Below are 57,671 nucleotides of genomic sequence, written 5' to 3' on the forward strand. Positions count from 1 at the left end.
CCGCCGCGGTAACCAATGCCTGTTCACCAAAAGGCAGTTCCAGGCTTTTACGGTCATGGGCTTCGCTTTCATATTCACGATTGGAACCGATACATAAAATGGCGACATCGCTGGCTTTCGCAAGCGCTACCGCCTCGTCAATCAGTTTCTGATCGGGCTGGTCATAGCCGCGATTTTGTTCATCACTATTACTTGCCAGGTAGTTTGCTTTATAGCCTCGGGCAAAGCTGATGCTGGCCGTTTTACCGAACCTTGATTTTATACCGTCTAATGCTGTTATCTCGTGTTGCGCTTTTACACCGGCCCCATACCCGCCCAAAGCAAATGTGCGGATGGCATTATCGCCAATGACGGCGATGCTTTTAATGTTACCTGCTTTTAAAGGCAATAAATGGTTGTCGTTTTTTAGCAGAACAATGGATTCTGAGGCAATATCATAGGCGGCTTTAGTATGCGCCGGTGTAGCGATAGACCCTTTAGGATGGTTAGTACTCATCGAGGTATGGTACATCACCCACAAAATCCTGCGAACCTTATCATCAATTGTTTTTACCGGGACCCGGCCTTCTTTGACAGCATTAAGCAATGGTTTAGCAAAATACCACTGATCATACGGGCCGCTTGAGCCCATTTCAATGTCCAGCCCGTTGTTGGCCGCTGCAACGGTATGGTGCACACCGCCCCAGTCTGAAATGACAACTCCTTTAAAGCCCCATTCGTTTTTTAGCACTTTATTCAATAAATAGTCATTCTCGGAACACCAATAGCCGTTCAGCTTATTATAGGCCGACATAATGGTATAGGCATTCCCTTGCTGTACGGCTGCTTTAAATGCCGGGAAATAAATTTCGCGCAATGCCCTTTCATCAACTATCGTGTTTACGCTATCGCGGTTAAGCTCCTGGTTATTGGCGGCAAAATGTTTTATACAGGCTGCTACGTGCCGACTTTGAATCCCTTTTACCGATTGAACAGCCAATTGGCTGTTTAAATATGGATCTTCGGAATAATATTCATAGGTACGGCCGCAAAGGGGCATCCTGCAAATATTAAATGCCGGTGCAAGCATTATATTCTTTTTACGCGCATTAGCTTCCTCTCCTATAACTACTCCGTATTTATTTGCCATTGCGGGGTTCCAGGTGGCTGCAATTGCCGAGCCATTTGGTAAAAACGTGGCAGAATCGGTTGTCCAGTTAGCCGAAGCCCAGTCAAAACGCTTTATTTCCTCGCGTACGCCTAATGGGCCATCATCGCAGGTAAGCTCCGGGATACCTAAACGGCTTACGCCAGCGGAAGAAAACAGCGCGTTGCCGTGAAGCATGTCTATTTTTTCTTCCAGCGTCATTTTGCTGACGATGCCGTTGATCTTCGCTTTAAGCGCAACCTCGCTTTTGTTTTGTGCCGAAACGCCGCCGGCCACGAAAAATGCCATAAAACAGGCAAGGGTATATTTCATAAATTATTATTTCTTTTCTTTTTGTGGATGGTATTTATCTGCGGCTGTAAGTTTCAACAGCAGATGGTTTAAGGCCAACTCAGGATTCCACATAACCTGTCGTTGAAACCTTACTTTGGAAGGTAACACATCCCATAATGTTCTAAACATTTTTGAGTAAACTTCTTAATAAGAACCAGGCCCTCGTTACACATTTTTTTGGATTCATCTAATTCCGGCGCTTTTGAATTAATTTGATTTTCCATATTCTCTTTTTTTAACCAGGTAATCATTCGCCCGGATATCAAATTCGCGGGAGCATCCCATAATATTCTAAATCCCATAATGTTTTAAACATTTTTGAGTGAACTTCTTAATAAGAACCAATCCCTCGTTACACATTTTTTTCGATTCCGGCGTTAAGATCGGGATACTGACGAAAGTAAGGTGCTCCTTAAGCAACATCCCAATCGTATCAAAATCCTCTATCAAAGCTCTAATTTCACTTTCATCTAATTCTGGCGCTTTTGAAATAATTTGATTTTCCATGTTCTCTTTTTTTAACCAGGTATCATTTGCCGCGGCAATCGTCATGCGTTCAAATAGATCACTGTTGATTTCCGTCATGTTGAAAACAGAATTGTTATTGTTAAAAAAATGCCGGGGCCTCTCGGTAAAGGCCCCAGGCATCCACTTATATTCAACTAAAACTCTCTCCTATTTAATTTTCAAACTTCTGATCTGTCGCAAAACCTAGCGTATTTTTAAAGTTTAACTCGCCAGAAAACGGTACTGTCTAATCTGTTCACAGTACCGCTGTTCCAGTAAAAGTTTTAATCCAACATTGCTGTTTATATCCTGCTTTAATGGCATCCATCATGCGTTGATCAAGCAACTTAACTGGCTCCCTAAAGAAAGGCTTAACGGTTTCACCGAATCAGCGGTAAAAGCCCGTTTTGATCGAACATCTACTTATAAATTGTATCAATAAACCGGCAACCGGAATTAATAAATGAATTTCCATTCATCAAACAAAAACCCCTCTCCATTAAATACAAAATAGATATTCCCTACTCCTTTAGGTATGTTCAGTTGTATTTGTTTTGAGAGCGTAGTCCAGTCCTTCGCATCGCATATAAGGGAAACAAGAGCCGGGCCTTTAAGATTATTTACATAAACATCAATTTTACCTTTTCCTTTCACCCGGGCTTCGAATTTGGCAGGAACCTGTTTGCTAAAATCGGCTCCCCGCACCATGAGACATTGTTTATCTATGGTTCCTTTGGCAACCATATTACCCTCACTACCACCATCTTCGAACTGAATTTTCCCCGAAGTGCCCGCAGTGGTTTCTGCTTGCTGAACAACGAATGGATTTAATAGGCTAAGTTGTGACGGACCTTTAAAAGTTGCGTTGATCATGGGGATATTCACGCCATTGCCTTCATCCACCGGTGCTTCTTCGATACCCACATTACGAAAGCCACCCTTAGTGTTAAAATAATCCTGTAGATACATGGCATGGTAAGCAAAATAATATTTCGCTTTAAACTTGAACAAGTGACTGTGATTGTTTGACAAAGGCCCCACGTTATCACCCACATTGTCGCCAGTATTCCTAAAGTAATTATCGCGATACTGCCAACTATTCGGATCTAAGGGTGTTTTACTCGTCATATAAGATATGCAGGCGGCACTTGGTTTAGCAATATTGCTATAAGGCCATACATCGCGTGGATTCCAATTTGTACAATAGCTATAAACCCAGGTGCCATTGATAAAGTTAAGGTCGCTGGCCTCATTAAAATAAGGAGCGGGTATCTTAGAAATACTGCCGGCCAAACTGATCATATCTGCTCCTAATTTGACGATCCTGGAATTATCCGGCAGATAGGGTGTTTTAGGCGTTCCGGCCCCAAAAACCAGCCAGCCTGTACCTTGGCTGTCAATCACAACTCCGGGATCGAATGGAGCATCGACATCCACACCGGGAACCGAGCGGTCGACTATGTTCTTTCCTAATGGGTCTTTCCAGGGGCCAACGGGAGAGGTGGAAGTAAGCACGGCTGAGCCAAAAGCGTTATTGGAATAATACATATAGAAATGCGTTTTACCATCTGCTTCCATTCTGGATTCAATGGAAGGCGCCCAGGACGAAGCAGTCCATGGCGCCAGTACTGCTGTATTTATGAGGCCATGATAAGTCCAGTTAACCATATCAGCGGAAGACATCATGACCAGTGAACGGATAGACTCGGCACTATTTTGTCCTGTAGGTCCTACCTTCTCATACTGTTGATGATCATTCGTGGCATACACATAAACTCTTCCATTGTATTCTATAGCTGTTGGGTCGGCCGTAAACATAAAATCTAATAAAGGATTCCCATTATTGGTGAGAAGTTTCGGCGAAACTCTTGCCCATTTTGCTTCCAGGTCTTCATTAACCTCTAATTCTGGCTGTGTAACTTGAATTTGCTTGTCAGCACTATTCGGAGCTTTGATAGTCACTATCGCCCCGCGGGTAGCCCCTGAGTTGTTAGCGTTCGCGGTTAATTTAAGCGTAACATTTCCCGGGCCTCCCGATGACTGACTTATCGTTAACCATGGAACTGAGGTGTTGGCTGTCGCTGTCCAATTAACATTGCCAGTGATAGAAACATTTGAACTACTTCCTTCCGGCTCAAAAGTAACTTGCAGGGAAGAAACAGTGAGTTGAGGTGGAGGTTGAGGCACAACCTGTTTCTTCCCACAGGAAAAAGAAAGCGATGTGCCCAGGAATAGTAAGCCTAAAAATATCCCATGACCCTTTCTCTTATTTATTATATTGTTCATTTTTGTTAGTTTAATTTATTTTTTATAATTTTTTTGAAAGGCACTTAGTCCAGCGAAATCACCTTCCTTTTTTTGAGATCAAATGCAATCAACTCCAATTGGTTGTTTAATAACCAAGCAGGCTCAGCATTTTTGCGGCATATCTTTTACCAAGCATCCGGTAGCCTTCTGCAGAAAAATGCAAACTATCAGCTACGTCGGGGCACCCGGCAGAAGAAATCACATACGAATTGGGGATGACTTCAGGTAGCTTTGCAATAATTTTATTCATATTGGCAGCAAGACCTCCCTGATCCCCATTAACTACCTCACCTGCCAGCAGAGGCACAGATGCTGATTTAAGATTAAGGTCATTCAGTATATTGTTATAAATTCCTTTTACTTTATTCGGCCATTCAGCATCACCGTTATTTGCCTCGCCTTGATGTAACAAGATTCCTTTAATCACCCCGTCTTTTTGAGCTATTTTTGCCAGCTCAACCAAGCGTCCATATGGATTTCCATCATATTCTTGGACCACACCCTTTAGCCAGTCCGGAGCATTACTCACATAATTTTGGTAGCCATTCTTATCAAATAACTCGATTTGAGATCCTCCAACTGAAACATTGATAATACCAATGCGGATATTCGCCGGGAGAGCGCTCACCAGGCTTCTGCCAAAATAATCTCCCGGAGTTAATCCGGTATAGCAACGACATAAAGGAGGAACTGCGGTGTACCAATATCCCTCGCTACGATGAAGATTTTCACAAATTAAGCCTTCCAATACCTGAAAACGTTTATCTACCACCATGTCCTGAGGCTCGAACTGGGCATGGCCTTCCATATTGGATTGACCAAACGACAAGAAAATATAAAAATTGGGATCAGGTACTTTAACTTGAACTGGTGGTTTAACTTGTGCCTTTGCTCCTTCTTCTTTTTTGCAGGATATTCCAACAACGAAGAATAAAATAGCAATGGCTAATACTTTTTTCATGTGTTTAGTTATATAATATGATTTCGAAATATGAACTACCTTATCAGATTATCTGTGATCCATAAGGATCACAGATTTTAGAGTGTAGCTCACCGGAAAACGGTACTGTGTAATCTGTTCACAGTACCGCTATTCCAGAAAAAACTTTAATCCAACATTACTGTTTATATCCAGCCACAAGGGCATTATACATACGCTGGTCTTTTATCACATTATTAGCCCTGTCTAACATTTGCCCTACCTCCCAAAAAAATGGCAGCATACCATTCGTTTTAGCCGTTTTGGTTACAAATTTTGTCCAGTAATCCACAGACCTGTTGTGCATCAACGTATCCTTAGGCATAGGCTTGTTGGGGTCAGTTCTCCTCGCGGTTGAATATTCACCCAGCACCACAGGGATACCTTTGTCAACAAAATTCTGTTTTATCCCTTGGAACTCAGTGGTGATCTGACTCTCGTCTGTTCCAGGGGGGGCATTGCGCGATGGCTCTATAGTAGAAAGATTCCCAGTCCCCCAGTAGTAAACCATCTTGCCCCAGCTTGCATCTGCATCCATTAGAGTAAATGTAAAAGGCGTATAGTCATGCACCTCGAGTATCAACTTGTTAGGCACTGGGTCGGTAGGCATAGAAGTCATCAAACTAGCAGTTTTTGTAGGATCAGTGTGAGGCCCCTGCACAACCAGCACCCGGTAACTGTTCCTGCCTCCTGTAGAGCGAACTGCTTTGATGAATGTTTCGTGATAACCATTGAGTATGGCCATCTGCTCGGCATTATCAGCCTTAGGTTCATTCGTGCCGGCAAATATAAGGTGCTCATCAAAATCACGCAAGGTTGTAGCAATCTGCTCCCAAATCGCCTTTTGCATTGCATTAACGGAATCTTTCTTTATGGCATTGACATTATCTTCCAGCCAGCCAAGATCCGCGTGAGCATTTACTATCACATACACACCATTATTCACACAATATCCAACCACTTCTTTCACCCTCGCAAGCCATGCAGGGTCAATAGTTGCCTTTTTCCGATCGCTTAAATGGGTCCAAACCCAGTTCATGGGAATCCGCACAGCACTGAAACCTATTTGTTTTACAAATTTCACCTGCGCGTCGGTAATTTTTCCAGTCACCCAAGCATTTTCGATGTCGGAGTCCATGGTATTGCCAAAATTCATTCCCATTCCCGTACTCATTTTTGCAGCCAGTTGCACAGCAGTACTGGTCACTCCAGTCATGTCTGGCGCTATAGGCGATTTATTATAACTTGGGTATAAGGTGGGGGCCTGGGTAACCGTCAACCTTCTTGCCTGCCCGTTTGGTGAACTTATGTTTAAAATGGCAGACTGGCTTGCCCCGGTGCCATTTGGCGATGTCACTGTTACATGAACAACCATACTACCGCTTTTACCAGATGTAGCACTTAGTTGCAGCCATGAAAAAGCAGGGTTGCTTATGTTCCAGTCAGCATTGCTGGTAATGGTAATGTCCTGACTTCCTCCATCAGGCGCAAACATCATGGTCGACATGCTAACCGTGAGTTCTGGTGCCGGACTTTTCGCGTTTTTGCATGCGAGAAGTGCAATAATTGCAGTAAGAAATACTACTGATTTAAAAAAATACATTTTTTTCATTTTGTTCTATAACTAAACTTTTTATAAATAGTCTCCGCACTAAAAACATCTGATAACATTTTTTAATTAATTATCCAGGATAATTTTAGGATTGTTGAATCAGCGTTTATTTGCCTCTGGCAAACATTAATTTTTACTTATATCCTTCAATAATGGCATTTACCATCCGCTGGTCATTAACCACATTATTTTTTCTGTCAAAACCATTACCTACCTCCCACCAGAATAGTAAAATACCATTCGCTCTCCTAGTTTTGGTCGAAAAAGTTAGCCAGTAATCCACAGGCCTGTTGTGCATCGGCATATCCTTAGGATTACGCGTGTTGGTTTCGGGAGTCCGTCTCCAGGTTCCATATTCACCCAGCACCACAGGGATACCTTTATCAACAAACTTCTGTTTAATCTTTTTGGAATTCAGAATCGATCACATCCTCTTCTCCAAAGGTGGCGTTGCGCTCCGGCTCAATCGTAATGCATCTGCCCTGCATATAAAAAATTCAATGATTTATTTTTAACCAACTCAAATGATCGAAGGAGTAATTTGATTTTACTCCTTCAATCTGAACTATATACAATCCTGATTTCATTGAAGACCCTATTGACAATTAGCTTAAAATTTTATTGTCTCTACTTTTCTTCCAGGTATGTCAAAAATGGAAACACAAAATGGTTGATCAGAATTTACAGCTTCACCTTTAAATTCGTTAACAAATAGAATTTGGATAAACCTTAATTGAATTGTCACATGATTGGTTCGATTCAGTCGCCAGGCTTACTGCTTCTTTCCAGTAATTATAAAATTATCAAACATTATAGCATTAGAAGTCACAGTATTAGGATTCATTCTGAGGTTTATTGTTTTATAATTTCCTGAAGGCAAAGCAACCGATTTTGCTTCTCTATTCCACCCTGCACCACTAGCAACTGTAGGTAGAGTTACCCAAGAAGCACCGCCATCAATACTTGCTTCAATTTTTGGTACTACAGCATCTCCCCCATCTTCAACAACAAATTCATAAGACAGGTTTAAATTTGTAAAACCAGCCACATTGATATTAGGTATGGTAACAGCAGCACCTTTGGATTCTATTTTCAATAGAAATCCGTTACCCCAACCTTGACGCAAATTTATATTGGCATTGCCAGCGGTTTTTAAATCTACTCCACCATTCCATGTTCCTGCCTTTGTAGGTGGTGCAAATGAATACATATAGGCATCACTAACGTAGGCTACATTTGATTCAAAATTTTCGGCATACACAGTTTGCTGTGCTTTTGCTAACATCCCTGTTGTTAGAGCCAAAAATAATAGTGCGATTTTTTTCATGTTACTTGAGTTTTAAATATTGTTAATTGTTGTTTAAAAATTGTTCATTATTTGTTTGAAAAAACCTGAAAACCTCATACTGCATAGCATTAAGGCTTCTGCCAGATCTTTGTGCTTTTAAGGCTAGGCTTAGTGCTAAAAACAGTAAGCTTGTTATCACCTGTCTATTCATGTTCCTTTTAGTGCTTATTGATGCATTATTTTCATACTTCTCCTTTCGGTTCACAGTACCGTTATCCCGGGAAAGCCTTAGTTCAATATTATTTTTACTTATATCCTGCAATAATTGCATTTACCATCCGCTGGTCATTAACCACATTATTTTTTCTGTCAAAACCGTTACTTACCTCCCACCAGAATGGTAAAAGACCATTCGCTCTCATAGTTTTGGTCGTATAAGTAAGCCAGTAATCCACAGACCTGTTGTGCATCAGCGTATCCTTAGGAATACCATTGCCGGATGTGGGAGTCCGTCTAAAGGTTCCATATTCACCCACTATCACAGGGATACCTTGATCAACAAACTTTTTCATCTTTCCGAGTTCATCGTTGACCGCATCCTCTTCTCCAAAGGTGGCGTTGCGCTCCGGCTCAATAGTAGAATGATTCCCGGCCCCCCAGTAGTAAGCCGCTTTAACCCCGGGTAAATCCCCATCGTGTGCTAAATTAAATGTATAAGGCGAGTAGAAATGCACCTCGAGCATCAACTTGTTAGGTACCGGGTCGTGAGGCATAGTAGTCATCAGTTGGGAAGTTATAATACTTTGAGCACTTGGCCCCTGCACAACCAGCACCCGGTTACTGTTTCTGCCTCCGGTAGAGCGAACTGCTTTGATGAATGTTTCGTGATAACCATTAAGTATAGCCATAGTCTTGGCATCCCAACACCAAGGTTCATTCGCGCTGGCAAATAGAACGTGCTCATCAAAATCACGCAGGGTTGTAGCTATCTGTTCCCAAAGTGCTTTTTGTTTAGCATTAACAGAATCTTTCTTAGCGTCGGTAATATTATTTTCCAGCCAGCCATTGTCCCAGTGAATATTCACCATCACATACATATCATTAGCCACACACCATCCAACTACTTCTTTCACCCGGGCAAGCCATGCCGGGTCAATTTTCGCTTTTCCCCGATCGCTTAAATGACCCCAGTTCCAGGCACAAGGAAGTCGTATCGCTTTGAAACCTTTTGCTTTCAAAAATTTTATATATGATTCGGTAATTTTACTATTCACCCACTCCGCTTCGGTTGGGGGTTCCATGGTATTGCCAATATTTATTCCCATTCCCGTACCCATTTTTGCCGCCAGTTGCACGGCATTACTGCTCATTCCGGTCATGTCGGGCGCTATGGGCGACGTATTATAACCCGGGTATATGGTGGGAGCCTGGGTAACCGTCACCCTTCTTGCCTGCCCGTTTGACGAACTTATTTCTAACCTTGCCGACTGGGTGGCACCTGTGCCATTTGGCGATGTCGCTATCACATGAATAACGGTACTGCCGCCCTTACCGGAAGTTGCGCTTAATTGCAGCCATGAAAAAGCAGGGTTGCTTACGCTCCAATCAGCATTGCTGGTAATGGTTATGTCCTGGGTACCCCCATCAGCCTCAAAAGTTATGGTGGATGCACTAACTGTTAGTTGCGGGTCCGGATTCTTCGTTTTTTTACAGGAGAATAAAGATACAACTGCAAAAAGAGATATCAATATTGTAAAAGAGTACTTAATTTTCACTTTGCCTCAATTTTATTTAGTTAAAAAGCCCCACGGCGATATGCTGCCGCGGGGCTATAAATTATTTAATCTTCACACACCTAATATTGTCAATAGCGACATAAAAACCAGTTGCAATTGACGAATTACTGAAATTTTGAAGGTACATATCATAAGGACCCGCACCAGTAGGCCCTAATAAATCGCTTATGCGAGTAATTGATACACCATCCCCTAATTGGTCAACTGTTGATTTGAACGCAGATAAAGGAATAATTACGGTTTGCCAACCTCTCGTTTCAAAACCAGCTTTACTACCTTTCCATGGCTCGTAACGCGCAACATAAGTGTCACCTGCAAATCTAGTTTTAATAAGAAGAGTACCTCCTTTCCATGGTTTAGCCACACTTATGTCAAATTGAAAAGCCCAGTTTGAAGGAGGATCTGTAATATTTGCCACAGGTACCCAGTGATTACCCGTATTAGAATTACCCAATGGGATGTCCTGCTTAGCACCGGCAGCTAAAACAGGATTATCTTTAGGACAATCAATAACCATCATCTGACTATGATCTTTTCCCATCGGACCATTAAATTGGGGATATTCCCACTCCCCAGTTAAACGTTCAAATTGGGCCCAGCCAAAACCAAAATTATCACCCCACTCCATATCTCCTAAAAGACCTACTTTATCGTTATTTTGAGTATTTACTTTATTAACAGTAGAAGCCGTTCCATAACTGGTAACAATGGTCACTGGTCCACTTGAGTAGCTGTTCTCAGCTGGAGCCGAAAACTTAACATAAGCGCCACGTGGACCTTCTGTAAAATTTGTAATAGTAGCACCGCCAAAAGAAATTGACGAGATAGTCTTAAGGTAAGCACCATAAACATAAACCGAATCACCAAGTTTGGGATTAACGTAGGAAATGCCGGTAATTATTGGCTTTGCATTTATGGTATCCACGGCCGTACCAGATTTAGCCGTTACTACTACCAGCTTGCTGCTTTGTACTCCACTCGGCATCACAAAGCCAAGAGAGTCTCCATACAAGGTCGTATTAAAGTGTGGAACGGGGAGCCCTCCATACGTTAAGCTCTTTACAAATAGTAAATTCCCACCAAAAAGATAAACCGAATCGCCCGGAGCCGCAAATACATCTGAAATGCCCCAAACAAAAGGTGCCGGCGGACCCAGTTTAAAAGTAAACGAGGTGGCCCCCCCTGTTGTTGTAACCTTTACGGTATAAAGCTTGGCTGTGTCAATAGTTGAAAACCTTATCTGGGGAATTTGCACAACAGCGCTATTTTCCGCAAATAATACAGGATTGAAAGTTGCGGGCACGCCGTCAAATTCTATCTGGGTTGTACTTTTTAAATTCTGCCCGGTTATCACCACCCATTGGCCCTTTGGAACGGCACTGGTCAAAACAGTGTCATTTGGTGAAGCAACATAGCTCCTAACGCCTGTAATTACCGGTGGGTTAGAAGAGCCCTCAATATTTTTTTTACAAGCTGGCAATAAAGCCACCACCATCAGTAATAGCGGCAATAAATACAAGCGGATGTATAAATTCTTTTTCATGTTAATATATTTTTAAATGCTAAAAATTAATAATAAGGTACCGGTGGATCCAGCAATTTGGGGTCGGAGACCATCTCAGATGCCGGAATTGGCAGCCTAAAGGAACTAATGGTTGCCGGAAGCGTAATTGGTGGCGCAATTGAATCTCTTGTAGCTTTTTTCGTTGCAGGGTCATAAGTAAACGAAATACGGGCATGATTAACATCCGCACTATTAACGAACTGCACGGCATTAGCCGGATCATAATAAGAATACCTAACCAGGTCTATCCAGTATTGCCCTTCATAAGCAAGTTCAATTCTTCTTTCTTTAAGCAGTGTTGCGGCGTTCAGCAAAAGAACAGGATCTACGCCTGCCCTTGTGCGCACCAGGTTGAAATATTTAAGAGCATCCCCATCGGATGTAGAACCATTATTCCCGAGAATAGCCTCGGCATATACCAGGTACACATCGGCCAACCTAAGAATTGTATTGTGTTCAATATCTGACCAGGCATCCATTGATGGCGAATTGTTATCTTTTTCGGTGCCAATAACATGTTTCTTCAAGCCCGGCTGGGTTGCCTTATAACCACCATCGATTTGATCTAATTCTGGATAATGATCCCCGGTGAGCATAAAAGTAGCTTTGCGGCGTACGGAATCTTTATGGGAATAATCCAGGTATAAATCGTAGGTTGGCTGCAGGGGCTCCCATGCGCCTCCCCTTTGAGGGGTAAGGATTGAATTTGGCGAAAAAAAGAGTTGTATGGCGTTGCCATTTCCATAACCTGTGCCCCCAACCCATTGTAAAGAAAATAATGATTCGGGGTTATCGTTGTTTGTCGGCCTGAAATAGTCATAATAACCTTGATGGTTCGGATCATTCTGCCCAAAAAGCTGTAAATTGCTATTTTTACACACGTTGCCCGCATACTTTATGGCACTGTCAAGCAATTTCTGGTCGCGCTGCCCGCCACTTTGGCCTAAACCTGCCATTGTTAAATACACCTTGCCCAGCATCCCTTGTGCCGACCAGGTAGTTACCCGGCCTTTGTCATCCGTTTTTGGAAGATTATTTGCTGCATAAGTCAGGTCGTTGGCGGCGAATTTATAGACATCCGAAACAATATTGCGGTTAAGCAGCGGATCTTTTATCAGTTTGCTGTTATCTTCGATAATTGGCACGTCTCCAAAATAAACCGCCAGGTGATAATAAGCTACGGCACGCATAAACCTTGCCTCGGCTATAGCCGCATTTTTGTCTTTTGCCGAAATTGACGGATCAGCCTGGGTCTGTATGGCCTTGATAACGACATTACATTGCCCTATAGTATTGTACAAGCCAACCCAGCCATTGGTCATAAGATTATTTGAGCTGGTAACGGTACGTGTAAAAAGCTGTACCAGATCGCCATTATACGGAAAACTGGCGTTACCGGCCAATACGTCGCCAAGTTGTATCCAGGCCTCATTGCTAAATTGCCACCAGGTTTGACCGCCGTACAGGCTTGCTGTAGCCAGCCGTAAATCGGAAGTGCTTTTATAAAAATTAACAGAACTGATCTGCGAGTTGGACGGACGGTCCAAAAAAGCCTTTTTACATCCGGCTATTGCGGCTGCAAATAACAGGACGACGATAATTTTGTGAATTGATCTCATAATCATATATTTTTAAATCGTTGATCGTTTTTTTATTTTAAGGTTATGTTTGCACCCATGGTAACTACCCTTGGCTGCGGGTAATAACCGCCGTCCCAACCTGCCTGAAGCGGGTTCCACGAGCCTATCTCAGGATCCATGCCCTTATATTTTGTAATTACAAATGCATTAGCCACAGTAGCGAACACCCTAACTGAATGCACGCCTATTTTGGATAAAAGGCTTTCTGGCAACCGGTAACCTAAGGTGATATTTTTGCAACGCAGGTATGAAGCATCCTCAAACATCAAACTATTAGGACGGAAATTACCGTTGGTATTATCATTTCTCAAACCTATAATCGTTGTATTCGGGTTGGTAACATATACATTGTTAACATCGGATGCAGAGCCGTTGGGATCTACCAAAGCCAATTTCGCATAGTTTAATACCGATGTAAAAAAAGTGCCATTATTTTGCGGACTATTTTCCGGTACAGCCATTTGATTGAATACCTTGTTGCCATAGCTGCCGCTGAAGAAAATATTCAGATCGAAATTTTTGTAGGTAAATGTATTGTTGATACCGTACTGGAATTTTGGGAGTGGCGAGCCCAAAAAGGTTTCGTCCCTTGAGTCGATAATACCATCGCCGTTCAAATCTTTAAACATGGCGTCGCCGTACCAGATACCACCTCCTGCCGCAGAAACAGGATAAGGATTGCCGCCCGCGTTAGCAGGCCGGGCATGAGTTAGAAAATCAGATGGCTTTGAAAAAATCCCATCAAATACATAGCCATAAAATTCGCCAATGGGCTGGCCCACCACCGTTTTTTCAACTACATCGTTAACCATTGGAAGATAAGTTTTCTGGCTTAAGTTAGCCTGCTCTCCACCGGCACCTAAACTGGTCACTTTATTAATGTTCCGCGATATGGTAAAACCGGTTTTCCAGCTAAAATTTTTAGAAGTAATATTGGTAGAATTGATCTGTAAGTCGACCCCTTTGTTGCTCAGCGAGCCTACATTGGCATAAGGCGCTTGCATGGCCCCCGGCCCCCAACCCGCTACAGTACCTGAGTATTCCGGAAGCGGCACCTGTAATAAGAGGCCGTGTACTTCGCGGTCATAAACATCAAGTGTAAAACTTAACCGCCCATTAAAAAATGTTCCGTCAATTCCTGCATTATAATAATCGGTTTTTTCCCACCTCACGTCAGGATTTGCCAAATTGTTTTGAGACTGTGCTATACCTGATAAACTACTTGCAACCGTGTTAAGTTGGGTTACAAAGGTATTGCCCGGTATGCCCTGGTTGTTAGTTACCCCATAACCAAGCCTTAGTTTCAATTCATTTATAGATTTTGAGCCTTTCAAAAATGCCTCGTTATTAATTTTCCAGGCGAATCCACCCGAATAGGTAGTAACCCAACGATGGTTGCTTGGAAAATTTGAAGAACCATCATTCCTTATGTTGCCTGTTAGCAGGTATCTGTCATGCAAGGAAACATTGAAACGACCGAACCAGGACTCCTGTGCAGAGCCGCCGGTAGGGGTCGATTGTGAATTATCGCCGAAGTTTGTGGCCGTGGTATAATCACCGGCATTAATCGCCTGCACATTGTCTGAAGCAAAATTCCTTCGTGCGGCACCAACATTTTGGAAAGTGCCCTGCTGCCCTTCGTGCCCTGCTAAAGCATCAATATGAACTGTTTTGAAATTATGATAGTAATTTAAAAAGTTGCGTATTACCGTATAAAAATTTTGGTAGGAATTAGTGGAACCATAGTTTAGGCTGACGTTATTTCTACCAAATTTAAAAGTTGGTGAAAACCTATCTTCTGTACTAAAATCGAAGTTGCCGGATAGCTCACTCCGCAGCGACAGTTCTTTAGCCAACTGTATTTCGGCATATAAATTGCCGAATATTTGATTCCTCCTTCTTTGGTCTTTGATAAGTTTTGCTAATGCCACCGGGTTGGGAAAAGCTGCCACCCAACCGTTGGGGTCGGTTTGACCACCATAGGAGCCGTCTTGGTTGACTACCGCAATATCAGGGGTAACGCTTAGCGCGGTATTGATTACACTATTACCGGTCGCAGCTACATTTTCATCAACATGCACCAACTGAAGGCTCGTCCCTATTTTTAGCCATTTAGTTGTTTTGTTATCTAAATTCAGCCTTGCCGAGGATCTTTTAAAATCAGAGCCAAGGGCTATCCCTTGCTGGTCAAAATACGAGGTTGACAGTAAATATTGGGTTCTGTCGTCTCCACCGCTTACGGTAATTGTGTGGCTCATCTCGGGCGCTTTCCGGAATAGTGCTCCTTGCCAGTCGGTACCAGGGCCTAAATATTGAGGATTGGCAAATTGGGGCCTGAAATCAAAGCCCCAGGCAACAGACCGGTCGTTAATGATAGACGCAAACTGAGGCAAGTTCACCGCAGGCATCCGCTTCGCTATTTCCTGGTAACCGCCATAGAGATCATACGATATCTGCGGTGCCCCGGCTTTACCCCTTTTTGTAGTGATAACAACTACGCCATTGGTTGCCTGCGAACCGTATATGGCTGTTGCCGAAGCATCTTTCAATACATCTATTGATTCAATTTCGGTAGGATTGATAGTATTTAATGGATTTGAACCGCTTCCGGGATCACCGACCGGTGGAATAATAATACCATCTATTACGTACAATGGCGAATTTGAGCCGGTTATTGACGACACACCACGTATTTGAATAGATACCCCRCCACCAGGCTGRCCCGAYACTTGTTGAACCACAACCCCTGCAACTTTACCCTGCAGGGCCTGGTCAAAAGTAGTTGGYTGCGTTTGGCGCAAAYYGGYYCCCGATAKTGAACTTATAGACCCKGTAACGTCTTTTCTTCGTGCCTTRGCATAACCAATAACAACAACCTCGTTCAAATTGCTGGAATTTGAACCGAGCCTGACRTTAATTGCRCCGGCYTGCTTAACAGTTATTTCCGGTGGCGCATAGCCTAAAAAGTTAAAAATGAGTACTTTGCCTGGCTCAGCGGCTATATTATAGCTACCATCAATGCTGGAGATAGTGCCCAAGCCTGTCCCTTTAATTTTGATGCTTACGCCTGGCATTGGCTGGCCATCGTCGGCGCTTGTTATTTTACCCGTAATACTTACGGTTTGTGCATGGGCAGATATATAAAGAAATATGCCCGCGATAATTAATGAAATTTGGTATTTCACTCTCTTTTGTAAATTTTTATCCATCTTTTAAAAGGATTTTAAGGTTTGATAATTGGTACATTGTTTTTGGTTAGTGCTTAATTGGTTTTTCTCTCATTCATAATTTGTTTTGTTATCACATCTTTTAGATAGCCCAAAAGCAACCTTTGACAACTACTTTACTGTTAGTTTGCTCACATGAAACAGCTGCCCGAACAATCAGTTAAAAAACTTCAGGTGCAGTCAGACGCATGTTTACTAATTCAAAAAAGTTAACTGTTGGTCCTATTGGTTATTGGTGGAATATTTGTTCGAAACCAACGTCTTTTAAATACGTTACTTTGAACTTATATTCTGGGGGATGAAACTATGATTGTTAAAAAGAAAGGAATAGCCGGTTTGATAACGAATATAGACGAGATGTTAACCACATCTTTAACTTATTGAAAACAAATAAGTTATGTAATATTTTTTGCTTCTATTTCGAGTTTTTATTTGTTATTTTCGAAATATTGACCTATGTAACAACAAAGAGGATCCTAATTGGCTGTTATAACGCAGCCAGAAAAGGGGGTGCTAAAAAATAAATCCGGAGAGAATTTAATTAACTATTCTTTTTCTTTCAGCTTTTGTTGGCGAATTGAACTGAGATAGGTAGAGGGAAGTATGTTATACTCATCCTTGAATAGTTTCGTAAAATATTTAGGCGTGTTAAAGCCAACTTCATAACAAATCTGGCTGATTGTCATTTGACTGTTCTCCAGCAAATACATCGCTTTTTTCAGTCTTATTGATCGAACAAATTCAATAGGCGGCTTAGCTGTAAGCATTAAAACTTTTTTATAAAGCGATACACGGCTCATGTTCATATGCCGGCTTATTTCTTCTATCGAAAGATTATAATTTAAAATATTCTGCTCAACATATTCAACTATATTTCTTAAAAATTTCTCATCATCAGATTGAATGGCAACTTCTTGCAATTGCAAATCAATTTGTTTTTTATAAGTACGTTTAAAGTTATCCCGCAGGACTAGCAAATTTTTAATTTTTGAAAGCAATATTTCAAAATTAAATGGTTTTGTCATGTAATCATTAGCGCCAATTTCAAGGCCCTTTATCTGTTCTTCGTCACCGGTTAACGCGGTTAACAGAACAACGGGAATGTGCGAGGTGCGTTTGTCGTTCTTTAGCTTTTTGCACAACTCAATTCCTGTCATCTCGGGCATGCTGATATCACTAACAATAATATCCGGATGTTGTGATAGCGCCTTTTGCCAGCCTTCCCTCCCGTTTGAAGCTTCGATTAAAAAAAACACATCCTTCAAATTATCTTTCAGGTAAAAGCGAAAATCATCGTTATCCTCAACCAAAAGAACCACCGGTTTTTTATTTGATCGCGGCGGTTTGACGACAGTTTTATCTTCTTTATGGGTAATCTCGTTTGCACTATCGCTATCAATGTAATCGCTTGATGACAAATTTATTCCAGGGCCGGTATAAACAACAAATGGCAGTTTAATATTAAAACAACTGCCGTGGCCGGGTTCACTTTCAACAGTTATTTCGCCTCCGTGCATCTTCACAAACTCATGCGTAATTGCAAGGCCGATACCGCTGCCCTGGTTAATCATCGATTCCGGGATATCGTGCTGAAAAAAACGTTCGAAAATTTTACCTTGTTTTTCAAGCGGGATACCAATACCTGTATCAATCACCTTAATTTCAAGCGGGGCATCGCCGGTTTCGCTATCTACATTAATCAAAAGGCTTACCTGCCCGCCAGGCAGTGTAAATTTAAAGGCATTTGATAACAGGTTAAACAATATCCTTTCTATCTTATCATGGTCAAAACTGGTAAACAGCGAATTAATGGTGGTATCAAAAATAAAATCGATCCCTTTTTGCTCAGCGATATCAGTAAATGAAAGGTATATTTCGTTGATGAACTTCACAATATCCCCTGGCTTACTATGTAGTTTCAACTCCTGAACTTCCATCTTCCTAAAATCAAGCAATTGGTTTACCATGTTCAATAATCGCCTGGCGTTTTTTCCTATCATGCCCAGCTGCTGTTTCTGTTCCTGATCAGCGCGGATAAGCATTTTTTCGACCGGTGCCATAATCAGCGAAATCGGTGTTCGGAATTCGTGGCTTACATTGGTTAAAAATTTAGTTTTCAGTTGATCAAGATCTTGCATACGCTTAATCTCCTGCCGCTCCTGTTCAATTATCAATTTTGCTTCTTGCTTTTCTTTCTCTGCTATAAATTTTTCTTTCTCTGCTATGAATTGTCTTCTTATTTTTTGTATTCCACGCTGGCGTATAAAAAAGAGCGTCCCGGTTATCAGCAACAGGTAAATGATATAAGCTAAGGTAGATTTCCAGAACGGGGGCAATACCTTAATCTTTAAAGAAATACTATGCGGACTCCAGACACCTTCAGAATTGGACACACGTACCTTAAATACATAATCTCCCCCATCCAGATTGGTATAACCGGCTTTTCGCGTTTTATTATCTACATTTACCCATGCCTTATTAAAGCCCTCCAGCATATACTGATATTTTACTTTGCCCGGATTGATATAATCGAGGGCGGCAAATTCTATCGAAAAGATATTTTCGTCGTGATTAAGGACTATTGTATGTACTACTGATATGCTTTTTGGAAGGATAATATGACCGTTAACCGCCTCATTTGCTGCTATGCTCTTATTGAACAACTGAAAGTCGGTAAAGATTAATTGAGGCTTGGCTGTATCGGGTTCAATGCTTGCGGGGTCGAACAGATTAAAACCATCTGGCCCCCCAAATATCAATTCACCGGCGCGTGTTTTTAAAGCTGAATTTCTGTTAAACTCCCGGCCCTGCAAACCATCTGTATCATCAAAGCTGTCGAAGTGAAAATTAAAAGCATCAGTTGTTGGTGTTAACCTGACGCGGGCTAACCCATTCGAAGTGCTTAACCACATTACCCCTTTGTTATCCTCCAACGTATTGGTTACTGAATTGGCCGGGAGCCCGCTTTTTTTTGTCAGCGAGATAATAGTGTTTGTTTTGCGATTCAACACACTCAATCCGCCCGCGGTCGCTATCCATATCAAACCCCGGCTATCCTCATTGATATTGCTTATTTCATTGTCAATTAAACCATCTTTTGCGGTATAGTGGCTTACCCGCCTGCCGTCCTTCCATATAACATCTACGACCCATCCTCCCCCTATCCAGATATTGCCATGTTTATCCTCGAAGATTGAGAATATGATAGTAGAGCTGATATCAGCTTGCGTTAATGGATGGTAAAATATTTTTTTTTCACGGTCGAAAATCTCGAGGCCCCCAAAAAGCGTTCCTATCCACAAACGGTGAGACGAGTCTTCCAAAATGCTAAATACCCGGTTATCAGCAATACTGGTGGCCACTTTATCGTTGTGTTTATAATGGCTAAACGTTTTCCCGTCAAAGCAATCCAAACCGCCAAAATAGGTACCTATCCATAATTTTTGGTCATGATCTATACAAAGGCTAATAATTACATCGCTCGATAAGCTGTTGCTGTCGTTAGGATTGTTTTTGTATTGGGTGTATACGCCCGTTTTGCGATTATAATAAATGAGGCCGCCGCCATTGGTGCCGATCCATAAATTCCCCAGTTTATCTTCTACAAATTTATTGATATCGTTAAACCTTAAACTAGCCGGGTCAGAATCTAAATGCCTGAAAAGCGGGAACTTGATAATATTTTTATGATAATAACTTATTCCCTTTTTATTAGTACCGGCCCATATAATACCTAAGTTATCCTTATAGAGTGTTGCGGTGTTTTGCCTTAATGAGGTAGGGTCATCTCCCTTATTTAGCAGATAGGTGATTGTCGCATTCTTTTTATCCAGCACATTTACCCCCCCATGGTCAGTTGCGATCCATATTAAGCCATCATTAGCCTGAACAATGTTGATAATAAGGTTTGTTTTTAACTTTACCCCGGGTGATTCTTTATCAATATGCCTGAAAGTCCCTGTTGAAGGCCGGTAATAAAATAGGCCCAAATCATTGTACGGCAAGTAAAACCATAAATCACCATCGCGGTCGACGAGCAGTGCATAACGATCTTTCTTATTATTAGTTACCTTGTTAAATATGCTGGTGCGATAGCTGATCCTGTTAAGTTTAACATCAAGCATCTCCACCATTCCGTCAGTATAAACTATCCAAATATTGCCTTTAACGTCAGACGTTATATCTGCAATGGAACCTGGGTATAACGAGGAAACCCCTTTAACACTGTGAAAATAACGCGTCGTCTTTTTGCTTGTGGCGTTATATCTGTAAATGCCCGAATCAGCATATAAAAACCAAAAGTCTGTAGCGCTGCTGCGTTCAATTTTTTGAGGATCATTAACGGGTAGCTTCAAAGGACGTGACAATAATGACATATCATTATTAAACCGTTCGGTTTCCGGATCATAGAAACAGAAGCCGGGAGGAGTTGATATCCATAATTTTTTATCAGGGCCTTCAAAAATGCTTCTTATATAATCGAAATTAATAGAATTTTTGTTACTTGCGTCGTGCCTGAATACTTTAAAGTTATAACCGTCATACCTGTTGAGACCGGAAGAAGTACCAAACCACATAAACCCCTCAGAATCCTTAAAAATGCTGGTGATCTGACTGTGCGACAACCCGTTACTTATATCAAGGTGCGAAAATCGGTATTGATTGCTTTGCGCAAAATTGTTCGTGTAAGCAAAAAACAACACTGAAACAACAATATAAAATTTTACACGCATCAAAATTTAGTTGAGATCTTCGAGATCATGAACCTGGCCCTTAGCAAGCCGGTACACTAAGATAGCATAAAAGTAAGATAAATTCGTAATTAACGAGGTAAAGTGGCAATTCCTTATCTGATCTGGAGGTTCCGAAGGCCTTGACCAGGTAATTCCGAGCCACTCGGAGCACCAGTTTGTGTAATGTCGAATCTAAAAGCATCTTTAACTTCAATCGTTTAATATGATCAAAGTGTAGAGAAATTGCTTTCCCTGTATTTCTGGAACGCGTGATCAAGGTCACCGGAACGTCTAGTATCGGAGCGGAAAGCGCCTATATGGCAATATTGAAACTGCGTTTTTGATGCTCTTAGAGCGGCTTTTTAATTCTCATTTTGCAGTTTTTTAGGTATTTTCGTACATTTGTAGTGTGACGATTTAAGGCTAATATTGTGTTGTATAAATCGTTGAATGATCTTTTATAAATTTATAACTTATTATAATTCAGGGGCTTACAGACGCGGTTCGATTCCCGCTCTGAGTACTGAAGTTAATGTCAAACGCTTCATTAAGCCCTTAAATCAATGATTTAAGGGCTTTTTTTGTTATAAATCCCTCCAAAAGATAGACAGCCCAAACGGGGATCAGTCCGAAAAGGGATCAAGTGGAATTCTTGGGGGGGATAGATTTCTAAGCATAGATTTTAGCTAATCGGAATAAAAAGAAAGTAGTATCTCTTACTCCTCTTGAAGTAGCTCTGAACGCTTTTACCTTGGCGTTGAAGGATTCGGCAGCAGCATTGGTGCTTCGGTTGTTGAAGAAGTTCAGAATAGAGAGGTAATGATTTTCGATGGACCTTGAAACGGTCTTAAATGATTCAATACCAGCAGCCTCCACATCGTTATACCAGATCGCAAGTCGTTTAAAAGCCTGCTGCTTACTCTTGCAGATGGTAAAGATGTTTCCCAGTCGCATGGCCGGCTCATAGGCTTTATATAATTCCGGATACCTGGGGAACAGGATATCTGCTCTTTCCTTTTGTGAACCCGTCCATTTGGATCTGTGTTTATTTGATAGAATATAAACGACTTCCATTAAAGGTAACCAACTATTCCCTTTTTTTCGCAGTTTTTCTCCAGAAAGGAAATTAGATGAAGTGTAAAGTTCCTGCGTTAATCTTTACTGTTGAAAATGACAGCTTAGCCGTTTGGAAGTTGTGAGGATTCCGAAGAATCGTTTGCGTTATTCACGATGTTATCTTATTTGATCACTGTTCTGTTGGCGATTTATTTTAGCGAAGAGCAATTTGCGGGGGGCTAAATAACTAAAGGGCAATTTAAAACCAGCTTTACTAATGTAGTCAATGCCTTAATAAAGACGACTTGCAAGCTTAAAGAAATTATATAAAAGGAATGAGCCCGGTAAAATACCGAGCTCATCTTATGAATAATTAAATTAAGTTCGTGGTAACTTTTGGGGTGCACTTCATTTTTACACAGCCCTCTTTCTTTTACAGATATAGCTCGATGATTACATTATACAAAGACGGATCAATCGCCGAAGCCCATAATTATTGCTGCGCTAATCCGTAGCCATTAGTTACCTTACCTTTGGATTTGCTGACCGTTTCAGATGGAATGGGCCAATAAACTCGTGGCGGGTCACCGGCTGATGTTATGCCCGAAAGAATGTTTCTTTGGTACACGGTAACAGCATTGGCCAAATCAACTCCCCAGTTAGTTTTAGTATAACCATCGGTTTGTAAAGCAGCAGCTTCTGTACCGGCAGGGTCAATATAGCGGAACAAGCCTTGTATGGCTACGTTGTGGGTTGTACCAACTACCTTACTGGCAACAGTTGCATTTGCACTATAATTGTACTGCCCCCTCCATGCCGGATAGGCAGCCGGGTTAGTCAGGGTATCTGTTGCCGCGCAATCATAAGTTAGCGGATTAGTTAATGCAACCTTCTTGATCCATATATAGGCCGGAAAATCATTGCCATTGGCAAAGTGATGGTATCCAAGGGTTTTTATATCGTTAATGGTTGCAGCCATTTCCTGTTGAACTGCTATGGCCCTTTCAGCGTAAGTGCCCGAACGAATCAGGTCCCAGCGGCGCGTCCCTTCGCCAAGCAGCTCAAGTTTACGCTCCTCCAATATGGCATCTTTTAATGTCTGACCTGCAACGTTAATGTTGTGCTGTGTATTGCCAAAAGCCCGCTGCCTTATCTGGTTAACCAGGGTAACAGCATCATTTTCCCCCAATTCAGCTTTAACTTCCGCCAGCATTAAAATAACGTCGGCCATTCTTAAAATAGGCCAGTTTATGCCCGATGCCCGCTGCGAGGCTACGTTTGGAGTAGCCATACGGTTATCGTCCCATTTATTGGTGGCTATACCGCCCAGGCTTTTACTGCCCGGCTTAAAGGCTATCATCTTTTCATTTCCGTCGCCATTGCTTGCTGTAACTGTGGCGCTGGCATCCCTGCGGTGATCTGCATTCTCATACTCGCCATAATAAACAGTAGGAATAATACGCAGTGCACCGAAAGTTTTTGTGGGTGCACTTACAGATGAGCCACCATCAGACGGACGGCCAAAAGCATATGGGTATTCGCTGGTAGTTGTAAGCGTACCGCCTTGTATGTTACCTATTTCAAATATTGATTCGGGGCTCACCGTTAAATCATTAAAATATTGGAAGTGGCGCTGGAACGGGTTGTTGATGTTCGCGCCCCTGCTGTCGGTAGTGATCAAACCAGCAGTGCCTTTGTTATCAATAGCTTTCTGTAGGTAAGTTTTTGCTGTTTGATAGTAGGTTAGGTAATCGGTACGGCGGGCGTATACGCATTTGTTGGCCTCGGTGCCTTTTTTGGTAAAGGTAACGTTGCCGTACAGCCCGCTTACATCAGTCCGTATGGTTTGATATCCACCGGCAAAAAGTGCTATCTGACCAATCAAAGCATCGCAAAATGTGCGCGACATGCGCTCCTGGTTGATATTGCCCTGGCCTATACTGTACATCAGTGGCTCTGCCTTTTTAAGGCCATCAATCAAACTGTCGTAAATATCAAAGCGTGAGGCTAACGAATAATCACTGGCGCTTGTATTTTCATAGCCATACGGCACATCGCCAAAATGCAGTGTTAATTGAAAATAACAGAACGCCCTCATGGTTATGGCTTCACCATACAGTTGTGTCCAATCGGTGGTTTTACCGGCAGCTACATCAGCTTTATAAGCGTCTTTGGCGGCTATGACGTTAGCTAACCTGCTGGCCAGTGCAAGCGTTTGATAAAGAGAGTTAAACCCGGTTGCAACTACGTCAACCCCTAACTGATCGGAACGGCCAATGGCATTCAGGTTATTTGTTGACCCATCTTCAGGGTAATATTCCGCGTCCGATCCAACGGGATCATTCCAGCGGTAAACGCCCATAATGCAATTTTGACGGTAGTTGGAATAGCACCAGGAAAGTGATTTGAAGGTTTCGGAAGTTGTTGTGGTAACAAAATTATCATCCACACTGGATGGCGATGTTACATCCAGATAACTTTTTTTACACTGGGTAAAAGATAGACACAAGGCAACTGCGGCTATATATTTTATATATGTTTTCATGTTTTGTGTTTAAGCTGTTAGAAATTAAGGTTTACTCCTACAACAAATGACCGTGCACGGGGATAGGAACCAAAATCGTAGCCAGTGGTTGGATAAGGCGAACTATTGGCATTGTCATTAACGCCTACTTCCGGATCGAGCCCGCTGTACCCGGTAATGGTAAGCAGGTTATAAACGCTGCCATATACACGCAGGCTGCCGGTGCCAACTTTTTTCAGGACAGATTTAGGGACAGTATATCCCAAAGTAAGCGTGTTAAGGCGAAGGAATGAACCTTTTTCGATACCCAGGGTTGATGTAACTCCCGTTTCGCTGTAAGCCAGAGGCAAATTGGCATTTGCGTTTGCTGCGTTAAACTCATCAGGTGTTTGTAACCGAACAAGCTGGCCATTAACAACATTGTAAATTTTGTAGGCGTTGGCCATGATAGCCAGTTTGTTTTCATAAACGCCTGCTTCCTTAGGGCCATACAACGATGCCAGTTTATTGGCATTGTAAATATCGTTACCTACACTGTAATTGAAGTTTAGCCCCAGGTCGATATTTTTATATGCAACACTAATATTAAAGCCACCTGTAAACTTCGGAGTGGTTTTGCCAATAACAGAAAGATCTTTATCGTCTATTTTACCGTCGTTATTCAAGTCTTTATACTTAGGCAGGCCCGGATAAGCGATCTGGCCGGTCGGACGATCGGTTCCTGTGGCAAGCCCATGCACTACGCCGCCAGAAACGCTTGTAAGGTCGGGCACACCGGTTTTTAGCGTATATAAGCCATTGCTGTAGGTAAAGTCATTAGGGGTGTAAAAGCTATCATAAGTTAAGCCGCGTACCAGGCCAACAGGCTGGCCTACTACAAGCTGGTAATCTGATGCCGGGTAAGTTGCGCTGCCTGCCCAGCTTGTACCATATAGCCCGGTCACGTTACCAGCAAGCTTGTCTACCTTGTTTTTATTAAAAGTAATGTTACCACCTGCAGTAACCCTCCAATTTTGGTTTTTGAATACCGTACCTAAAAGCGACAGTTCTACGCCCCGGTTACTTATTTGCCCGATATTGGCATAAGTGTAGGTGAAGCCGGTAACACCAGGTATGGTAGTTTGGGTAAGTACGTCTTTAGTGGTATTCCAATACACATCAACAGTACCCGATAACCTATCACCAAACAAACTGAAATCCGTTCCAATATCGCGGGTAACGGTAGTTTCCCATTTCAAATTTGCATTAGATAAAACGGTAGGGTTGCTTAACGAATATGCTGCAAGGGTAGTGTGGTTGATGTCGTACTGGTTTCTTGGATCAGTTACAGATCCCCATGATTGTGTGTTAAGCCCCGTAGGGATATTATTATTACCAACGGCGCCGTAAGATGCGCGAAGTTTCAAATTGTCGACCCAATTAACATTTTTCATGAAAGGTTCCTGCGATATCCTCCATGCAAATGCACCGCCCGGAAAATATCCCCAGCGGTTGTTACCGGCAAACCTGGAAGATCCATCGGCACGGAATGTGAGTGTCAATAAATACTTGTCCTTGAAGTTATACATGGCACGGGCAAAGTATGAATTAAGACGGTCGGGGGTATTTACGCTGGATGAAAACGCGAATGAGTTTTTTGTCCTGTCGTATTGGTTGATCTGGGCAAAGGCTGTTTGCCTGGTAAAGTTTGATGGAAAGTAATTTGCCTGTATAGAAATGCCGGTACCTCCCGAATTGAAGAACTCCGTACCTGCCAATAAATTAATTTTATTGTCCTTATTAATATTAAACTCGTAGCCCAATGTGTTGGCCCAGCGCAGGCCCCAACTGTCGTTTTTGCGATAGTCGGCATTACCGGCATACAATTTATTACCGGTTGCATCGTCGTTATAGCCATTATAAGTAGCGCCCGACCAATATTTACGCTGTGTCCAGGTGCCGTTTCCGCTGAAATCGGTATGGTAGGTTAAGCCTTTAATGATCCACCAATTCAATGAAGCTATCCCCACAAAATTTGAGGAAAGGCTAAGCGGGTCGTAATCACTGATACGTGCTACAGGACTATAGCTATCCCATAAAGCGTTTTTACCGTATTGCGATATATTGTTGCTTGCAGTTAATGCAGACAGATTGCCTAAAATATGGTTGGTGGCAATAGGGCGAAAGCGATATGCAGAAGATAATATTGATCCGCTGCCGCTGGTAACACTTTCATCGCCAAGTGTTGGTGTATTGGCGTAGCGGGTGTTAATGTCAAACGTAACATTGTCAAATATTTTTTGGGTAAGTTTAAATGCTGCTGTTGCCCGGCGCTGATATGATTGCAGTTTCATCCCCTCATCATCGCTGTAAGTGGCGGAGAACAGTATTTTTGTTTTGTCGGTGCCTCCAGTTATTGTAAGGGAGTGGTTCCATGATACCGACTGTTTATAGGCTTGCTTTTGGATATCATCTGTTGCAAGGTTCTGGTAACTCTCTATTCCACCAGTATTACTGCCTGCATTTGCGCCCAGGCTGTATAATTGCTCAACGGGTGTTTGATAAGCAGTTCCGTTTGCAGCCGCGTTAGCCCACACATATTGCAGATAATCATAGGGGCTTAGTGCTTGTAAATATTTGCTTGGCGTATTAATTTTAACATAGCCATTATAGCTTACGCTGGTTTTGCCTGCTTTTGCCGATTTTGTGGTAACAAGCACCACCCCGTTTGCACCGCGTGAACCATAGATTGCTGCGGATGAGGCGTCTTTTAACACGTCAATACTTTCTACCTGGTCGCCGGGAATATCATTTAAATTGCCCGGTACCCCATCAATAAGTACCAATGCCTGGTTGCTTTGTGATATCGAAGTTCCGCCGCGTACACGAATGTTAACACCTGCACCCGGGCGGCCATCCTGCGAGGTAATGTTTACCCCCGGCAACTTACCCTGCATGGCCTGTGCCACGTTAGGAACCGGCGTAGCGGCAATGTCCTTCCCACTAACAGAGGCTACAGCACCGGTTAAATCGCGTCTTTTAACCGTACCGTAGCCTATAACCACAACCTCATTCAGGTCTTTTAGGCGTCCCTCCAGTGATATGTTAATGGTTGTACGGTTGTTGATGGTTTCTTCAATGGAAGCGTAGCCAATAAAAGAAAACACCAGTATATCCTGGCCGGGTTTAACTTTTAAGCTGTAATGGCCATCCGCATCGGTAATTGTGCCGGTTGACGTACCTTTAATGGTTATGCTTACGCCCGGTAATGACCGGGCACGTTCGTCTGTGACGGTTCCACTCACTGTTTTGTCTGCCTGGGCAAACAGCCGGCAGGTCATCGCCAGCAAAAAAAAGATGCTGAGTACAAAGCTTCGGTTAAGAAGCCGGATCTTTTGACGCCCGGGCCCGGCATTGAATAATAATTGTTCAGGTAAATTCATTATTAAATTGGTTTGATAATTGGATTATAAATTAGATGGGACTGAATTGGACAATGCAGGCAAAACGAACATCGATCTGCCGGTTTTTTATCAGTAAAAAAGTGTCGGTCATGCCTTTGCAATAAGTTTAAGCTGTAACGGCTCTATTTGTCCGGTCTGCATTTTTAGCCGAATCGAAGGTTAGGTGGGTGTTGTGATTGCACATGAATAAAACGTCGCGCAATAATTGAAAAAAAAAGTAAAATTTTTCTCATAGCAAAAAAGTTAAGTCGCCGACTATTGGTTGTTGCCGGCAAGGTTAATATTGTTTATAATTAGTGATCAGCATCGATGCCCGGATAGGCCAGGTGATCGGTGTGTTAAAAACAAACCTATATAAATATGCCCCACAACAGGGTTGAAATTTGGCCAAAATGGTTTAAAATTAGTTCAATAAGGGTGTTTTTTGTACTTAAAGGACAATTGGGTGCGTTTTAGCGCTTAGTTTAGCGCAGGCCCCCTTGTTAAAATAATTTGAATTAAAATATCAGGGAAACATGGAACTTTGGTTTATGTACACTTTCCACGTGTATCCTGAATTGGTGGGTTGCTATGAGGCTATTGAATGATCTCTGGAGATGACTTTGGCGTTTTTTGATAATCGGAAGGAGAAATATTGAACTTTGCTTTAAAACAGGTAGCAAAGTATTTGGGGCTGTTAAACCCTACGGCATAAGCAATTTGGGAGATATTATCGCTGCCGGCGTCCAGTAATTGCTGCGCCCGTAAAAGCCTGTGATCGCGAACAAATTCAACTGGGCTGAGCTGGGTAAGGCTTTTCAGTTTACGATAAAAAGTTTGCCTCGACATGTTGATCACTTCGGCAACCGACTCGATATTAAAATCAGGTTTGTCCATACCTGCATCAATCAGTTCTAATACCTTTTTCAAAAATATTTCATCTTTTGATGTTACTATGATATCCCCCGGATTTAAACTCACTACTGCCTTACCGCTCATCATTTCATTAACCAGCCTGCTCCGGCGTTCTATAATGTTTTTAAGGGTAGTTAACAAAAAGCTGGTGTCAAAGGGCTTTGTAATGTAGTAATCGGCTCCGTAATTTAAACCCGCTATCTGGCTTTCAACAGCTGTTTTAGCGGTAAGTAATACTACCGGTATATGGCTGGTGGCGGCATCATTCCTTATCTTACCCAATAGCTCCAGTCCATCCATCCGCGGCATCATTACATCACTTAAAATTACGTCAGGCTGTAGTTTCAATATTTTTTCCCAGCCTTCAACGCCATCAGCAGCAGTTTCTATACGGTACTTACCGCTTAACTGCATCCTGATCAATTCGCGCATATCCTGATTATCTTCTACCAAAATCAGTAAGGGTTCGTTATTTAGCCCCGCAAAAATGATTTGTTCATTCTTAAGATCGGTATGGGATGGCTGTAATGATACGGAGCTTTGTTTGCCTTTAGGCACAGAATCACCAACCGGAGCCATGGTTTTAACAGCGTTTACCGGCAAGGTTACCCGAACCCAAAAGCCCCTGGGCTCTCTGTTCTGGGCGCTGATAGTTCCGTGGTGAAGTTCAACCAACTCTTTCGACAAGGCCAGCCCAATGCCCGTACCCTTTAAATGGCCGGTATCAGGGTGTGAGCCTTCGGTATAAAGGTCAAATAAGCTATCAATTTCCGAAGGGAGCACTCCGCACCCCTCATCAGTAATATCAATTATCATATCGCCGGTGTCCTTCATCTGCAAGTGCACTGTGATTTTTTTTCCTTCGGGGGTAAACTTGTAGGCGTTGCCGATCAGGTTATATAATACGGTTTCAATTTTTTCAGGATCCAGCCAAACCATGGCTGTATCTACATCTGTTTTAAAGGCAAATTCAATATTTTTCAGTTGTCGCATCTCTTCAAAATAACCGGCCACATCTGTAATAAGCTCTACCATATTGACAGCCGAAAGATTTAATTTTGCCTTGCCGCTTTGCACCTTCCTGAAATCCAGCAATTGGTTTACAAAACGGACCATACGGTTTGCGTTGCGCTGAACAATTGTCAGGTATTGACGATCATCCCTGCTGAGGTATGCTCGTTGTACAAGCTCATTAATAGGATTGACAATAAGCGTAAGCGGAGTACGCAGCTCGTGCGAAATATTGGTAAAAAAACTCAGCTTTAATTCGGTCATTTTCTGCTCAACGGCTACCTTCTGCTTTAACTTCAGTACGTTTAAAGCGTTTTGCCTGATAGCGGTCAGGATTGCGCAAATGATAATAGCATAAATAAAATATGCCCACCAGGTTGCCCAGGGCGCAGCAAGCACCGTAATTGTCAGGCTTTTATAAGGGACGTTTATAAACCTGTCGGGATCATTACATTTTACTTCGAAAGTATAGTTGCCGGCGGGGAGGTTGGTATAAGTGACCCGCTGTTGGTCGCTATCCTCATGCCATTCGTTATCAAACCCCTTTAAACGATAAGCGATGGTTAAGTGATTACCCGAGCGGTAATCCAAAATAGCATAGTCAAGGCTAAAAATATTTTGATCATGTTTTAACCTGACACCATCAGCATAGTTAATATCGTGATTAAGGATCCGGGTGCTATCTTTGATCCCTACATCTTTATTGTTCACCTGCAGGTTGGTTAGCACTAAATTTGCTTTAATCGCATCGTTTTTAACCTGGCCCGGATCGAAAATCATATAGCCCCTTACTGCACCAAACACCAGTTTGCCATCTTTTGTTGCCTGGCATGAACTTTCAGAAAACCCTTTTTTGGGAATACCATCATAAGAATTGAAATTTTTGAACTTTCGGGTATTCAAATCAAACATAGATAAACCGGCCTTAGTAGCCAGCCACAAATGATGATATCCATCGCCGATACAACTCATTACGTAATCATTAGCTAAACCTTGTTTTGAAGTGTATGCTTTAAACTTTTGCTGGCCGGTTTGCGGGTCGCCAACAGCCTGGTTTAACCCGCCGCCAGATGTTACAAGCCACATTTGGTTTTTGCTATCGCGATAAATATGCTGAATATCGTTATTGCCCAGGCTTTGAGGATTGCCGGGGACTTTCTTGTAAGTTTCGTATAAAAGTTTACCGTTTTTATAATTCAGAATTACCAGGCCACCTGTGGTTGCTATCCATAAACGCCCTTTCACATCGGTTGCTAAATGCCTTATTTTAAGACAGGTTTGCGGGTACCCGGTTCCGTTTTCAGAAAGCCTTGTGAATGAAATGTTACCATTGTTCCTATTGAGCAAACATAGCCCGTTATCAAACGTACCTATCCAGATACGCCCGTCCTTGTCTTCTTTTATCGAATAAATTTCATCGCTGTTAATGGATGCCGGATCGGAGGGGGCATAGCGGTAGTTTATCAGCCGGTAATGAAGCTCTGAAGAATCGGTAGGCGTAGCCTGATATAAGCCTTTAGTTTTAGTTCCCATCCAAATAACCCCGTTATGGTCCTGCGTAATACAATAAACCCCACCAATATTCTGCCCTACAAAATTTGTGAAAGTTACCGGTAGCCGTTTCCCGTTTTTGTAAACTAAAACCTGCCCGTTTTTTAATCCAAACCATAGTCTGTTTTGCCGGTCGGCACAAATTCCTCTCACCTCATTATCTGATTGGAAGTCGGCATGCTCATTTAGTAAACTGGTTTGAAAAACGTTTGGCGGAAAAATTATTTTTTCAAGGCCATGTTCATCTGTATGCAACCAGAAGATACCGGCAGGGTCATAATATACGGTAGTTACGAGGTTTGAAAAACGCCGGCTATTTGAACCGGGCTCATTATAAAAGTAGTTAAACTGTTTTGAAACATTATTATAATAGCCAAATCCGCCATCTCTGAGCACACACCAAACAACACCATTTTTATCTTCTATCACCTTAAAATGATTAGCAAAATTGGTTTTTTGGGCATCGTTTTTTTGAACAAATGTTGTGAATGTTTGAGTTAGCAGATCAAAGCGGATAGCCCCTTTTGTGCCCGGTTCAATCCAAAGCCCGCCTGAATGGTCTTCGAAAATTGCATGTAATGATTCGCCAGCATGATAAATCGTGCGCGATAACAGACCAATCCCTAAAGTAAATGATAGCAGTTCGCCGTTTCCCGTTGTTAAATAAGCTTTTGTATGGCTGCGGTTAACCAGTATTGCATTTATATCAGCAGTACTTATTCTTTGTTTGGAAAACTGTTTTTCCTGCTTATCATACAAATACAAGGTGCCGCTTTTTGTGCCAAAAAATAGCTGCGATTTGCTTTCGGCAACACAGGTAAATGCTTCTTCAGGATGTTGATCTAAATCAGCTATTTCATAGCTGCCGTTTTTTTGCCGTTTTTCAAGGCATACAAGGCCGTGCTCTGTCCCTATCCATTTCTTCCCCTCACTATCCCCGTAAAAAAATTTAAACTTTTTTGAAGGCAGCTTTGAAGTTGACGTAGCGTTTTGCACATAACTCCTGTAGCTTATTCCCGCGCTATTGATCCTGCTAACGCAAATAATTCCGTTGTTTAATGTACTAACCCATAGAGCGTCCTGATCCAGGGATAAGATCTTATCAAAAATGATCTTCTCTTTTAGGTTGAGGATAAGAGCGAGTGAAAGAAAGCGACCTGTCTTTTTATCGAACCGATAGATCTGGGAATCATAAGCTTTGATCCAAAGATGATCGTAGTTGTCTTCGGTAATCTGATCGATACGATTATTATTGATTTGCGACGAATCGCCGGCTAAAGACTTGAAGACCGTGAATTTGCGCCCATCAAAGCGGTTAAGGCCATCCCAGGTGCCAAACCACATATATCCCTGCCGGTCTTTAAATATTGATGCAATAACATCATGAGATAAGCCGTCTTCGGTTGAGTAATGTTCGGTTATGCAATGTATTTGGCAAAACGCAGCTCCGGTTAATAACCAAAACAAAAACATGCATAAAAAACACCTGAACTTCATATAATTTCTACCTCACTAAAAACATTGACTTACAATTAGGCTATATTGGCAGATTGCCACACGGTTAAATCTATAAATTTTATTTTGCTTATCATACCCCTGAATTTTCACTGCACCATCATATAATTTATTACCCCATAGTTATTTGTCAATAGGCGTAACCCTAAACCAGTCAAAATCAGCATAGCCCGAATCATTGATTTGTGTATCGCGTGTACAGAATATGCCAACCTTAGCGCCTATCCATCGCCCCACTTCTGCCTGGAACGTTTCGCCTGCATTAATGAACGTTTGCCCATCTGTACTATAGCTAAAATCGCACTTTGCCCCGGCACTTACCTTTACGCGCAGCCACACAGCAGGCTTATCCAGTTTAGTAATGGTTTTCTCTTCTTCGGCGTTGCCTTTATCTGCATCTTTGCAATGATCAAACACCAGGTATACGCCATCTTTTTTATTTTTTACCGCTATGCTGGCGTAGCTGAAACCCATGATAGTTAAACCAGCTTTCTCTTCCAGTTTAATATTGGGGCTGAAGGTCATTTTGGTTGTAGCTTCAAACTCGCCGGCCATAAATTTCTGCAGCAGCACATTACCGGCTCCCCAAAGGTTTTTAGCACCGTCAGGCATCTTATCCGAATAAAGCCTTAGCGCGCCTTTGCCCGGGTTCAGATAATACCAGATGGCTCGTGTGTTAGCCATCCACTGCCACTGCAGGCCGAGGGTGTTGCCGTTAAACTCATCGCTTTCAAACGGCGTTTCAACAGGGTAAGTTTTACCAACATTTGGCTTTTTGTAAACCAGTACAGGTTCGCCTTTACCATCGCCATCTTTATCTGTACCTATCACCGGCCAGTTATTTTTCCAAACCATAGGCTGCAGGTGTACCACGCGGCCGTATTGCTCTTTATCCTGAAAGTGCAGGAACCAGTCTTCACCGGTTTGTGTGGTTACCCAGGCACCCTGATGCGGGCCATTAACGGTTGTTTTACCTTGGTCCATCACTACTTTACGCTCGTAGGGGCCATAAATGTTATTTGACCTTAATACCAGCTGCCATCCGGTAGGTACCCCACCCGCCGGTGCAAAAATGTAGTAATAACCATTCCGCTTGTAAAATTTAGGCCCTTCAATGGTTGGGTCGGTTTCGTGGCCATCATAAACTATTACGCCGACATCAGTTACTTTGGTGCCATCCGCATTCAGTTTATTTACAGCGATAACACTTTTAATACCGGCACGGCTGCCGGCAAAGCCATGCACCAGGTACATCTGCCCGTCATCATCCATCAGCGGGCAGGGGTCAATCAAACCTTTGCCTGCGTAAACCATTACGGGGTTACTCCAGGGCCCGGCCGCGTTTTTGGATTTTATAAGGTAAATGCCATAATCAGGATCAGGATAATACAGGTAAAACTCACCTTTGTAATAACGTAGTGCAGGAGCCCAAACGCCATCACCGTGACGGGGAATATCGAAATGATCAAAAGGTGGCTGGCGTACCAGGGCGTGGCCAATGATGCTCCAGTTCACCAGATCTTTTGAATGTAATATGGGCAACCCCGGTATATCCTCAAAACTGGATGAAACAAGATAAAAGTCATCGCCTACACGTATCGCGTCCGGATCAGAATAATCGGCATTCAGCACCGGGTTTTTATAGGTGCCGTTGCCCTGGTCGGCAACCCATACTTTAGATATATAGTTACTTTTTGCTACAGGTTTTACCTGCGCGTTAGCAAAAGGTACAGTGGCAGCAAAAGCCAGCATGCAGATGGTGTGTTTCATAATTATTTAGCTTCCGGGTCCCAGTTATCACTGCCGTCAAGGATGTTCTTAATTGTATACTGTTTTGCTTCCTGATCTGTTAGCTGGTGCGACCACTGTACGCGGGCTTTAGGGTTAGCGCCCGGTCCGGTGTTTTTATATTCGGCATAATAGGCTGTCTTTTCCTTATCCGGGAACATGCTGTCACCTTTCCACGGGTCCCAGCCCTGGGGAATGATGTGTGCGCCCATTTCAGTGTTCAGAAATACCGTTTTGGCATATGATCTCCAGGGCCTGCCCAGGTATTCCTTGTTTACCGATTCATCGGCGATCAGCTTACAGTTCATCAGCACATAACCATATTTTTGCAAGGAAGTAGTGGCCGCTGCGGTGATATAGGAGTTAACCAGGCTTTTAATAATGCAGCGCTGGAAAACAACGGTAGCCTCGCCAAACAGGAAATCTGTAGTGCCTTCAATATAACAATCCTGAAATAACTCACGCGATGTAGCGGTGGCGGTATACAGCGTATCCTGGTTGCCCAGCAGCTTGCAGCTACGCACAATGCAGCGGTCGCCTTCTACATGCAGTGCCACGGCTTGTCCCACCCGGCCGGCCGAATTGATAATGGTGAGGTTTTCTGCCGTAAAATTATTGCCGGCAACCAGTACAGTGTAAGAGGTGTAAGTTGAAAATTTATCCCTGCCAAAGGCGTCTTTACCACCAGGTACGGGTTTACCCGAATAGTCATCATTGGTGATAATGGTATTTTCTTTATCCTCACCAATAAGTGAGATATGTGTTTTCCACGATGGTATTACCAGCTTTTCGTGATAGATACCTTTTTTGATGTGGATAGGCACCTGTATGGCGCCCAAATCACGAACGGCGTTTATCGCTTCCTGTATGGATTTAAAATCACCGCTACCATCCTGCGCCACGGTTATTTCTTTGTAAACCTTAGTAACAGGCTGTGCCCGGCAAACTGCAACTGCCGCCAGCAGTAACAAGCTAAGTATGATATTTTTCATATTATGTTATTTTTTTCCTTCCAACCATTCAATTTCTGTAGCTGCAAGTATAAAAGCGCCAATACCTTTGGCATCATTGGTAATTACCTTTTCACTCAGGTAATAAGCGTAGCTGCCATCACGGTAAGGCTTACCGCCCAGTCCGCCTACCTGAACAGTGCCATCCAACACCATAAGGCCCTTGTTGTCGATACGGATAAATTTTTTAATAATACCTGCATACCCTTTCCGTGCCACAGGCATATAGCTTGCGGGCAGATATTTTTGACGTACAGCCTTAGCCAGCGTATACACAAACATACATGATGCAGACGCTTCCTGGTAATTACCTTTTTCAGCTCCTTTGTCCAGTACTTCGTACCAAAGTCCGGTAGGTTTATCCTGCCATCGCTCCACTGCCACGGCATAACGCTGCAGGATGGCCAGCAGTTCCTTACGCCTGGGATGATCAGCCGGAAATTGATCCAATGCATCAACCAGCGCCATGCCGTACCAGCCCATAGCCCGTCCCCAAAAGTTTGGTGAATGCCCGGTTTGCGGATCCGCCCAGCGCTCTTTCTTTGATGCGTCCCAGGCATGGTACAGCAATCCTGTTTTTTCATCCAGCGAATGTTTTTCCATTAATATGAACTGGTGGGCAATATCATTGAAAGCTGTATCCTCGCGAAAAGTGGCCGCATATTCGGCGTAAAATGGCTCGGCCATGTATAGGCCATCTAGCCACATTTGGTTCGGATAACGTTTTTTATGCCAAAAACCACCATCGAATGTACGGGGCTGCGTACGCAATTGTTCGCGCAATGTTTGCACAGCTTTCAGGTACTTATCCTGGTGTGTTTGCTGGTACAGCATCAGCACATTGCGGCCGCAAAGGATAAAATCGAGGTTATGATCGGACAGATTATACGTACGGATACTGCCGTCTGGCTGCACGAATTTATCCATACAGTGTTTTATAAAATCGAAATATTGCTTGTCGCCGGTTTGATGCCAGATGTTTTCGAATCCCTTCAATATAACACCCTGGTCATAAGTCCATTTGTTGCCTGTTGGCAGGCTGTCTTTCCAGATAGTCATCACGGTATGGGCCATTTGCTGTGAATAGGGCCTGGCTGATTGTGCACTGAGCGCTTGAACTGTTAACAATATAAAACCAAGTATTTGCAGGCGTAAAAAGCTTTTCATCATGGTGTTTATTTAAATATTTTAGTTAGAAACTGATCAATGTTGTTTACCATAGGGTTAAACCAGGGCTGATATAGACAAAAGGTGTGCGGCGTATCTTTAAAATTATCAATCCGTACATATACGCCTTTCTTATCCATCATCTCTTTAAATACATCACGACCGGCATGCATTCTGTCAACCGCGCTATTCAGGAACAGAAAAGGGAGCTTATTACGTTCGGCATAAGTAAGGGGGCTGGCCGCTGTCCAGATATCAAGGTTTTCGGTCCGTTTATAGCCTATCCACATGGTTGAGGCCGCAACCGTTTGCTGATTTTGAGTTTCCCAGGCGTCGGGCGACACAAATGTGAGCGTGCCATCAATATCGATCACGGCCTGTACCGAACTTGAATAACCTTTGTTAGAATCCAGCGCATCGAATTTATCTGAACCTGAAGTCATTCCTACTAATGCGGCCAGCTGCCCGCCAGCCGAAAAGCCCAAAACAGCGATCTTATTTGTATTGATATTAAATCTTTTCGCGTTAGCGTGCAGCCATTGTATTGCCGATTTGATATCATTCACCGCCGCGGGATAAAGCGCTTCGGTAGACAGGCGATATTCTACCGTAAAGCTGGCATAACCTAAAGCTGCCAAATGTTGTGCCAGCGGAATATGCTGTGCACGATTACCCGAACGCCAACCGCCGCCATGTATGATAATGATTGCGGGCGTAGGCTTTTTTTTAGCTGCCGATGGCGTAAAGGCATCAATATGCAGCTCGTGGCTGCCCACTTTGCCATAAACCAGATTACGCACCTCGGTTACTGCTTTGGAAGGGCTATCTGGAACGATCTTAATGAAAGGGTATTTCTTTACATTGTTTCTAAAATCGCGGGTAATGTTAAAAGAGGTATCCGGGGTAGTGGTTAGCCATTCCCCGGATTGCGCCGAAACATTTGTAAATGCAAGCTGGCCTAAAGCTAAGCCCAATAAGAGGATTTTGCTTTTCATGATGCTACCTGTTTAATCCCCTATCAGATCCTACTATATGGCTATTGATTTCAGGTGACAACCTGCGCAAGTCCGCCAGTACAATTTCGGCCATTTTGCGGGCACCCAGTTCATTGAAATGGGTATCGTCTTTTTTCCCGTCGGGGTAATTTGGATTTTCGCCGGGCTGCAGGTGATTGTATAGCCATTTAGCCCCTTCAGGGCCAAAGCGCTGTACCAGCGCCATGCTTTCCTGGTCAAGATCTATCAATTGCACACGCTTCTCTGTAGCTACATCGCGTACAATCCGGGCGTAACGGGCATGGGTATCCACTACTGTGCCTGTGCTGTCAAAACTGCGTCGTGTTACCGGGGTGATCAGTACAGGTATTGCTTTCTTGCTCCGGGTTTGATCAATATAGAGGATCAAATTATTTTTGAATTCCGTTTCTGTAGTAGCTGATTTTTTGGTGGGCACCTCATCGTTATGACCAAATTGTATCAGCACATAATCCTCTGCATTCAAATTATCGGTGATCTGCTTCCAAAGGCCGTCAGTCATGAAAGTGCGGGTGCTGCGGCCATTTTGGGCCTTGTTGACTACCACAACGGTTGAGTCGAAAAAAAATTTGAAACTCATGCCCCATCCGGTTTCGGGATATGCATTTACCTTTTTATCAGCCATTGTTGAATCGCCTGCTAAAAAAATGGTTAACTTTTTTTTAGGCGGAATAAAGCTTAATGCTATGCCGCCCAGCATCATAATTGCCAGGCTAAACCGATAGATTTTACTTTGACGCGGTTTCTTCATGATGATGTTATAGTTATTTGGTTAGCAGTTTTTCGGGGATGATGTTCATTTCAATCAGCCACATTTCGCATAATTTAGTCCATAACTCAGTCGACCCAGAATTATTGCGCAGCGCTATGGCATGTGCGCCTTGCGGAAATGCGTGAAAACTTACCGGCACGTTGTTTTGCAATAGTGACTGATAAAACATCAGGCTGTTCATTGGGTTTACTGCTTTATCATTAACGGCATCGGCAATAAAGCATGGGGGCGTGGTGCTGCTTACGTTAAGCTGGGCCGAAAAATGCTTCTTCAGATCTTCAGTAGCGTTGGGGCCCAGTAAATTTTTAACACTACCCGCATGTGCATAAGACGTACTGAGGTCGATCACCGGCGAAACCAGAATAGCAAAATTCGGACTGAATGAAACATGGTCGAGGCTATCCTTAATTGCACTAACGTCGGTGGTTTGGGTAACTGTGGTAGCAGCAAGATGCCCACCTGACGATGTACCCATGATGCCGATCTTTTCTGGATTGATGCCCCATTTTGCTGCATTGGCCCTGATATGGCGAATGGCTCGCTGTGCATCCATCAACGGGCCGATTTCACGTTGCTTCAAGTCAGGAGAGTTAGGGAGGCGGTAGTTAAGTACAAATGCCGAAACGCCCATGGTGTTGAACCATTTAGCCAGCTGCAGTCCACTGATCACGTAGGCAAGCCGCTCGTAACCACCACCCGGGCAAATAACCACTGCGGCACCCTTGTTTTCCTGTTTCCCGGGAAAGAACGCGTACACTCCCGGCAGCAGTACCCTGTAGATACGTTCATTAGCTACGCTGTCAGTAAGCCGCAGGTTTTTAGAGTTTGGGACATGGCCATGCGGCCATATCTCCATAAAGTTTTGTGCCTGTGTACGGGTTGAAAAGATCACTAATGCCAGTACGGTCAATTTGAAAAGCAAATGTTTCATCATTTATTCTGCCGGTTTATTTTGTCGTTGTTAATGCAGATTTATCCGCTCCATATTTAAATTCTGCCACCTGGCCGGCCGAACTGATATCTGTGTGCAATAAATCAACCTGACCCATATACTTGCCATTAATGCTTAACAGCAGATCAGGTTTTGCCGCCGATGCAAGGTTATCGATCCTGATTTTGTTACTGTTTTCTATATGAACCAACGGTCGGGCGGTTTTGCATTGCAGCATTACTTTGGTCAGGCTAACGTCGCTGGCATCAATTATTTCGGCTCCGTGATCGGCCTTGATCGAAATGTTTTCCAGATGGATGCCCTTGATGCTCATTTCAGGCAGGCCACGGATGAGCATGGCCCGGTTGGCACCATCGCAAACTACATTATTAATATAAAAATTGCGAAATTGGGGGGTTCCGGCGTCAACAGGTGGTTTTTCTTCGTCACCGCCGGTTTGGTCCAATGAAGGTGCCTTAGTAAAATAATACATATCAAACAGGATCGCATCGTGCACAATATTGCGCATGGAAATATTACGGATATAAATGTTTTCAACCACGCCGCCACGTCCTCTAACTGTTTTAAAACGCAGGCCGTTGTCGGTGCCAAAAAAACTGCAGTCTGAAACGAAAATATCATGTGCGCCTCCTGACATTTCGCTGCCGATCACGAAGCCACCGTGGGCACTGTATACCACATTGTTTTGGATCAAAATATTTTGACAAGGTTTGCCAACTTTCCTGCCTTCTTCATCTTTTCCCGATTTAATACAGATCCCGTCATCTCCGGCATCAATAGTGCAATTAACCACCCGCACATTTGAACAGGATTCAATATCCATACCATCTCCGTTCTGCGCATTTGACGCATTGCGGACATGCACCCCATCAAATGTCAGATCTTCACATTGTAGCGTATGAAGGCACCATGCTGCAGAGTTTTGAAAAGTTGTACCCTGCAGCAGCACCTTTTTACAATTACTGAATACGATGAGGTTAGGGCGGAAAAAATCTTTTATCTCCTGGTAATCGTCCGGTTTTTTACCGGTTTGTATATTGCCTGCATTACGGGTGCGGGCACCTTTAGCATAGCTGGCCGAAGGGTACCAGGTACGGCCGTCATCGCTAAGCTCACCGCCCGAAGCAATGAGTGCTTTCCAATCGCGGTCGGTAATATTGTCTTTACCCATTGCGCGCCAAACCTCTCCGTGCCCGTCAACAATACCCTCGCCGGTAATGGCGATGTTCTGCAGATCCTTACCTGAGATCGGAGACTGATTTCGGATGGACTTATGTCCTTCAAAGTTCCCTTCAATAAGGGCGAAACTGCTTTTATCAGATGTAAATTGTAGTACCGCAGCCTGGCTGAGATGAAGATTAACATTATTTTCCATCACAACAGGGCCGGTTAACCAAAATCCGGGAGGGATGAGCACAACACCGCCACCATGCTCGCTACACGCGTTGATAGCCGCGGCGATACTTTGCGTATTAAGCGTGAACCCGCCCGCTTTGGCACCAAATTTTTCAATGTTAAAGGTGTCGGTTTTAAAGGATGGTAATTCGGCGGTTGGCAGATGTTGCCAGGAATAAAAGGCGGTGTTTTTTTGCCCGCTCGCTTCTAAGCATAAGCAAAATAATAAAATTGCTAATAAGTTCAGTTTTTTAAGATGCATGTTATTTTAGGTATACGTTCATCCGCAAATAGCCGGTCCATAAAATATTGGATAGGGAAAAAATCCTTTTCAGAGAAACAGATCTATAGTTGGTTGAAACAAACATATTAACATAACCCTATCCGGAGGTTTAAAAATTGGTCTAAAATGTTCAATAATTGAAGCTTCTTTGCAATAAATCCAGTTTGTTTTGTCTTTGTCTGATCTATTCTAGATGGGGAACATTAAATGGCAGGTGGGTTTGACAGTTGATGAACTCGAATTTTGCAGAGGAGGATATGATAATTATCAATACTGAATTGAGAAAACTTATAAACTAAATCTGCTGGTAAGTAATATAAGGTGGATATTCCGGGAGGCTTGACCATGCGATTCCGTGCCTAAAGTTTATTTAGTTGTGTAAGTTTAATCATTAAACAGTTAATTTTATGTAAGATTATTAGCACGATCAATGTTTTTCGGAACGATTGGTTTGATATTTCGGAATAGGGGGGCAATGGCCTCAGAATGTCCAATCAGAACCTCCAATATAAGCGACAATGTATTATCTAAAATAGCTAGTAGAGAGAATTATAAACTCGATAGTAGAGAACTATCAAAGTTTTCTACTAACAACCCAATGGTCTATCCCTTACGGAATAGGCTGGTCAAGGCTTCCGGAATATCCAATATGCCTCATAGCATCACTTTACATGCGGAACATCTCACCGCTACAAAAAACAAGAGACCTCACCTGTTTTCAATGGCAAGGCTCTGTTTCTTTGTCGGGACAGCGTTATTGACCTATCTGTTTGGTTTGTGCAACAGGCTGCATTTGGGTTTTATTAAACAATTGAATTTGATAGCTAAACGTCGTTGGTTTGGCATACACCCGGTATTGCTCCAGCCGCTTGGGGCCACAGCCATAAGACCCCACAAGCTGCATATTCTGAAAACTCAACAAAGGGTCATTTTTCCGTTTTATTATAAAAGATGATTTCTTTTATTCGTATCGGTCCCGAAAATGCTATTACATGAAGCCTGAGTTTCCGGGTATTAACAGTTGGGAAAGTTTGAATTCTTTTATGACCTATTGACGATCCCTCACAAATTATTTTCCACTTGCTATTAAGCCATGCTTCGACATTATACTTGCGGACATTTTCGCCTTTTGCTATATTTTCCATCAAAACAATTTGGTTTACTTGCCGGGGTTTGCGACCTAAATTGAGAGTGATTTCATTGCCCTCCCCTATAGTTTCGGCAATGACACTACTAAATCTTCGTTTAATTTCAAGTCCAAATTCCTTAAAAACAGCTGTTTCTTTTGCAGGAAATGCACCTGATGTATCTATTGCCATTCCAATAAGCATATTAGCATTTCTACCAACGGAGCAATAGTACTTGTCAACCAAGTCACTCACCGGCAACACATCCTGCTCCCTATTTGCCCGCCAGAACCAGCCCCCTTCCCATGACGAATTTCTCCGGCTGGGAAAGTCTGCTTCGCCGGGGCACCAAATGCTGCCATCCGGGTCACCATTTAGTCCTTTAACTTCAACCCTTCCATCCGATGATGTAACGACATTTGTACGGCTCCACATTGGATATGGTGCATTACCGTATTCATTGCCTACCCACCTTATGAGATTTTTACATGCCATCGGACCTTGAAAAAGAATAGCCTGCGGCTGTTCCTTATTAATCAATTGAGCTATTTCGTTTGATACACCACCTTTATCTGATGGCAATATTCCTCCGTCATACCATATCTCAAAAAACCTACCATATTGCGTATATAACTCGGTAAGTTGCGATAGTACCATCTTATTATAAGCTCGGCGAACTGAGTCGGTCATGGGCGCATCCGCCGCCGCACCTAAGTAAGTGTTGTTGTTAACACTGCAATATATTCCAGGTCTGATTCCATATTTTTTGCAAGAAGCTAAAAAATCAGCCAAAACATCGCCTTTCCCATTTTTCCAGGGTGTGTTGCTTATATTATAGTCATGCACTTTGGTTGGCCAAAGGGAAAACCCAGTGTTATGTTTTACAACTAAAACAGCATATTTTGCTCCGGCAGACTTTGCGGCAGAAATCCACTGATCTGTATTTAGTTTGGATGGATGAAATGAGCTTAAAGGTGGTAAAGTTTGCTTTTGACCATCGTGATAAGAATCGGGCGCAAAAATGTTCATGCCAAGGTGGATGATTACCCCTATTTCAGCATTGGCCCATTCCTGTTGTTCCGTGGTAGGTAAAACTTGTCGATCCTGTTGCGTAAAACCATAAAAAGGTACTAAGACAAATAACAGCAAAAAAAATAGTTTTTCTCATGATTTGTTATAATGATTTAATAGTTTCAGTTGTTAGTGGCAGGGAGTTTGGCTCCCGCATTATTCAATGCGATCATTACAGCTAGATAAAACGCCCGATCTTCATCAGGATACCCATTAAAAGTAATAATAAAAATTAGCTAAATTCGCCAAATAAGATAAACGGATAGTTGAGCAATTAGTGAAGTTTTGAGCTGTTATATGAAAGCTGAAAAACAAACATCCTAAAAACCTATGAATATTGATTAATGGATAAAGTTAATTTACTGGCTACAGTGGCTGTAGTGACAATCTCCATTTCATTATTTTTTTCCTTGTTTTTGCTAACCGTTAAAACAGCACATAAATTAAGTAATCGCCTTTTTACTTTTTTTCTCATTTTAAATGCAATTGACAACAGTGTAAACCTAGGTTACCTGTTTGAAATTCCGTTGACTGGAAGAATTTTTATCAGCTCATTTTTTTTCCTGCAGCTTCCGGTTTTTTACTTATATGTCCTATCTGTGTGCTATTCTGATTTTAAGTTGAAACCAGCTCATTTAATTCATATCATTCCTTTTCTGCTGGCAAACTTAATCTTATTGCCTCGCTTTTATACTGTCGATCTGGCTTCTAAAATTAGCTTCCTTGCAAAAGGCAGCAGTATGCTGGAGGTACAGTTCAACCATATCTTAATGCATGTTCAATGTGTTTTTTATATCGTAGCAGCTTTTATGATCTTAAGAAAAGCAAAAAAGATTTACCTTGAAAATTACACCGGGGCAAGTCTGGAATCTCTTAACTGGTTATTCCAGTTTACTGTAGCACTATCGATCTTCTTTGCTATTGCGCTTTTAAAGAACATCTTTAAGTTTACTGACTTTCTTAATATTTCCGATTGGTTAAAAGTTGGACTGATCCTCTCTGAGCTGATTATCATTTTTTGGTATCTGTACAAAGCATTAAATAATCCAAGCCTGTTCAGAAATATCGATTCAAAATTAAAGCTTGTTTCAGATATTATTTTAGAAGACAAGAATAGCAGCCCAATGGCAAAAAACCAGAAAGAGCATAATTCTGCATTATTGAAGCTAAGGGAATATATGGTAGAAGAAAAGCCATTTCTTAATCCTTCTTTAACAATACAGGAAGTTTCCAAAGATATCCAGATTCCCATGCGTGAATTATCTGTTTTAATTAATCATCATTTGGAGCAGCATTTTTACGACTTCGTTAATAACTACCGAATAGAGTATGCTATGGATATTTTGAACGACGCTTCAAAAAACAAGGTAACTGTTTTAGAAATTCTGTATGCAGCAGGTTTTAATTCAAAATCTTCTTTTAATACTGCCTTTAAAAAATATACAGGTCATACACCGACTGAATATCGCAAAGGTCTATAGGACAGATATTTGTGATTATTCGTACTTCTTGTTTTAATTATTCGTACTTATTTTTCAGAACAAATGCGTTCGAATGCTTTTATTCGGTCGCAAAGAGCTGATTTCTTCCACAAATTTGTATCGAAATAATTTTTAATCTAAAATACGGTACAATGAAAACCTCAGTTACATTTTTAGCAACGCTTTTGATAAGCAGCTTTTCTTTTGGACAGAACATCACCAAAAGGATTGACTCGATAATAACGAATAACTTTAAAAAAAATCCAGAAGTAGGAATCAGCGTTGGCTTTATCGAAAATAATAAAGAGTTCTTTACATCCCATGGAAAATTGAATGCAGAAAGTCAAACACACATTGATAAAAATTCCATATTCGAAATTGCATCTATCACTAAGATTCTAACTTCAAACTTAATTGCGCAGGCGGTTATTGAGCATAAAATAAAGTTAGATGATTATATCGACAACTTACTTCCCAAAGTATATGTGTTGCATGAAAACCTGAAGAACAAAATAAAGATTTCAGATCTGGCGTCTCACCAATCAGGTCTGCCCGATATAGATTTTGGGAAGTTGATAGCGCTGGATCCACAACAGCCAATAAATAGCGTTACCGAAAAAACGTTGAGTGTTATAATAAACAATTGTAGTGAACTTAAAGATTTTGGCAAATATCGTTACTCTACTATGGGATATACTTTGCTTGGGCAGATATTGGAAAATGCGTATGGCAAGAGTTATGACAAGATCATTCGTGAAAAGATGCTGGAGCCTTTAAAAATGACAAATACACTTACTAAAGATTTTGATGTAAAGAACAGAACAACCGCTCACAACCCTGAAGGGGGAATTCAGGAATATCTCAAATGGAATGTTACCGCACCTGCTGCTCTCGTAAAATCTAATGCTTCCGATATGGTCAAGTTTTTAAAAGCGATATTGAACAAGAAAACTGAGGTGGGGAAAGCTGGAATAATTACCGAAAAAATATTCTATAAAGACGAAAACAGGGAAATGGGACTGGGCACAAACATCTCAACGGATGATAAAAATACGATTTACCTAAAATCGGGAGATTCTATGGGACAATCTTCAATTATCTGTTATAACAGGGCTAAAAATTGGGGTATTGTAATATTGCTTGACCAACGGAATTCGAAAATGAGACAAAATCTTTTGAACGTCATTTATGATACGGTTTTAAAATAAATAAGACACCATCATTTGTCATATTGGTTCGAATGTAACTGTGATTAATCGGTCAGTTTTATTAGTTTAACTCGATTTCGTATATCTGCTTGCTAAAATACATTCTAATCCAAACATTCAAGATGCCTTAATTGATAACACACCGGAAGGGGATATCGAACCTCAAAGTATCATTTGAATTAGTTTACGATTTGCATAATCATGTTTCACAGATAAATAATATCGGCGATTATTAATGTGGTCTATTGTGTAAAGTCTACAGGGAATAAAATTAGGCATCGTCCATCATCCAAATAGGTCACCGATTACTTTGAATTACATTGAACTAACTTGTATTGAAATTTTTGAGAAAAGCGGAGGGATGGATTTGAAGAAAGTTGGTTTTAAAGCTAAAAACCGCGTTCAAACAAAAAAGAGCCTCTTTTTCAAGAGGCTCCTACAAAAAAACCGGCTGCGAACTCTGGTATTCTGTTCGCTTCTGTGATCCCGCTGGGATTCGAACCCAGGACCCCAACATTAAAAGTGTTATGCTCTACCAGCTGAGCTACGGAATCAAAATTTAACTTTTGCGGCAATCAGGCCGTTTGTGTCAAAGAGATTCAATTATGGTTTTAAATAAGAAAAGCCTTCTTTCAAAGGCTTTTCGTGATCCCGCTGGGATTCGAACCCAGGACCCCAACATTAAAAGTGTTATGCTCTACCAGCTGAGCTACGGAATCAAACTTTTAACTTTTTCGGCAATCATACCGTTTCCGTTTAAAGTGGTGCAAATATAGGGCGATTAATAATATGATGCAAGTGCTTTTTGCAATTAATTGTAAAGTATATGTTAAGCTATTAATTGCCAATAAACTACATTTTAAATACTGCAATTTTGCCCTTGTCTCCGGCCAATAAAACCAGTTTTCCACGTTTTGCTTTGCGGCAAACATTAAAGCTGGTGGTATCAACTTGCTTCCACGATTGGCCCTGGGTTGTTGATATATTACTGCCCGATGTTCCGGTTGATAAATAAACCCCGTCCTTAATCCTTTCAACACATGATTGAAAGCCCGGTGGGCCACTTTTTATCAGCCCATACCCATCATCCAACTTGCTGTATTTACAGCTTACCGAGTCAGCAATCTTATCTTTTGCATAATTACCCCCCACGGCTACTAAAAGATCATCAGATATAGAAAATGCGCCTTTGCTGCCTGCCCCATGGGCCAGGGGCAAACTTTTTGCCTGCCATTGCGGTTTGCCGCAATTACATAAACGCAAAAAACGGGCAACCGTACCCCCGCTTGCTATCACAACGCCCAGGTTTTTACTTACCCGCAAACAAGTGCCACTTGCCGCAAATGCTGCTTCACCAGGCATAGCATCGGGCGTATTTTTCATTTCGCTCCAGGTTTCGCCGCCGTCTTTAGTTTCCATCAGCAAAAATTTGTTGTTTATCGGGTCGCCTAAAATATAGCCATGTTTGGCATCGGCAAAATCCATGGCATCAAAAAAGTAAACACTATCGGTTTTGCGGCATTTTTCCTGCCAGCTTTTACCTCCGTCGGTGGTTTTTAAAACCAGCGCCGGTGTGCCCGAGCTCATGATCACCGCTTCCTGGCCGTTAAACGCTTCAATATCCCTGAAATCGGCCCTTTCGTAACCTTTAACCTGCTGCCAGTTCCAGGTTGTTCCGCCATCGTTAGTGATGGCAATATGCCCCTTGCTGCCGCTGATCCAGGCAGTTTTATCATCTACTACCGATAGCCCTCGGATACTTGTAGGTTTATCCTGCTGCAAAATAGTTATGGTTTGTGCCGACGAGATCAATGGCAAAACAAATAAAACACTGAGTATAAGCTGGTAAAATCGTTTCATTAATTTGTGTATAAATATCAATATGGTTCCTAAATTAATTGTTAGCAAGCCAAGTAACAACAACCTGCCGATTTTTATATTTATTAAGTTGCTTTTTGACAGAAACGATTATATTTGCACGCTTGTTAATAAAACAACAGGCCCGGATGGCGAAATTGGTAAACGTTGCGGTCTCAGAAGCCGTTGAGAATTGTCTCTTGAGAGTTCGAGTCTCTCTTCGGGCACGCCTTTTTTAAGATATGAGATTTGAGATATGAGATTTGAGAAAATTTCATGTCTCATATCTCAAATCTAACATCTCAGATCTTTTTTCTGACAAATGCCCAGGTGGCGAAATTGGTAGACGCACCATCTTGAGGGGGTGGCATTCGTAAGGATGTACGAGTTCGAATCTCGTTCTGGGCACTCGCAAAAATCTTCAAATATCCCCCCTTACCCCTACCGGCTATAATAAACAACGGCCCGGGCAAACATCTTTAAATGTTAGCTGTAACGTATATACACCAAACACTCCTGATGCAAAAACAATTATTTTCCCTGTTAATTGCACTGTGTACAGCATTTACGGTAAATGCTCAAACCCGGGCAGTCCGTCAATATAAAGATCATGTTTTCCCCAATGTTGATATTAAACAAGAGCTGAGTTATAACCCATTTGCTTTACCTGCTGATAAAGAATCATACTTATTTGATCTCTATCAGCCTAAAGGCGACCACTCCACAGCAAGGCCATTAATTATATGGATGCATGGCGGAGGTTTTAAATATGGTTCAAAAACAGCCAAAGGAATCCGGATGTGGAGTAAGGATTTTGCCCAACGCGGTTATGTTTGCGCGGCAATTAATTATCGCTTAAGTAAAAAGAATCCGGCATTACATTTTAACGAGCTACAAAACAACTGTTATTATGCCGTACAGGATGTAAAAACCGCCATCAAATATTTTAAACAGCATCATACAGAATACAATATAAACCCGGATAAAATTATCCTGGCAGGCAATTCGGCGGGAGCCATCATAGCACTGCAGGCGGCTTACAGCAGCAATGCCGAGCTTTCCAGCCGTACAGGTGTAACAGATTCAACCACGACATCAAAACTCAACGATAGGGCCCGGATTGCCGGTATCATCAACTTTTGGGGAGGTTTGTTTGATATCCGCTGGTTAAAAAACGCGCGAATACCTATTGTGAGTGTTTATGGCTCAAATGACCATATTGTAAAACCAGCCCAGGCTGATACTGGCTTATATGGCAGCATCGCTATTCATGAAAAGGCTGATTCCTTACAAATTCCTAATGGCTTAAAAACATTTAAAGGCTTTGGGCACGAGCTGCAAAGGCATTTTAATCCCTTATTCGGGGCTGGCAAACCCGCGCAAAAAAGATGGCTGGAAGCTGCTCAGTTTGCCGCGGATTTTTATTACGAGATATTATTTAACAAACCGGCGTAAACAATTGTTTAATTTTGACGTTGCTGTATTGAAAATGCTTAAAACTAACTAATTACATATTTATGAAATTAACAAGGATAGTCACAATTGCTACGTTAGCTATTTTTAGCTTACAGGCTTTGGAGGTATCTGCCGATGAGCTGCCTGCTGTTGCAGAAGCATCTGTTTTACAGATTAAACTACCGCCACCCCCACCACGACCACCAGCACCACCAAATCCATTCAAGAGACGACATCACAGGCGTCATCGCCGCCATAGGAGCGGAGGCCTGCATATAAAACTTCCGCCAAGGCCACCGGCACCGCCAAACCCGCTTCATTTACCAACACCACCACGGCCATAAATATATAAGCCCCCGAGTATATCAGGGGCTTTTTATTTAGGTTTATTTATTTTTTATTGAGGTTTATTTATTTTTATCGAGGTTTATTTATCTTTTATTGGGGTAGGTTATAAAAGAAGTTTTCGGTAACAATTTTACCATCCTTAACTTCGTAAACACAAACTTCGCTCATCATGCTGCGACCTTGCCCTTTGTAGGTAACATCCATATCCATGGTACATGAAAAGAAATTACCGCTTACAATAGGATCAGATATCTCGCCGCTATGAATCTCTTCAACCATATCATACCATTGCTGATTTTTGGCCAATGCGGCTTCCTTACCTTCTGAAAGTTCCATCTGCGAACCCTTTGGCTCATGGCTCACAACATTATCGGCATAAAGCTCATGTATTGCATCTAAATTTTTGCCTTCGCGGCAAAACTCAACTAATTTTTCAGCTACTTCCTGTGTGTTCATTTTTATAGGTTTTAATTGGTTTTTGTTAGTTTAAAGTTATCTATAATAACAAAAACAACACTGTTTGTTACTTTAAGTTTAGGTTAAGTTTTAATAACAGGCAAAGGATGCAGAACGGTTGGACGAAGGACAGGTCCACCCAATCCGAGCCATCAAATTCATTGTCTTAATTCTTGCTTCCCGGTTCTATTTCCCTTGTCGCTATTTATTTAATAGTGGTATATTACGGGGGCAATTATTAACCTCTTCTTTATCTGTAAAACAAACATCATGACCGCAGTTAGCATCGATCAGATCATCACCGACCTGGAAGCCATCATAGCCGATTCCATTGCAACCGGTAACAGGGCCGGATATTTCGCGGCCTTGTACCATAAGGTTACATGCCGGGTAAAAGAAGGGATTGCGGCCGGTGAGTTTGAAGATGCCGCAAGAATGGAACAACTGGATGTAACATTTGCAAGCCGCTACATTACCGCCTACAAACAATGGCAGCAAAAACAACAGCCTACCGCCTCGTGGACGCTAACCTTCGGCATCTTTAGCAAGTCGTCAAAAGTGGTACTACAACACTTACTGGCCGGCATGAACGCCCATATTAACCTGGACCTGGGTATTGCGGTTGTTGAGACAGCAAACGCCCTTAACCAGCCGCTTAGCCTGGTACATAAGGATTTTAATGCCATCAATACCATACTATCAGCCCTTACCTACGAGGTGATCAACGAGCTTAACCAGGTATCTCCACTGTTATCGCTGGCGGGCCTGCATGCGCAAAATAATTCCATACTTATCCAGTTTGCGCTTGGCAATGCACGGGATGGGGCCTGGTGCTTCGCCGAAGACCTTTTTGGGCGTAAAGACCAGGATTACCTTAACCTGATAACCAAACGCGATAGTGATATCCACAAACTGGGCACAGGCATCATCGGCCCTGTGGGCCTGTTGCGCTTCACCATGTGGCTAATTCACCTGTTTGAATGGCGCAACCCGACAAAAATCACCAGGGTATTGAGCACGTATAAAAAAGCTTATCTGAAGGTAAATTAATCAGGTCGATGTTTGATGGGTTTCATGCACCGGCAGGAAACACCATTATTCTCTATTATTTATTGGATACGCCTATCTTTTCTTTAACCCGCTTAAATAGCCTGGCATTATTTACATGATCATTTTCTTCGTTTTCGTTAAAATAACCGGTCAGGATACTTACAAAAAGCTCATTTGCAGGGTCGGATTCAATAAGGTTTTTCAATATCAAAAGTTCACCGGCGGATGCTTCGCCGATGAGTTTTTTGATGGTTAGGTTGATGATATTTTTTTGATGCATAAAAGCCTTTTAATTATTGCAGGAGGCAAAAAACAAGGGTCTTATTGCTTTATTTTATCCCACAAATCCCGGTTAAATGCCAATACCTTAATAACCGTTCCGTTTTGGTCTTTGGTGAATTTTAATGGGAACCCCCGTTCTTTGTTTAAGAACACAAGATCAGACAGGGCTATAAAATTTATTTCCTGCTGGTCCCAAAGTTGTTTTAGCATCAAGCCATTGGCCGTAGCTGTAATTTGAAGAAAGGCTTCTTTTTTCTCTTCAAACTGGTATTTGCCTTCAAAAGCTTTTAGCTGTTCGGCGCTAAGCTTTACTTCAACAACAGGTGTAATGTGTTTAACTTTTATCCATAGCTGTTTACCAGCTAACAGGGCCTGACTAATTTCGCCGGCATCGTTTTTTGAAAAAGTAAGCGTTAATGCTTCATCCCCGTCGTCGTCCGGAGCTTCAAAGCTAAATTCTGATTTACGGGTTAGCACCATTTGCTGATTACCACCAACCATTTTTGCAACTAATTTATCGTTTACAAGGGCGATTTGGTAATTGATAAATTCATTTTCTTTAAGCTGGTAAATTCCTTCAAAGGCCTTAAGCGTGGTATCGGCAGCAATTACCGTAGGGTGCTTAACCGGGTTTGCAATTGCCTTATTTATGGTAAAGCTGCCTAATAAAAAAAGCAGCATTATAAATGCTAACCTGCATTTATAATCGTTTAGGTTTTCTTTTAAGTTTTTCATTATCATTTGATTTTAAAGGGAGATTGGATTATTTTGATTAAATATCTTTCACATTATCATTGGGCATTCTGTCTATCAGCTTACTATAAGGATCTATACCTGCATTTACCGGCTTGCCTTTAACAATAACAGTTATGGTATGCTGGCCTTCTGTTAGTTTATATTTTTTAAGATACAGCGGGTTTGTCACGGATCGGCCTTCCTTATTATTAGTGTTGGCTGCAAACACGCCGATGTCAATATAATCGTCCATGTTTTTGGCTTGTACATCATTGCCCTTGTTATCTATCCAAACTTTATCAACATTTACTTGCAGGGTTACCTTATATTCATTTTTGTTACCTGTGGGTATAGCTTTAACTGCGGTCACCTTATTATCGTACAGTGTAATTTTTTGCCAGGTATCGGTTAAATAATATTGCAGCGAATCGGGCACATGTTTTTGCAGGTACCTGTACAGGTCATTGCTGCCTGCAAAGGGTGGCTTACTTTTAAATTGATATGCGTTTTTAAACTCACGCAGGGCAGCATTTAAACTGTCTTCACCCATCAGGTCTTTCAAAGTGTAAAGTACCAAACCGGCTTTGCCGCCCCATTCAAACCATTTATCGGCTTTTATCAGGGGATGTTCTTTTTCTTCCATGCGCCGCCGGATAAACGAGTAAAAGTCAATTTGATCTAACAAGATCCATTTCAGGTTGTCTTTTCCATATTTCTTTTCGGCCATCACAAGGGCACTGTAGGTGGCTAATCCTTCCGGGATTACCAATGATCCTACGGTACTATTAGGGGCTACTTGGTAACGCCACCATTGCTGGGCCAGTTCGCGTGTGGTATTAAAATAGCAAAAGTCAAACTGGTTGGGGTCTTTAAAATCGGCATTCCAGGCATAGTATTCTGCATAGGTATCCATGCTGCCCAATGAGGCATCATGAGGGCCATATACCGAGGTTTCTGCCAGGCGGATGTCTTTGAACGGATATGGTCCAAAAGCTGTTGAATAGTAACGGAGACCATCTTTATAAGCTGCCATAAACCGCCCTATATTGGCATTATGAGCCGGGTGATAATAGATATCGACATTAACTTTATGATCAAGCTGTACACTATCATGCAAGGCCAAAAACTTTGCCGATACAATAGCAAACGGGGCATACATACCCGGTTGCTTTTGTACATAATGATAATAATTCCTGCCGTTTTGCCGCCACTGTTTTTGCAGCTGGCCCGGCGCTATGGCGGTTTGCCCGGCCGATGTACTCACGGTAACATCCAGGCTGAAAAGGTTAGATGCTTTTCCTGATTTTAAGGTGCTGATGCCTGCAGGATCATTCTGTGCTATCTCCTCTTCGTGCTTTTCGGGCAGATGGTTTTTTTTACGAACATAATTGCTGTTTATCTCATCGTCATCATCATAACCTAATCCGGGTAGTCCGCCGTTAAAAAAAGCACCATTACGAAGCAGGTTTTTAGCAAACAAGCCATTTTCAAAACCTTTATGAATAACGCATGAATTGATTTCCAACACGGCCGAGTCGCCCGGTAACAATGGTTTTTGAAACTGGTATAAACGAAAGTCAGCGGTATCCTGCTTCGGTCTGAACCAATTGAACATACCCCGCTTGTATAGCAAAGGATAAGTGAATGGCACCGGCTTACCATTAGTTTTGATGGAATATTCAGTAAGCTCATCGCCATCCATCAGCAGTTTTACAATAGGCTTATCAGTTCTGTTAAAAATAGTAATAAAAGCCTTTACAAATTCCTGCTGCTTATCTGGAAAGATATCGGCGTTTATTACCATGCGGGTTACTTTGGGCAGCGGTAAAGCGGCATACTTTTTTAAGGATTTTTCATAAATGATCGCCCGTTGCTCATTTTCATCCTTGGTTAAAAAGTTATTTAAATAGCTTATGTTATAGTAATTATAAGCGCCAACGGCTAAAAATGCAGCTGCCAATATCCCGGTAAATATCTTTGTTTTGGCGTCAAACCGTTCGCTCAGCAACTGAAGCCTTTCTTTAAAAGAGCTGGTTACACCCCGATAATAAAATAAGGCCGAAACGATAATGAGTAAACCGGCAAAAAGCAACCAGTACAGGTTAAACCAGTATATCGGTTTCAGCATATGGCCCACCCCGTCCATATCCGAGATACCGTACCATGGCGTGTACGAATAGATAAGCAGGTTATAATTAAAGATGCCGGTTACATTTAAAAAAAATACCAGCACCCAAACGCTTACCCCTACTCCATGCGCTACAAATTTATTGTTAATAAGCACATGTACCAGGTACGAAAATATCACCATTTCCAGCAAGCGCGGCATCAGAATGGTGAACACAAAAATTAAATAAAAAGACAGGTTGTACTGGTGAAACCCTTTTACCGTTTGCACAAACAACCCGGTTATTAGGGGGACTAACGACAATCCGAATCCTAAAACAAGTAGCGCAAGCAGCCTGGAACCATTTAACACCCAGTTTGGCGGCGGTAGCGAGTCATTGATAAAAGCATACCTGGTGATCCTGTCGCGGTGAAGTGTTTCGCCGGTATAAAATATAATGATGAAGAAGATGAAGAACGGAAATACTTCATTAAATATACCCATCAGCATAATAGTACGAGGAAAATAGGATACTCCATATTCGTTATTACCCATCCAGAAAACAAAGCCAAGGAAACCCATGCCGCTCAATAAAATGATCCAGAAATAATTATCCCGGATGATATTGATCAGTTCTACTTTTGTGAGATTAAACAGGGTATTGCGGTTATAAGCACCTGCAAAGCTTACTTTCGGGTTTTGGACAAGGGCGCGTTTTACCTTTGACACCTCGTCATCAATAGCCGATTTGTCTCTTTTTCCGCTAAAAAACTTCTCAAAATTAAAGCGGATATAGGTAAACAATAAAATAGCCAATCCTATACCTGTCCACATGATCCGGTTAAACAAAAAGGCGCCTTCAACAGGAAACAGGGTGGTGTTTTTTTGGGTAGATGTAGTTGTGGCCGAAAGCAGGCGAACAGCATTGAGCCCAAAAGGATCGGCATTAATAATTACGGTAGCGTTATTGGTATGATTAAGGAAAAAGATGGAAAGAAAATAGCCCAAAAATAACAGGATGCCCCCGCTGTAGATCACCTTTACATTGCGGGTGAGGGCTACTAATCCAAAAAATAACGACGAAGTAAAAAACAGGTTGGGGAGCGCCATGATAAAAAACGGGTGCAGGTAATACACCAGGTTATTGGGGCCATATTCCCTGGGGTCTTTCCAGCCCATGGCCGGGCCAAGTTTGGTGCCTATGTATGCCCCTATAATAATGGAGCTTGCTATAAACAGCATAAATAAAAACGAACCAAAATATCTTCCCCAGAAATACCCGGCTTTTGTAATGGGGTAAGTGAGGTAATAGTCTTTGGTATTGTATTCAATATCGCGGTATAAAGCTACCCCCATAATAGACGAGCTTACCAGCATCATGAGCATGGTAATACCGGCGCACCAAAGCGTTATTACATAAGGCGCATTGATGTGTTCTTTTTCGCCCAATGGTAACGATCCGGTGGCAAAGGTCATTACGGTAAAAACCAGGGCGGCGGCAAAGTATAGGTACACCGCGGGCCTCCTGAGGCGATTTTGCACCTCGAAAACAAATATTTTCCAGAACATATTGTTGTGATTTAAAGAGGTTTAAATGGTATTTACATCCACACGGGTAGCAATATTGCTAAAATAAACATCCTCCAGGTTTGGGGTTACGGCTACAAAACCGTTACCCGGCTCTGTATCCTGTATTATCCGGACATGTAATTTACTGGTTTTTAGCTGGGTAGATATCACGGTAAAATCGTCCTGGTAAAATTTGAGGTCTTGCTTGCTGATGGCTTTACTATATATTTTACCCTCCATTTCGTTTACGGCGGTATCGGGCTGGCCCGCATATAACACCTCGCCCTGGCAAATAATGGCAAAGTTGGAGCACAGGGTACTTACATCCTCAACTATATGGGTAGATAGGATTACGATGGTGTTTTCGCCCAGCTGGCTCAGCAGGTTATAAAAGCGGTTCCGCTCGGCAGGGTCAAGGCCGGCGGTGGGTTCATCCACAATAATCAGTTTTGGGTTGCCAATCAGCGCCTGTGCAATACCAAAACGCTGTTTCATTCCGCCCGAATAAGTACCGAGGTGCTTTTTGCGGTCTTTTGAAAGGTTTACGTTTTCGAGCAAACTGCCTACAAGCTCCTTCCGCTCGGCTTTGTTGCCCACTCCCTTTAGCTGCGCAATGTGATCCAGCATCCGCTCGGCAGATATTTTAGGATATACGCCAAACTCCTGCGGCAGGTAGCCAAGCAATTGCCTTACCTGGGTTTTGTTTTTCAGCACATCAAGGTCATCCAGGTGAACGCTGCCTTTATCAGCCTCCTGCAAGGTAGCTATAGTGCGCATCAGGGATGATTTGCCCGCGCCGTTTGGCCCCAATAAGCCAAACATGCCGTTGGTTAACGTAAGGGATACATCCTTTAAGGCATGTACCCCATTTGCATAGGTTTTTGAAAGTGAATTGATAATTAATTTCATAAGAGTAAGTGGTTAGGTATTATTATTTGATCGGAATATTGTTTTTGGCCGCTCCATTCAGCACAAGGTGCGTACTATCGGCCAGGCTATAATGTAGGTTTTTTATCCGGGCCTGCTTTAAAATTAATTTGCTCCTGTTCATAATCTGCAGGTTGGCGTTTTCAAAACGGTTATCCTCTAAAACAGTAAGTATGGAGCCGCTTAAAGGGCTTTGTCCCACTGTCGCGTTTAATGAGCCTATGGTGTTATTGGCCAGTAAAATTTGGCTGCCATAGTTTTGAGTAATGGTTAAGCTATCCTGCTTAAAGCCCTCAATTAAAACATTACGCCCGTTCCAGCCTTCATTGGCTACTGTATCAATTTTTTTTTGATTTTTATCGGTAACAAAAGCGCTGGCGTTTACACTTTTTATTACCGGGCACGAAATAAGCAGCAGGTAAGCACTATGATTAAAATACTGCGAACCGTCAAAAGTTACATCTATTTGC

The 57,671-nt window shown here is 42.3% G+C and carries 36 protein-coding genes and 4 tRNA genes (1 of these 40 running past the window's edge); 7 read left to right on the forward strand and 33 right to left on the reverse strand.

Features of this window, described 5'->3' with window-relative positions:
- The 24 genes from AC1DO4_RS11895 to AC1DO4_RS12010 all read right to left on the reverse strand — a co-directional run.
- The coding region (locus tag AC1DO4_RS11895) for a glycoside hydrolase family 3 protein (protein WP_477415995.1) at positions 1-1,459 on the reverse strand (1,459 nt) is incomplete at its 3' end.
- 312 nt (positions 1,460-1,771) lie between these two features.
- A complete protein-coding gene (locus tag AC1DO4_RS11900; protein WP_477415997.1) occupies positions 1,772-2,065 on the reverse strand; it encodes a hypothetical protein in 294 nt (97 codons plus the stop codon).
- Between the two features lie 378 nt (positions 2,066-2,443).
- Positions 2,444-4,273, reverse strand: coding sequence for a family 43 glycosylhydrolase (locus tag AC1DO4_RS11905; RefSeq protein WP_477415999.1), 1,830 nt, complete (start codon positions 4,271-4,273; stop codon positions 2,444-2,446).
- A 106-nt stretch (positions 4,274-4,379) separates the two neighbouring features.
- The gene (locus AC1DO4_RS11910; protein ID WP_477416001.1) at positions 4,380-5,255 is read right to left on the reverse strand and encodes a sialate O-acetylesterase; all 876 of its coding nucleotides are present in this window, start codon (positions 5,253-5,255) and stop codon (positions 4,380-4,382) included.
- Between the two features lie 157 nt (positions 5,256-5,412).
- Entirely contained in the window at positions 5,413-6,771 is a 1,359-nt protein-coding gene (locus AC1DO4_RS11915; RefSeq protein WP_477416003.1) for a cellulase family glycosylhydrolase, read from the reverse strand.
- Positions 6,772-7,018: 247 nt separating this feature from the next.
- Complete coding sequence (locus AC1DO4_RS11920) at positions 7,019-7,255, reverse strand: hypothetical protein (protein ID WP_477416005.1); 237 nt, start codon at positions 7,253-7,255, stop codon at positions 7,019-7,021.
- Between the two features lie 402 nt (positions 7,256-7,657).
- Positions 7,658-8,212 carry a hypothetical protein gene (locus tag AC1DO4_RS11925; protein ID WP_477416007.1) on the reverse strand — a complete coding sequence of 185 codons (555 nt, stop codon included), beginning with the start codon at positions 8,210-8,212 and terminating at the stop codon, positions 7,658-7,660.
- A 266-nt stretch (positions 8,213-8,478) separates the two neighbouring features.
- Positions 8,479-9,948 (reverse strand): cellulase family glycosylhydrolase, encoded by a 1,470-nt coding sequence (locus AC1DO4_RS11930; RefSeq protein ID WP_477416009.1) that lies wholly within the window; start codon positions 9,946-9,948, stop codon positions 8,479-8,481.
- A gap of 61 nt (positions 9,949-10,009) precedes the next feature.
- A complete protein-coding gene (locus AC1DO4_RS11935) occupies positions 10,010-11,512 on the reverse strand; it encodes a glycan-binding surface protein (protein WP_477416011.1) in 1,503 nt (500 codons plus the stop codon).
- A 26-nt stretch (positions 11,513-11,538) separates the two neighbouring features.
- A complete protein-coding gene (locus tag AC1DO4_RS11940; RefSeq protein WP_477416013.1) occupies positions 11,539-13,152 on the reverse strand; it encodes a RagB/SusD family nutrient uptake outer membrane protein in 1,614 nt (537 codons plus the stop codon).
- Between the two features lie 32 nt (positions 13,153-13,184).
- Positions 13,185-16,382 carry a SusC/RagA family TonB-linked outer membrane protein gene (locus tag AC1DO4_RS11945; protein ID WP_477416015.1) on the reverse strand — a complete coding sequence of 1,066 codons (3,198 nt, stop codon included), beginning with the start codon at positions 16,380-16,382 and terminating at the stop codon, positions 13,185-13,187.
- 563 nt (positions 16,383-16,945) lie between these two features.
- Positions 16,946-21,133 (reverse strand): hybrid sensor histidine kinase/response regulator transcription factor, encoded by a 4,188-nt coding sequence (locus AC1DO4_RS11950; RefSeq protein WP_477416017.1) that lies wholly within the window; start codon positions 21,131-21,133, stop codon positions 16,946-16,948.
- 669 nt (positions 21,134-21,802) lie between these two features.
- The gene (locus AC1DO4_RS11955) at positions 21,803-22,207 is read right to left on the reverse strand and encodes an ISL3 family transposase (protein ID WP_477416019.1); all 405 of its coding nucleotides are present in this window, start codon (positions 22,205-22,207) and stop codon (positions 21,803-21,805) included.
- A 475-nt stretch (positions 22,208-22,682) separates the two neighbouring features.
- On the reverse strand, positions 22,683-24,734 hold the full coding sequence (locus tag AC1DO4_RS11960) for a RagB/SusD family nutrient uptake outer membrane protein (RefSeq protein WP_477416021.1): 2,052 nt from the start codon (positions 24,732-24,734) through the stop codon (positions 22,683-22,685).
- Positions 24,735-24,751: 17 nt separating this feature from the next.
- Positions 24,752-28,135 carry a SusC/RagA family TonB-linked outer membrane protein gene (locus AC1DO4_RS11965; protein ID WP_477416023.1) on the reverse strand — a complete coding sequence of 1,128 codons (3,384 nt, stop codon included), beginning with the start codon at positions 28,133-28,135 and terminating at the stop codon, positions 24,752-24,754.
- A gap of 597 nt (positions 28,136-28,732) precedes the next feature.
- Positions 28,733-33,109 carry a hybrid sensor histidine kinase/response regulator transcription factor gene (locus AC1DO4_RS11970; RefSeq protein ID WP_477416025.1) on the reverse strand — a complete coding sequence of 1,459 codons (4,377 nt, stop codon included), beginning with the start codon at positions 33,107-33,109 and terminating at the stop codon, positions 28,733-28,735.
- A 141-nt stretch (positions 33,110-33,250) separates the two neighbouring features.
- Positions 33,251-34,897, reverse strand: coding sequence for a glycoside hydrolase family 43 protein (locus AC1DO4_RS11975; RefSeq protein WP_477416027.1), 1,647 nt, complete (start codon positions 34,895-34,897; stop codon positions 33,251-33,253).
- A gap of 2 nt (positions 34,898-34,899) precedes the next feature.
- Positions 34,900-35,907: a pectinesterase family protein gene (locus AC1DO4_RS11980; protein ID WP_477416029.1), complete on the reverse strand. Its 1,008-nt coding sequence runs from the start codon at positions 35,905-35,907 to the stop codon at positions 34,900-34,902.
- Between the two features lie 6 nt (positions 35,908-35,913).
- Entirely contained in the window at positions 35,914-37,095 is a 1,182-nt protein-coding gene (locus tag AC1DO4_RS11985; protein WP_477416031.1) for a glycoside hydrolase family 88/105 protein, read from the reverse strand.
- Positions 37,096-37,100: 5 nt separating this feature from the next.
- On the reverse strand, positions 37,101-38,087 hold the full coding sequence (locus AC1DO4_RS11990) for an alpha/beta hydrolase fold domain-containing protein (protein WP_477416033.1): 987 nt from the start codon (positions 38,085-38,087) through the stop codon (positions 37,101-37,103).
- Between the two features lie 4 nt (positions 38,088-38,091).
- The gene (locus tag AC1DO4_RS11995; protein ID WP_477416035.1) at positions 38,092-38,877 is read right to left on the reverse strand and encodes a rhamnogalacturonan acetylesterase; all 786 of its coding nucleotides are present in this window, start codon (positions 38,875-38,877) and stop codon (positions 38,092-38,094) included.
- Between the two features lie 13 nt (positions 38,878-38,890).
- Complete coding sequence (locus AC1DO4_RS12000) at positions 38,891-39,832, reverse strand: alpha/beta hydrolase (RefSeq protein WP_477416037.1); 942 nt, start codon at positions 39,830-39,832, stop codon at positions 38,891-38,893.
- 13 nt (positions 39,833-39,845) lie between these two features.
- Positions 39,846-41,507 (reverse strand): glycoside hydrolase family 28 protein, encoded by a 1,662-nt coding sequence (locus AC1DO4_RS12005; protein WP_477416039.1) that lies wholly within the window; start codon positions 41,505-41,507, stop codon positions 39,846-39,848.
- A gap of 947 nt (positions 41,508-42,454) precedes the next feature.
- A complete protein-coding gene (locus AC1DO4_RS12010; RefSeq protein WP_477416041.1) occupies positions 42,455-43,804 on the reverse strand; it encodes an alpha-L-fucosidase in 1,350 nt (449 codons plus the stop codon).
- 266 nt (positions 43,805-44,070) lie between these two features.
- On the opposite strand from AC1DO4_RS12010, the gene AC1DO4_RS12015 reads away from it, so the two are divergent.
- A complete protein-coding gene (locus AC1DO4_RS12015) occupies positions 44,071-45,207 on the forward strand; it encodes a helix-turn-helix domain-containing protein (protein WP_477416043.1) in 1,137 nt (378 codons plus the stop codon).
- Positions 45,208-45,359: 152 nt separating this feature from the next.
- Entirely contained in the window at positions 45,360-46,415 is a 1,056-nt protein-coding gene (locus tag AC1DO4_RS12020; RefSeq protein ID WP_477416045.1) for a serine hydrolase domain-containing protein, read from the forward strand.
- 481 nt (positions 46,416-46,896) lie between these two features.
- Here AC1DO4_RS12020 and AC1DO4_RS12025 read toward each other — a convergent pair.
- The 3 genes from AC1DO4_RS12025 to AC1DO4_RS12035 form a co-directional block, all read right to left on the reverse strand.
- Positions 46,897-46,969 (reverse strand) — tRNA-Lys (locus AC1DO4_RS12025).
- Positions 46,970-47,061: 92 nt separating this feature from the next.
- Positions 47,062-47,134 (reverse strand) — tRNA-Lys (locus tag AC1DO4_RS12030).
- 133 nt (positions 47,135-47,267) lie between these two features.
- Positions 47,268-48,275, reverse strand: coding sequence for a WD40/YVTN/BNR-like repeat-containing protein (locus AC1DO4_RS12035; RefSeq protein WP_477416047.1), 1,008 nt, complete (start codon positions 48,273-48,275; stop codon positions 47,268-47,270).
- A 140-nt stretch (positions 48,276-48,415) separates the two neighbouring features.
- Here AC1DO4_RS12035 and AC1DO4_RS12040 point away from each other — a divergent pair.
- The 4 genes from AC1DO4_RS12040 (at position 48,416) to AC1DO4_RS12055 (ending at position 50,071) form a co-directional block, all read left to right on the forward strand.
- Positions 48,416-48,499 (forward strand) — tRNA-Leu (locus AC1DO4_RS12040).
- A 97-nt stretch (positions 48,500-48,596) separates the two neighbouring features.
- A tRNA-Leu gene (locus tag AC1DO4_RS12045) sits at positions 48,597-48,680 on the forward strand.
- A gap of 111 nt (positions 48,681-48,791) precedes the next feature.
- A complete protein-coding gene (locus tag AC1DO4_RS12050) occupies positions 48,792-49,727 on the forward strand; it encodes an alpha/beta hydrolase (protein ID WP_477416049.1) in 936 nt (311 codons plus the stop codon).
- A 62-nt stretch (positions 49,728-49,789) separates the two neighbouring features.
- Positions 49,790-50,071, forward strand: a complete 282-nt coding sequence (locus AC1DO4_RS12055) for a hypothetical protein (protein WP_477416051.1) — start codon at positions 49,790-49,792, stop codon at positions 50,069-50,071.
- 94 nt (positions 50,072-50,165) lie between these two features.
- Here AC1DO4_RS12055 and AC1DO4_RS12060 read toward each other — a convergent pair whose 3' ends face one another.
- A complete protein-coding gene (locus AC1DO4_RS12060; RefSeq protein WP_477416053.1) occupies positions 50,166-50,531 on the reverse strand; it encodes a SnoaL-like domain-containing protein in 366 nt (121 codons plus the stop codon).
- A gap of 270 nt (positions 50,532-50,801) precedes the next feature.
- On the opposite strand from AC1DO4_RS12060, the gene AC1DO4_RS12065 reads away from it, so the two are divergent.
- Positions 50,802-51,581, forward strand: a complete 780-nt coding sequence (locus AC1DO4_RS12065; protein WP_477416055.1) for a DUF5995 family protein — start codon at positions 50,802-50,804, stop codon at positions 51,579-51,581.
- A gap of 55 nt (positions 51,582-51,636) precedes the next feature.
- On the opposite strand, the gene AC1DO4_RS12070 is transcribed toward AC1DO4_RS12065, so the two are convergent.
- The 5 genes in view from AC1DO4_RS12070 to AC1DO4_RS12090 are tightly spaced (at most 41 nt apart) and all read right to left on the reverse strand, a layout consistent with a single transcriptional unit that may run on beyond the window.
- Positions 51,637-51,861, reverse strand: a complete 225-nt coding sequence (locus AC1DO4_RS12070) for a hypothetical protein (protein WP_477416057.1) — start codon at positions 51,859-51,861, stop codon at positions 51,637-51,639.
- A 41-nt stretch (positions 51,862-51,902) separates the two neighbouring features.
- Complete coding sequence (locus AC1DO4_RS12075; protein ID WP_477416059.1) at positions 51,903-52,598, reverse strand: hypothetical protein; 696 nt, start codon at positions 52,596-52,598, stop codon at positions 51,903-51,905.
- Between the two features lie 37 nt (positions 52,599-52,635).
- Positions 52,636-56,274 carry an ABC transporter permease/M1 family aminopeptidase gene (locus AC1DO4_RS12080; RefSeq protein ID WP_477416061.1) on the reverse strand — a complete coding sequence of 1,213 codons (3,639 nt, stop codon included), beginning with the start codon at positions 56,272-56,274 and terminating at the stop codon, positions 52,636-52,638.
- A gap of 21 nt (positions 56,275-56,295) precedes the next feature.
- Positions 56,296-57,183 carry an ABC transporter ATP-binding protein gene (locus AC1DO4_RS12085; RefSeq protein WP_477416063.1) on the reverse strand — a complete coding sequence of 296 codons (888 nt, stop codon included), beginning with the start codon at positions 57,181-57,183 and terminating at the stop codon, positions 56,296-56,298.
- Positions 57,184-57,205: 22 nt separating this feature from the next.
- On the reverse strand, positions 57,206-57,671 hold the 3' portion of the coding sequence (locus tag AC1DO4_RS12090) for a hypothetical protein (RefSeq protein WP_477416065.1). It continues 272 nt past the right edge of the window; the window shows 466 of its 738 coding nt (coding positions 273-738); its start codon lies beyond the right edge, outside the window; the stop codon is at positions 57,206-57,208.

This window comes from Mucilaginibacter sp. P5_A6 (assembly GCF_056400585.1).

Bases quoted from the DNA above. Each gene is read 5' to 3' on its own strand.
- AC1DO4_RS11900 (WP_477415997.1), bottom strand. From the start codon at position 2,065: ATGACGGAAATCAACAGTGATCTATTTGAACGCATGACGATTGCCGCG.
- AC1DO4_RS11905 (WP_477415999.1), bottom strand. From the start codon at position 4,273: ATGAACAATATAATAAATAAGAGAAAGGGTCATGGGATATTTTTAGGC.
- AC1DO4_RS11910 (WP_477416001.1), bottom strand. From the start codon at position 5,255: ATGAAAAAAGTATTAGCCATTGCTATTTTATTCTTCGTTGTTGGAATA.
- AC1DO4_RS11915 (WP_477416003.1), bottom strand. From the start codon at position 6,771: ATGATGTTTGCGCCTGATGGAGGAAGTCAGGACATTACCATTACCAGC.
- AC1DO4_RS11925 (WP_477416007.1), bottom strand. From the start codon at position 8,212: ATGAAAAAAATCGCACTATTATTTTTGGCTCTAACAACAGGGATGTTA.
- AC1DO4_RS11935 (WP_477416011.1), bottom strand. From the start codon at position 11,512: ATGAAAAAGAATTTATACATCCGCTTGTATTTATTGCCGCTATTACTG.
- AC1DO4_RS11940 (WP_477416013.1), bottom strand. From the start codon at position 13,152: ATGAGATCAATTCACAAAATTATCGTCGTCCTGTTATTTGCAGCCGCA.
- AC1DO4_RS11950 (WP_477416017.1), bottom strand. From the start codon at position 21,133: ATGCGTGTAAAATTTTATATTGTTGTTTCAGTGTTGTTTTTTGCTTAC.
- AC1DO4_RS11955 (WP_477416019.1), bottom strand. From the start codon at position 22,207: ATGGAAGTCGTTTATATTCTATCAAATAAACACAGATCCAAATGGACG.
- AC1DO4_RS11960 (WP_477416021.1), bottom strand. From the start codon at position 24,734: ATGAAAACATATATAAAATATATAGCCGCAGTTGCCTTGTGTCTATCT.
- AC1DO4_RS11965 (WP_477416023.1), bottom strand. From the start codon at position 28,135: ATGAATTTACCTGAACAATTATTATTCAATGCCGGGCCCGGGCGTCAA.
- AC1DO4_RS11970 (WP_477416025.1), bottom strand. From the start codon at position 33,109: ATGAAGTTCAGGTGTTTTTTATGCATGTTTTTGTTTTGGTTATTAACC.
- AC1DO4_RS11975 (WP_477416027.1), bottom strand. From the start codon at position 34,897: ATGAAACACACCATCTGCATGCTGGCTTTTGCTGCCACTGTACCTTTT.
- AC1DO4_RS11980 (WP_477416029.1), bottom strand. From the start codon at position 35,907: ATGAAAAATATCATACTTAGCTTGTTACTGCTGGCGGCAGTTGCAGTT.
- AC1DO4_RS11985 (WP_477416031.1), bottom strand. From the start codon at position 37,095: ATGATGAAAAGCTTTTTACGCCTGCAAATACTTGGTTTTATATTGTTA.
- AC1DO4_RS11990 (WP_477416033.1), bottom strand. From the start codon at position 38,087: ATGAAAAGCAAAATCCTCTTATTGGGCTTAGCTTTAGGCCAGCTTGCA.
- AC1DO4_RS11995 (WP_477416035.1), bottom strand. From the start codon at position 38,877: ATGAAGAAACCGCGTCAAAGTAAAATCTATCGGTTTAGCCTGGCAATT.
- AC1DO4_RS12000 (WP_477416037.1), bottom strand. From the start codon at position 39,832: ATGATGAAACATTTGCTTTTCAAATTGACCGTACTGGCATTAGTGATC.
- AC1DO4_RS12005 (WP_477416039.1), bottom strand. From the start codon at position 41,507: ATGCATCTTAAAAAACTGAACTTATTAGCAATTTTATTATTTTGCTTA.
- AC1DO4_RS12015 (WP_477416043.1), top strand. From the start codon at position 44,071: ATGGATAAAGTTAATTTACTGGCTACAGTGGCTGTAGTGACAATCTCC.
- AC1DO4_RS12020 (WP_477416045.1), top strand. From the start codon at position 45,360: ATGAAAACCTCAGTTACATTTTTAGCAACGCTTTTGATAAGCAGCTTT.
- AC1DO4_RS12035 (WP_477416047.1), bottom strand. From the start codon at position 48,275: ATGAAACGATTTTACCAGCTTATACTCAGTGTTTTATTTGTTTTGCCA.
- AC1DO4_RS12050 (WP_477416049.1), top strand. From the start codon at position 48,792: ATGCAAAAACAATTATTTTCCCTGTTAATTGCACTGTGTACAGCATTT.
- AC1DO4_RS12055 (WP_477416051.1), top strand. From the start codon at position 49,790: ATGAAATTAACAAGGATAGTCACAATTGCTACGTTAGCTATTTTTAGC.
- AC1DO4_RS12060 (WP_477416053.1), bottom strand. From the start codon at position 50,531: ATGAACACACAGGAAGTAGCTGAAAAATTAGTTGAGTTTTGCCGCGAA.
- AC1DO4_RS12065 (WP_477416055.1), top strand. From the start codon at position 50,802: ATGACCGCAGTTAGCATCGATCAGATCATCACCGACCTGGAAGCCATC.
- AC1DO4_RS12070 (WP_477416057.1), bottom strand. From the start codon at position 51,861: ATGCATCAAAAAAATATCATCAACCTAACCATCAAAAAACTCATCGGC.
- AC1DO4_RS12075 (WP_477416059.1), bottom strand. From the start codon at position 52,598: ATGAAAAACTTAAAAGAAAACCTAAACGATTATAAATGCAGGTTAGCA.
- AC1DO4_RS12080 (WP_477416061.1), bottom strand. From the start codon at position 56,274: ATGTTCTGGAAAATATTTGTTTTCGAGGTGCAAAATCGCCTCAGGAGG.
- AC1DO4_RS12085 (WP_477416063.1), bottom strand. From the start codon at position 57,183: ATGAAATTAATTATCAATTCACTTTCAAAAACCTATGCAAATGGGGTA.